Annotated in this window: 61 protein-coding genes and 2 pseudogenes (2 of these 63 running past the window's edge); 38 read left to right on the top strand and 25 right to left on the bottom strand. The window is 70.8% G+C overall.

All coding sequences use genetic code 11. The features are described from left to right. Both ACGFQC_RS22745 and ACGFQC_RS22740 read left to right on the top strand, forming a co-directional pair. Positions 1-2,022, top strand: partial view of a serine/threonine-protein kinase gene (locus tag ACGFQC_RS22745; RefSeq protein ID WP_363086710.1) — the 3' portion only. 342 nt of this gene lie to the left of the window's left edge; only the last 2,022 of its 2,364 coding nucleotides appear in the window; the start codon falls outside the window, past its left edge; its stop codon occupies positions 2,020-2,022. 112 nt (positions 2,023-2,134) lie between these two features. Next, entirely contained in the window at positions 2,135-2,734 is a 600-nt protein-coding gene (locus ACGFQC_RS22740; protein WP_363086709.1) for a hypothetical protein, read from the top strand. Positions 2,735-2,787: 53 nt separating this feature from the next. On the opposite strand, the gene ACGFQC_RS22735 is transcribed toward ACGFQC_RS22740, so the two are convergent. The 6 genes from ACGFQC_RS22735 to ACGFQC_RS22710 all read right to left on the bottom strand — a co-directional run bounded on the left by ACGFQC_RS22735 (position 2,788) and on the right by ACGFQC_RS22710 (position 8,628). After that, entirely contained in the window at positions 2,788-3,240 is a 453-nt protein-coding gene (locus ACGFQC_RS22735) for a phospholipase (RefSeq protein ID WP_363086708.1), read from the bottom strand. 245 nt (positions 3,241-3,485) lie between these two features. Further along, on the bottom strand, positions 3,486-3,677 hold the full coding sequence (locus ACGFQC_RS22730; protein WP_363086707.1) for a hypothetical protein: 192 nt from the start codon (positions 3,675-3,677) through the stop codon (positions 3,486-3,488). Positions 3,678-3,892: 215 nt separating this feature from the next. Further along, positions 3,893-6,862 (bottom strand): BTAD domain-containing putative transcriptional regulator, encoded by a 2,970-nt coding sequence (locus ACGFQC_RS22725; protein WP_363086706.1) that lies wholly within the window; start codon positions 6,860-6,862, stop codon positions 3,893-3,895. 212 nt (positions 6,863-7,074) lie between these two features. Continuing rightward, on the bottom strand, positions 7,075-7,467 hold the full coding sequence (locus ACGFQC_RS22720) for a nitroreductase/quinone reductase family protein (RefSeq protein WP_363086705.1): 393 nt from the start codon (positions 7,465-7,467) through the stop codon (positions 7,075-7,077). Between the two features lie 114 nt (positions 7,468-7,581). Continuing rightward, complete coding sequence (locus tag ACGFQC_RS22715; protein ID WP_363086704.1) at positions 7,582-7,767, bottom strand: DUF397 domain-containing protein; 186 nt, start codon at positions 7,765-7,767, stop codon at positions 7,582-7,584. Positions 7,768-7,776: 9 nt separating this feature from the next. Then, positions 7,777-8,628, bottom strand: a complete 852-nt coding sequence (locus ACGFQC_RS22710; RefSeq protein WP_363086703.1) for a helix-turn-helix transcriptional regulator — start codon at positions 8,626-8,628, stop codon at positions 7,777-7,779. Positions 8,629-8,829: 201 nt separating this feature from the next. On the opposite strand from ACGFQC_RS22710, the gene ACGFQC_RS22705 reads away from it, so the two are divergent. The 7 genes from ACGFQC_RS22705 (at position 8,830) to ACGFQC_RS22675 (ending at position 15,242) form a co-directional block, all read left to right on the top strand. Beyond that, complete coding sequence (locus ACGFQC_RS22705; protein ID WP_363086702.1) at positions 8,830-9,264, top strand: ATP-binding protein; 435 nt, start codon at positions 8,830-8,832, stop codon at positions 9,262-9,264. A 74-nt stretch (positions 9,265-9,338) separates the two neighbouring features. Beyond that, entirely contained in the window at positions 9,339-9,614 is a 276-nt protein-coding gene (locus ACGFQC_RS22700; protein ID WP_363086701.1) for a hypothetical protein, read from the top strand. Next, complete coding sequence (locus ACGFQC_RS22695; protein ID WP_363086700.1) at positions 9,611-9,892, top strand: hypothetical protein; 282 nt, start codon at positions 9,611-9,613, stop codon at positions 9,890-9,892. Before ACGFQC_RS22700 ends, ACGFQC_RS22695 begins: the two co-directional genes overlap by 4 nt. A 148-nt stretch (positions 9,893-10,040) precedes the next feature. Further along, entirely contained in the window at positions 10,041-10,454 is a 414-nt protein-coding gene (locus ACGFQC_RS22690; protein ID WP_363086699.1) for a cytidine deaminase, read from the top strand. Between the two features lie 512 nt (positions 10,455-10,966). Then, positions 10,967-11,833, top strand: a complete 867-nt coding sequence (locus tag ACGFQC_RS22685; RefSeq protein WP_363086698.1) for an LLM class F420-dependent oxidoreductase — start codon at positions 10,967-10,969, stop codon at positions 11,831-11,833. A gap of 110 nt (positions 11,834-11,943) precedes the next feature. Next, a complete protein-coding gene (locus ACGFQC_RS22680; protein WP_363086697.1) occupies positions 11,944-14,586 on the top strand; it encodes a bifunctional FO biosynthesis protein CofGH in 2,643 nt (880 codons plus the stop codon). Positions 14,587-14,660: 74 nt separating this feature from the next. Further along, entirely contained in the window at positions 14,661-15,242 is a 582-nt protein-coding gene (locus tag ACGFQC_RS22675; RefSeq protein ID WP_363086696.1) for a hypothetical protein, read from the top strand. A gap of 88 nt (positions 15,243-15,330) precedes the next feature. Here ACGFQC_RS22675 and ACGFQC_RS22670 read toward each other — a convergent pair whose 3' ends face one another. Then, positions 15,331-15,837 carry a DUF2165 domain-containing protein gene (locus ACGFQC_RS22670; RefSeq protein WP_363086695.1) on the bottom strand — a complete coding sequence of 169 codons (507 nt, stop codon included), beginning with the start codon at positions 15,835-15,837 and terminating at the stop codon, positions 15,331-15,333. A 114-nt stretch (positions 15,838-15,951) separates the two neighbouring features. Here ACGFQC_RS22670 and ACGFQC_RS22665 point away from each other — a divergent pair, with 114 nt between their 5' ends. Continuing rightward, positions 15,952-17,070: an ADP-ribosylglycohydrolase family protein gene (locus ACGFQC_RS22665; protein ID WP_363086694.1), complete on the top strand. Its 1,119-nt coding sequence runs from the start codon at positions 15,952-15,954 to the stop codon at positions 17,068-17,070. A 214-nt stretch (positions 17,071-17,284) separates the two neighbouring features. Here the strand turns inward: ACGFQC_RS22665 and ACGFQC_RS22660 are convergent. From ACGFQC_RS22660 to ACGFQC_RS22640, 5 genes and pseudogenes are all read right to left on the bottom strand, one after another. Then, positions 17,285-17,973: pseudogene (locus tag ACGFQC_RS22660) on the bottom strand (contact-dependent growth inhibition system immunity protein). A 12-nt stretch (positions 17,974-17,985) separates the two neighbouring features. Next, complete coding sequence (locus ACGFQC_RS22655; protein WP_363086693.1) at positions 17,986-18,210, bottom strand: hypothetical protein; 225 nt, start codon at positions 18,208-18,210, stop codon at positions 17,986-17,988. A 334-nt stretch (positions 18,211-18,544) separates the two neighbouring features. Next, positions 18,545-20,116, bottom strand: coding sequence for a sodium:solute symporter family protein (locus ACGFQC_RS22650; RefSeq protein ID WP_363086692.1), 1,572 nt, complete (start codon positions 20,114-20,116; stop codon positions 18,545-18,547). Positions 20,117-20,441: 325 nt separating this feature from the next. Continuing rightward, complete coding sequence (locus tag ACGFQC_RS22645; RefSeq protein WP_363086691.1) at positions 20,442-22,400, bottom strand: MFS transporter; 1,959 nt, start codon at positions 22,398-22,400, stop codon at positions 20,442-20,444. 170 nt (positions 22,401-22,570) lie between these two features. Continuing rightward, on the bottom strand, positions 22,571-25,366 hold the full coding sequence (locus ACGFQC_RS22640; protein ID WP_363086690.1) for a D-alanyl-D-alanine carboxypeptidase: 2,796 nt from the start codon (positions 25,364-25,366) through the stop codon (positions 22,571-22,573). A gap of 238 nt (positions 25,367-25,604) precedes the next feature. Between ACGFQC_RS22640 and ACGFQC_RS22635 the strand changes: the two genes are divergently transcribed. From ACGFQC_RS22635 to ACGFQC_RS22625, 3 genes are all read left to right on the top strand, one after another. Continuing rightward, on the top strand, positions 25,605-26,360 hold the full coding sequence (locus ACGFQC_RS22635; protein WP_363086689.1) for a GPP34 family phosphoprotein: 756 nt from the start codon (positions 25,605-25,607) through the stop codon (positions 26,358-26,360). Positions 26,361-26,626: 266 nt separating this feature from the next. Next, complete coding sequence (locus tag ACGFQC_RS22630) at positions 26,627-27,484, top strand: helix-turn-helix transcriptional regulator (protein ID WP_363086688.1); 858 nt, start codon at positions 26,627-26,629, stop codon at positions 27,482-27,484. A gap of 275 nt (positions 27,485-27,759) precedes the next feature. After that, entirely contained in the window at positions 27,760-27,951 is a 192-nt protein-coding gene (locus tag ACGFQC_RS22625; RefSeq protein ID WP_363086687.1) for a DUF397 domain-containing protein, read from the top strand. A gap of 180 nt (positions 27,952-28,131) precedes the next feature. Here ACGFQC_RS22625 and ACGFQC_RS22620 read toward each other — a convergent pair whose 3' ends face one another. The 3 genes from ACGFQC_RS22620 to ACGFQC_RS22610 form a co-directional block, all read right to left on the bottom strand. Beyond that, complete coding sequence (locus ACGFQC_RS22620) at positions 28,132-28,986, bottom strand: MerR family transcriptional regulator (protein ID WP_363086686.1); 855 nt, start codon at positions 28,984-28,986, stop codon at positions 28,132-28,134. Positions 28,987-29,077: 91 nt separating this feature from the next. Next, on the bottom strand, positions 29,078-29,581 hold the full coding sequence (locus ACGFQC_RS22615; RefSeq protein WP_363086685.1) for a glutathione peroxidase: 504 nt from the start codon (positions 29,579-29,581) through the stop codon (positions 29,078-29,080). Continuing rightward, positions 29,578-30,768, bottom strand: a complete 1,191-nt coding sequence (locus tag ACGFQC_RS22610; protein ID WP_363086684.1) for a winged helix-turn-helix domain-containing protein — start codon at positions 30,766-30,768, stop codon at positions 29,578-29,580. The genes ACGFQC_RS22615 and ACGFQC_RS22610 overlap by 4 nt, the downstream gene beginning before the upstream one ends. Before the next feature lie 119 nt (positions 30,769-30,887). Here ACGFQC_RS22610 and ACGFQC_RS22605 point away from each other — a divergent pair, with 119 nt between their 5' ends. The 4 genes from ACGFQC_RS22605 to ACGFQC_RS22590 all read left to right on the top strand — a co-directional run bounded on the left by ACGFQC_RS22605 (position 30,888) and on the right by ACGFQC_RS22590 (position 33,515). Continuing rightward, positions 30,888-32,090 carry an MFS transporter gene (locus ACGFQC_RS22605; protein ID WP_363086683.1) on the top strand — a complete coding sequence of 401 codons (1,203 nt, stop codon included), beginning with the start codon at positions 30,888-30,890 and terminating at the stop codon, positions 32,088-32,090. A gap of 93 nt (positions 32,091-32,183) precedes the next feature. Then, positions 32,184-32,675 (top strand): hypothetical protein, encoded by a 492-nt coding sequence (locus tag ACGFQC_RS22600; RefSeq protein WP_363086682.1) that lies wholly within the window; start codon positions 32,184-32,186, stop codon positions 32,673-32,675. Between the two features lie 74 nt (positions 32,676-32,749). Further along, a complete protein-coding gene (locus ACGFQC_RS22595; RefSeq protein ID WP_363086681.1) occupies positions 32,750-33,148 on the top strand; it encodes a helix-turn-helix domain-containing protein in 399 nt (132 codons plus the stop codon). A 55-nt stretch (positions 33,149-33,203) separates the two neighbouring features. After that, positions 33,204-33,515, top strand: a complete 312-nt coding sequence (locus ACGFQC_RS22590) for a hypothetical protein (RefSeq protein ID WP_363086680.1) — start codon at positions 33,204-33,206, stop codon at positions 33,513-33,515. A gap of 66 nt (positions 33,516-33,581) precedes the next feature. Here ACGFQC_RS22590 and ACGFQC_RS22585 read toward each other — a convergent pair whose 3' ends face one another. The 7 genes from ACGFQC_RS22585 to ACGFQC_RS22555 all read right to left on the bottom strand — a co-directional run bounded on the left by ACGFQC_RS22585 (position 33,582) and on the right by ACGFQC_RS22555 (position 38,870). Then, positions 33,582-33,830: a hypothetical protein gene (locus tag ACGFQC_RS22585; RefSeq protein ID WP_363086679.1), complete on the bottom strand. Its 249-nt coding sequence runs from the start codon at positions 33,828-33,830 to the stop codon at positions 33,582-33,584. A gap of 218 nt (positions 33,831-34,048) precedes the next feature. Beyond that, positions 34,049-35,665: an MFS transporter gene (locus tag ACGFQC_RS22580; RefSeq protein WP_363086678.1), complete on the bottom strand. Its 1,617-nt coding sequence runs from the start codon at positions 35,663-35,665 to the stop codon at positions 34,049-34,051. A 623-nt stretch (positions 35,666-36,288) separates the two neighbouring features. Next, complete coding sequence (locus ACGFQC_RS22575; RefSeq protein WP_363086677.1) at positions 36,289-36,813, bottom strand: hypothetical protein; 525 nt, start codon at positions 36,811-36,813, stop codon at positions 36,289-36,291. Between the two features lie 106 nt (positions 36,814-36,919). Further along, positions 36,920-37,105: a hypothetical protein gene (locus ACGFQC_RS22570; protein ID WP_363086676.1), complete on the bottom strand. Its 186-nt coding sequence runs from the start codon at positions 37,103-37,105 to the stop codon at positions 36,920-36,922. 284 nt (positions 37,106-37,389) lie between these two features. After that, entirely contained in the window at positions 37,390-37,608 is a 219-nt protein-coding gene (locus ACGFQC_RS22565; RefSeq protein ID WP_363086675.1) for a hypothetical protein, read from the bottom strand. Positions 37,609-37,990: 382 nt separating this feature from the next. Beyond that, positions 37,991-38,401 carry a VOC family protein gene (locus ACGFQC_RS22560; protein ID WP_363086674.1) on the bottom strand — a complete coding sequence of 137 codons (411 nt, stop codon included), beginning with the start codon at positions 38,399-38,401 and terminating at the stop codon, positions 37,991-37,993. A 76-nt stretch (positions 38,402-38,477) separates the two neighbouring features. Further along, positions 38,478-38,870 (bottom strand): helix-turn-helix domain-containing protein, encoded by a 393-nt coding sequence (locus ACGFQC_RS22555; protein ID WP_004985242.1) that lies wholly within the window; start codon positions 38,868-38,870, stop codon positions 38,478-38,480. A gap of 374 nt (positions 38,871-39,244) precedes the next feature. Here ACGFQC_RS22555 and ACGFQC_RS22550 point away from each other — a divergent pair, with 374 nt between their 5' ends. The 4 genes and pseudogenes from ACGFQC_RS22550 (at position 39,245) to ACGFQC_RS22535 (ending at position 41,152) form a co-directional block, all read left to right on the top strand. Beyond that, positions 39,245-39,598, top strand: coding sequence for a helix-turn-helix transcriptional regulator (locus ACGFQC_RS22550; RefSeq protein ID WP_363086673.1), 354 nt, complete (start codon positions 39,245-39,247; stop codon positions 39,596-39,598). Positions 39,599-39,653: 55 nt separating this feature from the next. Continuing rightward, positions 39,654-39,818 (top strand): hypothetical protein, encoded by a 165-nt coding sequence (locus ACGFQC_RS22545; protein WP_363086922.1) that lies wholly within the window; start codon positions 39,654-39,656, stop codon positions 39,816-39,818. Positions 39,819-39,959: 141 nt separating this feature from the next. Then, positions 39,960-40,847: pseudogene (locus ACGFQC_RS22540) on the top strand (tyrosine-type recombinase/integrase); the annotation flags it as partial. Positions 40,848-40,948: 101 nt separating this feature from the next. After that, a complete protein-coding gene (locus tag ACGFQC_RS22535) occupies positions 40,949-41,152 on the top strand; it encodes a hypothetical protein (RefSeq protein ID WP_363086672.1) in 204 nt (67 codons plus the stop codon). Positions 41,153-41,660: 508 nt separating this feature from the next. Here the strand turns inward: ACGFQC_RS22535 and ACGFQC_RS22530 are convergent. Further along, on the bottom strand, positions 41,661-42,416 hold the full coding sequence (locus ACGFQC_RS22530; protein WP_363086671.1) for a GntR family transcriptional regulator: 756 nt from the start codon (positions 42,414-42,416) through the stop codon (positions 41,661-41,663). A gap of 78 nt (positions 42,417-42,494) precedes the next feature. Here ACGFQC_RS22530 and ACGFQC_RS22525 point away from each other — a divergent pair, with 78 nt between their 5' ends. The 7 genes from ACGFQC_RS22525 (at position 42,495) to ACGFQC_RS22495 (ending at position 48,570) form a co-directional block, all read left to right on the top strand. Continuing rightward, entirely contained in the window at positions 42,495-42,779 is a 285-nt protein-coding gene (locus tag ACGFQC_RS22525; protein ID WP_363086921.1) for a hypothetical protein, read from the top strand. A gap of 5 nt (positions 42,780-42,784) precedes the next feature. Further along, positions 42,785-43,096: a hypothetical protein gene (locus ACGFQC_RS22520; RefSeq protein WP_393288553.1), complete on the top strand. Its 312-nt coding sequence runs from the start codon at positions 42,785-42,787 to the stop codon at positions 43,094-43,096. 199 nt (positions 43,097-43,295) lie between these two features. Continuing rightward, entirely contained in the window at positions 43,296-43,520 is a 225-nt protein-coding gene (locus tag ACGFQC_RS22515; RefSeq protein WP_363086669.1) for a hypothetical protein, read from the top strand. Beyond that, a complete protein-coding gene (locus ACGFQC_RS22510) occupies positions 43,517-44,260 on the top strand; it encodes a GntR family transcriptional regulator (protein WP_363086668.1) in 744 nt (247 codons plus the stop codon). The genes ACGFQC_RS22515 and ACGFQC_RS22510 overlap by 4 nt, the downstream gene beginning before the upstream one ends. After that, positions 44,257-44,559 carry a hypothetical protein gene (locus ACGFQC_RS22505; RefSeq protein ID WP_363086667.1) on the top strand — a complete coding sequence of 101 codons (303 nt, stop codon included), beginning with the start codon at positions 44,257-44,259 and terminating at the stop codon, positions 44,557-44,559. Before ACGFQC_RS22510 ends, ACGFQC_RS22505 begins: the two co-directional genes overlap by 4 nt. Positions 44,560-45,844: 1,285 nt before the next feature. Next, on the top strand, positions 45,845-46,606 hold the full coding sequence (locus ACGFQC_RS22500) for a hypothetical protein (RefSeq protein ID WP_363086666.1): 762 nt from the start codon (positions 45,845-45,847) through the stop codon (positions 46,604-46,606). A 1,179-nt stretch (positions 46,607-47,785) separates the two neighbouring features. Continuing rightward, positions 47,786-48,570, top strand: a protein-coding gene (locus ACGFQC_RS22495; RefSeq protein ID WP_363086920.1) for an IS5 family transposase whose coding sequence is annotated in 2 segments (ribosomal slippage) — positions 47,786-48,125 and positions 48,125-48,570 — 786 coding nt in all. Because the reading frame shifts where the segments join, the coding sequence is not laid out codon by codon here. 252 nt (positions 48,571-48,822) lie between these two features. Here the strand turns inward: ACGFQC_RS22495 and ACGFQC_RS22490 are convergent. After that, a complete protein-coding gene (locus ACGFQC_RS22490; protein ID WP_363086665.1) occupies positions 48,823-49,200 on the bottom strand; it encodes a hypothetical protein in 378 nt (125 codons plus the stop codon). Then, positions 49,197-49,658, bottom strand: coding sequence for an NUDIX domain-containing protein (locus ACGFQC_RS22485; protein ID WP_363086664.1), 462 nt, complete (start codon positions 49,656-49,658; stop codon positions 49,197-49,199). Before ACGFQC_RS22485 ends, ACGFQC_RS22490 begins: the two co-directional genes overlap by 4 nt. An 18-nt stretch (positions 49,659-49,676) precedes the next feature. On the opposite strand from ACGFQC_RS22485, the gene ACGFQC_RS22480 reads away from it, so the two are divergent. From ACGFQC_RS22480 to repSA, 10 genes are all read left to right on the top strand, one after another. Then, positions 49,677-50,456, top strand: coding sequence for a GntR family transcriptional regulator (locus ACGFQC_RS22480; protein WP_363086663.1), 780 nt, complete (start codon positions 49,677-49,679; stop codon positions 50,454-50,456). Positions 50,457-50,594: 138 nt separating this feature from the next. Continuing rightward, positions 50,595-50,951, top strand: coding sequence for a hypothetical protein (locus ACGFQC_RS22475; protein ID WP_355908542.1), 357 nt, complete (start codon positions 50,595-50,597; stop codon positions 50,949-50,951). Positions 50,952-50,953: 2 nt separating this feature from the next. Beyond that, on the top strand, positions 50,954-52,309 hold the full coding sequence (locus ACGFQC_RS22470; protein WP_363086662.1) for an FtsK/SpoIIIE domain-containing protein: 1,356 nt from the start codon (positions 50,954-50,956) through the stop codon (positions 52,307-52,309). Between the two features lie 83 nt (positions 52,310-52,392). Further along, positions 52,393-52,596: a hypothetical protein gene (locus ACGFQC_RS22465; protein WP_363086661.1), complete on the top strand. Its 204-nt coding sequence runs from the start codon at positions 52,393-52,395 to the stop codon at positions 52,594-52,596. Then, entirely contained in the window at positions 52,596-53,330 is a 735-nt protein-coding gene (locus ACGFQC_RS22460) for a DUF2637 domain-containing protein (protein ID WP_363086660.1), read from the top strand. Before ACGFQC_RS22465 ends, ACGFQC_RS22460 begins: the two co-directional genes overlap by 1 nt. Before the next feature lie 17 nt (positions 53,331-53,347). Then, complete coding sequence (locus ACGFQC_RS22455; RefSeq protein ID WP_363086659.1) at positions 53,348-53,533, top strand: hypothetical protein; 186 nt, start codon at positions 53,348-53,350, stop codon at positions 53,531-53,533. A gap of 5 nt (positions 53,534-53,538) precedes the next feature. Next, complete coding sequence (locus ACGFQC_RS22450; protein ID WP_363086658.1) at positions 53,539-53,724, top strand: mobile element transfer protein; 186 nt, start codon at positions 53,539-53,541, stop codon at positions 53,722-53,724. Positions 53,725-53,736: 12 nt separating this feature from the next. Continuing rightward, complete coding sequence (locus ACGFQC_RS22445) at positions 53,737-53,892, top strand: hypothetical protein (RefSeq protein ID WP_290012555.1); 156 nt, start codon at positions 53,737-53,739, stop codon at positions 53,890-53,892. A 24-nt stretch (positions 53,893-53,916) separates the two neighbouring features. Continuing rightward, the gene (locus ACGFQC_RS22440; RefSeq protein ID WP_363086657.1) at positions 53,917-54,234 is read left to right on the top strand and encodes a SpdD-like protein; all 318 of its coding nucleotides are present in this window, start codon (positions 53,917-53,919) and stop codon (positions 54,232-54,234) included. A 91-nt stretch (positions 54,235-54,325) separates the two neighbouring features. After that, positions 54,326-54,657, top strand: partial view of a replication initiator protein RepSA gene (gene repSA, locus ACGFQC_RS22435; protein WP_363086656.1) — the 5' portion only. The gene runs 1,090 nt beyond the window's last position; the window shows 332 of its 1,422 coding nt (coding positions 1-332); it begins with the start codon at positions 54,326-54,328; its stop codon lies off the right edge, out of view.

Genomic DNA, 54,657 nt, shown 5'->3' with positions numbered 1-54,657 from the left:
GTGCGCTGGCTGGCGGCGGGCATCGCGGAGGCCCTCCACTCCATCCACGGCGCCGGGCTCGTCCACCGCGACCTGAAGCCCTCCAACGTCCTCGTCGTCGAGGACGGCCCCCGGGTGATCGACTTCGGCATCGCCTCCGGCGTCTCCAACACCCGTCTGACGATGACGAACGTCGCCGTCGGCACCCCCGCCTACATGTCCCCCGAGCAGGCCAAGGACTCGCGCAGCGTCACCGGCGCCAGTGACGTCTTCTCCCTCGGCTCGACCCTCGTCTTCGCGGCCACCGGACACCCCCCGTTCCACGGCGCCAACCCGGTCGAGACGGTCTTCATGCTGCTGCGCGAGGGCCCCGACCTGGCCGGCCTCCCGGACGAGCTGCGCCCGCTCATCGACTCCTGCATGCAGATGGAGGCCGCCGGCCGGCCCAGCCCCGCCGACCTCCAGGCCCAGCTGGCCCCGCACCTGTTCGGCTCCGGCTCCGACGACAGCGGTACGGCGTCGGCCTGGCTGCCCGAGAAGGCGGTCACCCTCATCGAGACGCGCCGCGGCGGCCGGCCGTCCGTCAAGGCGGCGCCGAGCCACCGCGGCGTCGGCATGGCCCGCCCCGCCGTGCCGCCGCCGCCCGCGCACGACCCCGTGGTGCCCGGCCCCGCCCGTACCGCGCCCGCGCCCGTCGCGGTCGGCGCCCCCGACACGGGGCCCGTCCGGCTCGCCGGAGCGGCCGTGCCGATCGGCCCCGGCCCGCGGGTCGCCGACGTGCGCGCCACCGCCGCCGTCAAGGCGCCCGTGCCCGATCCCGGCCTGGTCGCCTCCTGGTCCCGGCCCCGCCCCACCGCGGCCGGCGCCGAACCGGCCCCCACGGCCGCGCCCCCGGCCGCCGCGGTGACCCCGGCGGGCTGGCGCCCCTGGCGGTTCCGCATGTCCAACGACGTGTGGGGCACCCCGGCCGTCGCGGGCGACCTCGTCTACGTCACCTCCTTCGAGGTGCACGCCCTGGACGTGGCCACCGGCCGGCGTCGCTTCAAGACGCGTGACGTGGCCTGGTCGATGGCGGTGGCGGACGGCCGTGTCGTCGCCTCCGACGGCCCCACCCTGTTCGCGCTGGACGCCCGCGAGGGCACCGACCTGTGGCGGCTGCCCACCGACTCCTGGGTGTACTGCCTCAGGGCCGACCGGGGCACCGTCGTCACCGGCACCCGCGGCGGCGGCGTCCAGGCCTGGGAGGCCTCCACCGGGCACAAGCTGTGGGAGGTCACCGGCTGCCAGACCGACTTCGAGTCCCCCGAGGCGGGCCCCGCCCTCCACGACGGCACGGTCTACCTCTGGCAGGACGCCCGCCTGCGCGCCCTCGACGCCCGCACCGGCGACGAACGCTGGTCGTACCCCATCGGCGACTCCGCCTCCTGCGGCGGCGTCCCGGTCCGGGTGACCGCGGCCCCCGACGGCTACGTCTACGTCTCGGCCGGCACCCGCGTCCTCGCCGTCGACGTGGCGAGCGGCATGGTCCGCTGGCACTTCGAGGCCCCCGCGGTCTTCCTCTCCCCGCCCACCTTCGTCCCCGGCCCGGCGGTCACGGGTGGCGGCGTCTACCTCGCCGACTACCTCGGCACGGTCTACGCCCTCGACGCCACCGACGGCCGCGACCGCTGGCGCATCGCCACCGAGGCCCGCTCCTCGGTCGACCCGGTGCTGGTCGCCGCGGGCCACGTCCACGTGGGCAGCGGCAAGGGCCTCTACACCCTCGACGCCGTCACCGGCACGCCCAAGTGGCGCTTCCAGGCGGGCGGCGACATCGTCGGCACCCCCGTGGTGGCCGAGGGCCGCATCCACTTCGGCTCCACCGACCACCTCCTCTACACCCTCAAGGCCGACGACGGCCGCCTGCGCTGGAAGCTGGCGACCGGCGGCGAGATCACCGGCTCCCCGGTGGTCCGTGACGGCGTCGTCTACGCGTGCAGCAAGGACCGCTGCGTCTACGCCCTGGACGCGGAGAAGGGCACGGGCACGGCGCGGACGGCGTGACGCCCCGGGCGCCGGGGCCCGCGGTGCCACGCACCGTGCCCCGCCGTGCCGGGGACCGGCCGGTCGCCCCACAGTGACATGCTCGTGACAGCAGGTGCCTAGGCTGGTCCCCATGGACCGACGGGGACGCACACTCAGGCTCACGGTGACGGCGGCACTGGTGGTACTGGCGCTGACCGGCTTCTCCACCGGACGCGGCCACGGGAGCAGCACGCACGGGGGCTCGCACGGGGGCGGCGGGGGAGGCGGGTGCAGCAGCTCGAGCCAGGACCACGACGGTTCGTCCAGCGGCGGCGGATCGTCCTCGTCCGGGTCGAGCGGGTACCACGACTACGACCACGACGACCACGGCGACGACTACGACTACGGCGACGGGTCGGGCGGTTCGAGCGGTTCGGGCGGGCCGTCGTCCCCCACCGCGGAGGCCACCTCCGAACCGGCGACCGTGGAGCTGGTGAGCTGCGCGACGAAGGACCGGCCGTACGCCACCGTCGAGGTCGCCAATCCGAACGGCGCTCCCGGCGACTTCGACGTCGCCGTGTTCTTCATGGACGCGGACACGGTGGCGATCGACGAGGCCCGTTCGACGGTGAACGTGCCCGCGAACGGCACGAAGAGGGTCCGGGTGGAGTTCGACGGCGGTGCGCCGGGCGAGGTCCTCGACCACTGCGAGGTCGCCTCCACCGCCCCCGACGCCCTTTCCGGCGGCTGACCTCGGCGCGCCCGGAAGCGGTGCGGGGCGCGCGGCGGGCGCCCCGCGTGTGCTCAGCCGAGGACGCGGACGGCCTGGTAGTAGGTCCAGGCCGTGCTGTTGCAGGAGGTCTTGGTGGCGCCGGCGTAGTTGTTGCACACGCGCTTGAGGTCCTCGTGGAAGGCGCTGTCGAGGCGGGACTTGTTGGCGTCGAAGGCGCCGATGGCCTTGTAGTTGCGGTAGCCGAAGTCGTGCCGGGCGCAGGAGGTGGAGAAGGGGAAGCCGAACGGGTTGTCCGGCGAGGAGGAGCAGTGGTCGGTCGACCAGTCGAAGCCGTACGCGGACCAGGCGGACTGGTTCGAACGGGCGGCCGTCCACGAGCTGTAGCTGGACGCGCTGGTCTGCGTCCAGCCCGCGAGGACCTGGGGCTTGTCGGCGGGAGCGGCCTCGGCGGCGGTCGTGGTGACGAACACGGCGCCGAGGGCGAGGGCCGGGGCGGCGAGAGCGGTGGCGAGTCTGCGGTGCATTCCCACACCTCCATACGGCTGTTGCCCGTCCCTCGGGCAACAGGTGCATGACAAGATGATTGCCTTGTGCGGGACGTGCTCACACCCCGTCAGGCCGACGGCTCCGTGAACTCCGCGATGCGGCAGGCGAGCGGAACATGACGCACCGCTTCGTGCCGGCCCGGCGGCGACCGCCGGACACACCTCGGCCGCGGCGGCTCCCCTCCGCGCCGCCGCGGCCGATCGGTCCCCGTCGTGATGAAGCCCTACTTGCCGCCGCCGCCCAGGTCCAGGGCGGGCGGGGCCGGCATCGCGTTGTTGAGCGTGGTGACCGCCTCTTCCGCGGCGGGCTCGCTCGGCATCGCGTTGTTGAGCGTGGTGATCGTCTCGTCCGTCGCGGGCGGCGTGGGCATCGCGTTGTTCTGCGGTGCGACGGGCGCGTCCTTCTTCTGGTCCATGAGGCTGCGTTCCTCTGCTGTGGTGACGTGTGAGGAACGCCCGTCCGGAGGCTCCCCCGAGTGCTGCCGGACGGGCGCTCGGAGCCGCACCCTAACTGGTCGGCTCCCGGCCGGACCGCCTGCCCCCCGACGCGACGGTCCGACCCGTAAGACAGTGCCGGGTGCCGATAAACAAACGCTGAACGTCCGTCACCGGGCTTCCGCGGGCGCTTCGTTCACCCGGCCGTCGCGGGTGCCAGCAGCCCGCGCACGTCGGCGGACTCGGGTGCGCCGCTCTGCTCGTAGAGGGTGAGCGCGTCCTGCCAGCACGCTCTGGCCCGGTCCGCCTGGGCCAGGGCGGACAGCGCCCGCCCCAGGAGCGTCAGGACGTTCCCCCGCATCCGGTCACCGCCGATGCAGCCCAGGGTGAGCGCCAGTTCGGCGTGCTGCGCCGCCCGTGCGGGGCGGCCCGCGGCGAGATGCACCTGCGCGATCCGGAAGTTGGTCACCCCTTCCCACAGTCGCTGCCGGTGCTCGTTGAAGATGCGCAGGGCGTCGGCGAACTCGGTCAGCGCCTCGGCGTGACGGCCGGCCTGGGTCAGCGCGACCCCGAGCGCGAAGTGGCTGTTGGCCAGCCGCACCGACCGGCCGATCTCACTGTGCGCCGCGAGCCCGCGGCGCGCGATCTCGACGGCCTTGTCGGTGTCGCCCATCCCGAGGTACGCGCGGGACAGGTTGCCCAGGGCGGTCGCTTCGAAGGGCCGGTTGCCCGCGGCCCGCAGACCTTCCAGGGCCTGGTCGAAGAAGACCTTGCCGTCGCCGAACCTGCCCTCGTGCAGGCAGACGAGCCCGCGGTTGTTGGCCACCCAGCTGACGGCGGTGGCGTCTCCCGCGGCCCCCGCCAGCTCCATGGCGACCCGGGCCTCGTCCTCCGCCTGCCGGATGCGGCCGGAGACCAGGAGGACGTCGCTGAGGACCGTGCGTGCCCGGCCCTCCGCCCGCGCGTCGCCCATGTCCCTGGTGGCGTCGCAGGTGGCCCGTGCCGCCGTCTCGTACTGGTGGGAGTCGGCGCCCGACTCGGTCAGGTCCTTGGCCGCCCATAGCAGGTCGACGGCCCGGCGCAGCCGCTCCGTTCCCGCCGCCTGCCGTACGCAGGCCAGCAGCGGACCCGCCTCCGTGTACAGCCAGTCCAGGGCCGCCGCCCCCTCGGCGAAGCCCAGCCCCGGATAGCTGGTGGGCTCCAGGTCGTCGACCAGCCGGTCACGGGGGTGCTCGATCGCGTACACCCCCGCCGCCGTGGCCAGGTAGAAGTCCAGCAACCGCGACAGCGCCGCCCCCCGCTCGCTCGGCGGCCACTCGTCCCGCTCCGCGCAGGCGCGCGCGTAGAGGCGGACCAGGTCGTGGAAGCGGTAGCGGCCCGGCGCGGCCGACTCCAGGAGGGAGGTGTCGACCAGCGACTCCAGCAGGTCCTCGGTCTCCTCCGGCGGCAGGTCGAGCACGGCCGCCGCCGCCGCGAGGGACACGTCGGGGCCGTCGGCCAGGCCGAGCAGGCGGAACGCGCGGGCCTGGGCCGGTTCCAGCTGGCCGTAGCCGAGTTCGAAGGTGGCCTTGACGGCGAGGTCGCCGGCCTGGAGTTCGTCGAGGCGGCGGCGTTCGTCGGCGAGCTTGGCGGCGAGGACGGACACCGTCCAGGTGCGCCGGGCGGCCAGCCGGGACGCGGCGATGCGGATCGCCAGGGGCAGGAAGCCGCAGGCGGCGACCACGTCCAGCGCGGCCTTGCGCTCCGACGCCACCCGTTCCTCGCCGACGATCTTCGTGAAGAGCGCGAGGGCCTCCTCGGGCGACATCACGTCCAGGTCGACGAGGTGCGCCCCGGCCAGGTCCACCATCCGCACCCGCGAGGTGACCAGGGCCGCGCAGCCCTCCGTGCCCGGCAGCAGCGGACGGACCTGGGCCGCGTCCCTGGCGTTGTCCAGCAGGACCAGCACGCGCCGGCCGTCCAGCACCGAGCGGTACAGCGCCGCCCGCTCCTCCAGGGAGTCCGGGACGGCCGAGTCGGGGGTGCCGAGGGCACGGAGGAAGGCGCCCAGGACCGTGACGGGTTCGGCGGCCCGCGCGCCGGCACCCTGGAGGTCGATGTAGAGCTGCCCGTCGGGGAAGGCGGGGCGGGCCCCGTGGGCCACGTGCACGGCGAGGGTCGTCTTGCCGACGCCGCCGATGCCCGCCAGCGCCGACACGGCCATCACCCGGCCACCGCCGCCGCCCTCGCCGGACGCCCCGGCGAGCACCTCGCTCAGCTCGGTCACGAAGGCGGAGCGGCCCGTGAAGTCGGGCACAGTGGCCGGGAGTTGCGCGGGCCGCACCGGTGCGGCGGACGGCTCGGCCTGCGGCGCCGAGGGCTCCGCCAGGTCCGGGTCGGCCTGGAGGATGCGGCGCTGGAGCTCGCGCAGGCCCGGTCTCGGGTCGACGCCGAGCTCCTCCGCCAGCAGGCGCCGGGTGTCTGCGTACACGGCGAGGGCCTCCGCCTGCCGGCCACCGCGGTACAGCGCCAGCATCAGCAGCTCCCGCAGCCGCTCGCGCAGCGGGTACGCCGCCGTCAGCGCGGTCAGTTCGGAGACGGCCTCCGCGTGGCAGCCCTGCTCCAGGTCCAGGTCCAGGCGGGATTCGAGCAGGCCGAGCCGCCACTCCTCCAGCCGCACGCGCTGCGCCTCCGCGTACGGGCCGGGCACGCCGGCCAGCGTCTCCCCGTCCCACAGGCCGAGCGCGCGGTTCAGCAGGTCCCGCGCCCGGCCGAGGGCACCGGACGCCCTCGCCTTCTCCGCCTCGGCGGCCCACTCCTGTGCCACCGCCAGGTCCAGGGCGCCCTCACCGAGCCCGCGCACCGCGTATCCGCCCGACTCGCTGACCAGGACGCCCGGGTCGAGGACCTTCCGCAGCCGGGAAGCGTACGTCCGCACCGCCGCGAGCGCCTGCGACGGCGGCTCCTCGCCCCACAGCGCGTCGATCAGCTCGGCGGCGGTGGCCGTACGGCCCTCGCGCAGCAGGAGGGCGGCGAGCAGGGCGCGTTGCTGGGGTGAGCCGGTGGCCAGCGGCTCCTCGCCGCGCCGGGCGCGCACCGGGCCGAGCACGTCGAAGCGCAACGCCGACGGCTCCCGGTGGGAGTCGTGACGCTTCTGCTCCGGCACGCGCGGTACACGGTCGTCCATCGGGCTCCCCCTAGGCATGATGACCAACTATGTCAGTTTGCCCTGTACTTGCCCGGACCGTCAGCCGTGGGAGACGCCGATCACAGGGCGGCGCACGGGAGTTCACACGGCCACCACACGATCTGCGCACACTTCGTCCGCAGCGGCCCACCGAAGGCTCCCGGCACCGTCGATGACGACGCGTCAGATCGGCCTTCCCGCATCCTTGTCGATCAGGCGTCCAGATCCACCCGCACGGTCAGCAGGTTCGTCCCGAGGGCCCGCACCGCCGCGCTGTTGAACCGGGGCAGGCCGCGCAGCCGTGCCACCGGGTCGTCGTCGGGCAGCAGCCGCGCCGTGCCCGTGTGCCACCGCCCGCCGATCCGCACCCGTACCCGCGGATCGGCCTTGATGTTGCGCACGTACTGGGACCGCTCCCCGAACTCCGACACCAGCCAGAAGACGTCCCCGACCCGGCGGCCGCCCACCGGCGTGCGCCGGGGCAGACCGGAGACCCGGCCGGTGGTCTCGACGACGGTCTGGAAGGGCAGGCGCCGCAGCAGCGGGTTGAGACGGCGCTGGAGGGCGGTGGTGACGCGGAACCGTCGGTCGTCGGGGCGGGACATCGTCGGTGCGACTCCTTCGTACGGCAGGCCGGTCGAACTGTCACGTCCATCGTCCCGGACGCCTGCGCGACGAAGGCCGCGGGTGACCGCGGACGCCGGCCGGCTCCGACGAGGTCAGTCCCGGCTCCGCCGGCCGATCGAGTCGAGGAGGGCGGCGAAGGCGGTGGGGGTGGTGGTGAGGACGGTTCGTGCGGGGTCGGCGGATTCGGTGAGGTGGACGGCGGCGGGGGAGGAGGCTATGTGGACGCAGGATTCGCCCTGACCGCAGTACGACGACTTCTGCCAGGTGTACGTATGCATCGGCTTCCCTCACAGGTCGTGGATGAGGTGGTGGATGAAGTCCCGGGACTTCGAGGGCTCCAGTGACACGTGCTCCATCCGGTCCAGCAGCACGCGGTACATCTCCAACTGGGCTTCGGCGTCCACGAGCACAGGGCCATGAGACTGGTCCAGCGAGACCGTGTCGAGGCGGGCCACAGGCCCCGACGCGTAGTGGACGTTCTGTCCTGATCCCGGGTAGGCGCCGATGGCGAACGGGATCACCCGGATGGTGACGTGCTCGCGCTCGCTCTGCTCGACCAGGTGCTGCAACTGGTGCTTGGCGACGGCGGGTCCGCCGACGGGGACGCGGAGGGCGGCCTCATGGACGACTGCGCGGAACGTGGTGGGAACACTCTGCTCCAGTACCGCCTGGCGCTGAAGCCGGTGGTTCACCCGATGCTCGATGTCCGACCGTGTGAGCTCGGGGACGACCTGCCGGAAGATTTCACGAGCATGGTCGGTGGTCTGAAGCAAGCCCGGGATATGTGCGGTGTTGGCGGACCGGAGGGCGGTGGCGTGGAACTCCAGCTCCGCGATGTTCAGGAACGTCGGGGGCAGCACCTCTCGGAACGTCTCCCACCAGCCACGCGTCCTGTCGTTCGCCATGTCGACCAGAGCTTCGACGAACTCCTGATCGGTGCAGGTGTACGCGTGGGCCATCGCGCGAACTCGCTCCGGACTCACGCCGAACCTTGCCGACTCGACGTTGCTGAGTTGACCCGAACTGGTGCCGAGCAGCTTCGCAGCCTCGGTTGAGGTCAGCCCCGCTCGTTCGCGGAGTTTGCGCAGCTCCGTCGCGAGTCGTACCCGACGGGCGGTTGGTGCGGGCCTTGGAGTCATGAGGTCTCCTCGGGCCGGGCGCCCCCGCCTCTTGTCACCCATACGAGGGGCAAAAAGCCGAGATTCTTCGAAATCTCGCAAAGCATCTTTGCGTGACCTCTACCTTTTTCATCAGGGCCTCCGTCTGGAAGCGCACCGTGGGACGCCACGGCAGAGACACCAGGCACCCGTCCAACTCCCCTCAGTGACCGGAGACTTCTCATGGCCACCGTATCGCCGCCTTGGAACTACACCCTGCACCTCCCGCGAGATCCACGCGCACCGGGTGTCGCGAGGGGCGCCCTGCGCCTGATTCTCGCCGCCCACGAACTGCCCGAGCTGACCCCGACCGCGGAGCTGCTCGCGGCGGAACTGCTGACGAACTCGCACCGCCACACGACCGGCCTCTACGCCCTGAGGGTCCTGTCGCCGGAGCCCGGCCGGGTCCGCGTCGCCGTATGGGACGCGGACCCGAGGGTCCCGCCCGGCTTCTCGGAGGACAAGGGGGCCCCGCCCCTGGACGCCGAGAACGGCAGAGGCCTCCACCTCGTGCGGGCATGCGCGGACAAGGTCGGAGTGTCCGCGCTCGGGCACCTGGGCGCGTCGACCGGCGGCAAGCTGCTGTGGGCGGACTGCGTGGGTGGGGCGGCGTGGTGAGGACGAGCCGTCCGCGCGGGCTCGGCGCGGCCATACTGGAAGCCGGAGCCAGGCCCGCCCACCAGGAGCAGATCATGAGCGCACAGCCCGAACACGGCTGGGGAGCGATGCCCCTCCCGGAGATCCGTACGGTGGACGACCTGCGCGGCGCGCTCAGCCGCTACGGGTTTCCGGGCGACCGGGAACGCTTCGAGGAGGAACTGGCGGCAGCCGTAGGAGCCGCTCCCACCGACGACTTCGCAGGTGCCGCGGCGGTCGTCCGGGCCTACCGGCACCGGATCCTGATCAGGAACTCGCCCGAGGTCATGGCCGCCCTGGAAGACGCGCGGGCCGAAGGCGGCCGTACGTGAACGGAGTCCCGCTGGAGGAGGCCGAGCCTGCGAGGAAGGCGTTCGGCGACCTGACGGAGGGGGAGCGGGAGGTGGTCCGGGAAGCACTCGCGGCCATCGGCCGGGACCCCGCTGCGGGCCGGGAGATTCCCGGCTGGCGCCCGCCGTCCGTCGAGTACACGTACACGACGCCCCTCGCCCGCGACTCGGCCGAGGCGATCACGGTCGTCTACACGCACACTCACGGCATGGGTGTCACCGTCGTCTACTACTTCCGCGATCCACAGGTCGTGGACTGAGTTACACCGCCGGTCACCCCGTCACCGGCGTACGTCGCAGCCTCGGAGGGCGGGCTGCCCGCCCCACGGGGTGGAGGGGCGGGCAGCCAGGGGGCCGGCCCGCCGAAATTCGCTTGTGCGGCCTCGGCGCGCGGGCCAACGTCGCCGGATGACCACGCAGACCTCCCCCGTAGACCACGAGCTCGTCCGGGCCGCCGCGTACGTCGCCCGCACCCGCTGCCGGGGCGACCACCACACCATGGCGGCGGCGGCCCGCGCCCGGGACGGCCGGATCGTCACCGCGGTGAACGCCTACCACTTCACCGGCGGCCCCTGCGCCGAACTGGTCCTCATCGGCGCGGCGGCCGCCCAGGGCGCCTACGAGCTGGACACGATCGTCGCCGTGGGCGACCGCGACCGCGGGGTCGTCCCGCCCTGCGGCCGGTGCCGCCAGGTCCTCCTCGACTACTTCCCCGGCATCGGGGTCATCGTCGGCACGGACGACCGCGTCCGCACGGTCCCCGTCGCCGACCTGCTCCCCGAGACCTACGTCTGGGCCGACCACCAGCTCGACGCCGAGTAGCCCGTGCCGTGCGGCGAGCACCGGCCTCCTCGGCCGGCGGCGGACGTCGCCTGACGAGGAGGGGCCCTGACCGCCGGTGGAGCGTAAGCGTCTGCGTCGTCGCAGCGGTGCCGTCGCCCACACCGTCAGTCCCACGAGGGAGACGACCAGCGTTCCTCCGACGAGGACGGGGACGGCCGCCGCGAGGGCGAAGGCGAGCAGGAGTTCCGCCCGGCCCGGCTCCTCGCCCATCGTGCTTCCGCCCTGTGTCATGAGCGTCATGACGCGGACGGGACCGGGTCGGTTTCGGGGCCCGTCCGGAAGCCGGCGATGCCCGCTGCCCGCGGTGCCGTACCGGCGGCACCCCAATATGCCGACCGGTCGGTATGGACACCGGGCCGGTCTCCCGGTACAGATGACGGCGACGGCACCCGCGTCGAGGGGGCCGCACGAACCGCACAGCCGCACGAGCCGCACCGCCCAGAAAGCCGCACCACCGCACACCCAGAGCCGCCGCCCCGAAAGGCCGCCCCATGCGCATCGCCGTGACCATCTTCCTCACCGACGGGACGATCACGCCCACCCGCCTCGCCCGTGAGCTGGAGCAGCGGGGCTTCGCCGGGCTGTACCTCCCCGAGCACACGCACATCCCCGTCGAGCGCACCACCCCCTACCCCGCGGGCGGCGACCTGCCTCCCGAGTACGGCCGTACGCTCGATCCCTTCGTCGCCCTCGGGCAGGCGGCGGCCGTGACGGAGCGCCTGGGGCTCGGCACCGGGATCACCCTCGTCGCGCAGCACGACCCGATCGACCTCGCCAAGCAGATCGCGACCGTGGACCACCTCTCCGGCGGCCGCCTCACCCTCGGGCTCGGCTTCGGCTGGAACGTGGAGGAGGCCGCCGACCACGGCGTCGAGTGGCGTACCCGCCGCGAGCTGGTCCGCGACCGGATGGCGTTGATGCGGGCGCTGTGGAGCGAGGAACCCACCGCTTACGAGGGCGAGTTCGGTGGCGTGCGGGCCAGTCACGCGTACCCCAAGCCGGTGCAGAGGCCGCGCGGCCCCGTCACCGGACCCCGCACCCTCGTCGGCGGTGCCGCCGGTCCGAAGCTGTTCGCGCACATCTGCGAGTACGCCGACGGCTGGCTGCCGATCGGCGGGCGCGGCCTGTCCGAGTCGCTGCCCGTGCTGCGCGCGGCCTGGGCGGACGCGGGCCGGGACCCGGCGGGTCCCCAGGTCGTGCCGTACGCCGTCCACCCCTCGCCCGGCAAGCTCGCGCACTACGCCGAGCTGGGCATCGAGGAGGTCGTGGTGCAGCTCCCGCCGGCCGGGGAGGCGGACGTCCTCGCGGCCCTCGACGCGTGCGCCCCCTACCTGCCCGCAGCGGCTGACCTCGCGTGACGCCGACCGCCACGGGGGCCGACCACCAGTGTCACCGCGTAACGCATGCCACCGGGGGACGAGCCCGGCGTCCCCGCCGGTCCTGATCAGCCCGAACGTATGCTCAAGGGATGACGACTTCCGCGACCTCCGGAACCGGTCCCACCGAGAACTCGCTGCGTCGCGCCCTCAAACGTGCCCGGGACGGCGTCGCCCTCGACGTCGCCGAGGCGGCGGTCCTGCTCCAGGCCCGGGGCGAGCACCTCGTCGACCTGGCCGCGTCCGCCGCCCGGGTGCGGGACGCGGGCCTGGAGGCGGCCGGGCGGCCCGGCGTCATCACGTACTCGAAGAGCGTCTTCGTCCCGCTGACCCGGCTGTGCCGGGACAAGTGCCACTACTGCACGTTCGTCACCGTGCCCGGCAAGCTGCGGCGCGCCGGGCACGGGATGTTCCTGTCCCCGGACGAGGTGCTCGACATCGCCCGCAAGGGCGCGGCCCTCGGCTGCAAGGAAGCGCTGATCACCCTCGGTGACAAGCCCGAGGACCGCTGGCCCGAGGCGCGCGAGTGGCTCGACGCGCACGGCTACGACGACACCATCGCCTACGTCCGCGCGATCTCCGTCCGCGTCCTGGAGGAGACCGGCCTGCTGCCGCACCTCAACCCGGGCGTCATGACCTGGACGGACTTCCAGCGGCTCAAGCCGGTCGCCCCGTCGATGGGCATGATGCTGGAGACGACCGCGACCCGGCTGTGGTCCGAGCCCGGCGGCCCGCACTTCGGCTCCCCGGACAAGGAACCGGCCGTACGGTTGCGGGTCCTCGAGGACGCCGGCCGCTCCTCGGTCCCGTTCACCTCGGGGATCCTGATCGGCATCGGGGAGACGTACGAGGAGCGCGCCGAGTCGCTGTTCGCGCTCCGCAAGGTCTCCCGCGCCTACCACGGCATCCAGGAACTGATCATCCAGAACTTCCGCGCCAAGCCGGACACGGCGATGCGCGGCATGCCCGACGCCGAACTCGACGAACTGGTGGCGACGGTGGCCGTCGCCCGCCACCTCATGGGCCCGAGCGCCTGCCTCCAGGCCCCGCCCAACCTGGTGGACAGCGAGTACGAGCGCCTGATCGGCGCGGGCATCGACGACTGGGGCGGGGTGTCCCCGCTCACCATCGACCACGTCAACCCCGAACGCCCCTGGCCGCAGATCGACGAACTCGCGGCGCGGTCGGCGGCGGCCGGCTTCGAGATGCGCGAACGGCTGTGCGTCTACCCGGAGTTCGTGCGGCGCGGCGAGCCGTGGCTGGACCCGCGCCTGCTGCCGCACGTGCGCGCGCTCGCCGACCCGGAGACGGGCCTGGCCGCGGCGGACGCCGTCGTCGAGGGCCGGCCGTGGCAGGAGCCGGAGGACACCTTCGAGGCCACCGGCCGCACCGACCTGCACCGCACCATCGACACCGACGGCCGCACCTCCGACCGCCGCGACGACTTCGACGAGGTGTACGGCGACTGGGGCGCCCTGCGGGAGGCCGCCGCGCCCGGCATGGCACCGGAGCGCATCGACACCGACGTGCGGCAGGCGCTGACGACGGCGGCCGACGACCCGACGAAGCTGACGGACGACGAGGCGCTGGCCCTGCTGCACGCCGACGGGCCCGCGCTCGACGCCCTGTGCCGCGTCGCCGACGACGTCCGCAGGTCGGTGGTCGGCGACGACGTCACCTACATCGTCACGCGGAACATCAACTTCACCAACGTCTGCTACACCGGCTGTCGTTTCTGCGCCTTCGCGCAGCGCCGCACCGACGCCGACGCCTACACGCTCTCCCTGGAGCAGGTGGCCGACCGGGCCCAACAGGCCTGGGACGTCGGCGCGGTGGAGGTCTGCATGCAGGGCGGCATCCACCCGGACCTGCCCGGCACGGCGTACTTCGACATCGCGAAGGCGGTGAGGGAGAGGGTGCCGGGGATGCACGTGCACGCCTTCTCGCCGATGGAGGTCGTCAACGGCGCCACCCGCACCGGCCTGTCGATCCGCGAGTGGCTCACCGCCGCGAAGGAGGCCGGGCTCGGCTCGATCCCCGGCACGGCGGCGGAGATCCTCGACGACGAGGTCCGCTGGGTCCTCACCAAGGGCAAGCTGCCGACGGCGACCTGGATCGAGGTCGTCACGACGGCCCACGAACTGGGCATCCGCTCCTCGTCGACGATGATGTACGGCCATGTCGACCAGCCCCGGCACTGGCTCGGTCACCTGCGCACCCTGGCCGGGATCCAGCAACGCACGGGCGGCTTCACGGAGTTCGTGACGCTCCCCTTCATCCACACCAACGCGCCGGTGTACCTGGCGGGCATCGCGCGGCCCGGCCCGACCGTGCGGGACAACCGCGCTGTCACGGCGATGGCGCGTCTGCTGCTCCACCCGCACATCCCGAACATCCAGACCAGCTGGGTGAAACTGGGCGCCGAGGGCGCGGCCGAGATGCTCCGCTCCGGGGCGAACGACCTCGGCGGCACCCTGATGGAGGAGACCATCTCCCGCATGGCGGGCTCCTCCTACGGCTCCTACAAGTCGGTCCGGGACCTGATCGCGGTCGCCGAGGCGGCCGGCCGCCCGGCGAGGCCCCGCACGACCCTGTACGGCGAGGTCCCCGAGGAGCGGCAGCGGGCAGCCGCGGCGTCCGACGGCCACCTGCCGGAGCTGCTGCCGGTGCTGGACCGGGGGACCGGGGGACCGGGGAGCCGGGAGGCCGGAAGACCAAGGCATCCGCCGGGCTGAGGGCCGGGGGACCGGGAGCCTCGCAGTACGATGATCGGGCTCCCGGTGTCGGGGGCCCGAGACTGAGGAGATGCGTGCCCGTGCCTGCCCGACGGCTTCCTTCGTGGGCCTGGGTCACCGGTCTGACGGCCGGCGCGATCGTCGTGGTCGGCGCCCTGACGGTGCAGGCCGACAAGGGCCCGCACCCGACGGCGACGACGGCGAAGCCGTCCGCCTCCGCCTCCGCCTCCACGGACGCCAAGCCCTCGGCCTCCCCCTCCCCGGCCTCCACGGCCACGCCCGTCCCCGACGGCTCGGGCACGGGCCGCCGCGTCGTCTACTCCCTCGGCCAGGACCGGGTCTGGCTGGTCGACGCCGACGACCAGGCCCGCCGCACCTTCACGGTCTGGCCGGGCACCGTCGACCCGGCGTCCGGCAGCTACACGGTGTCCCTGCGCAAGGACGCCACCACCGGCTCCGACGGCGTGCAGATCGAGCACATCATCTACTTCTCCGCGAAGTCGGGCGTCAACATCGCCTTCTCCAACGCGGTCGACGGCTCCTCCCCGCCCCCCGCCGCGGGGACGCAGACCGGTGGCATCCGCATGCCGAAGGCGGACGGCGCGGCGCTGTGGGCGTTCGGCGCGACGGGGACGAACGTCCGGGTCGTCGAGTAGCGCGGTCGTCGGGTAGCGGGGCGTCGAGCAGCGGGGTCGTCGAGCGGCCGGGCGGGAGCGAACGTCCGGGGCGTCGGGCGACCGGCGATCAGGCCTCGGCGTCGACCGGCAGGTACTGCGCCAGCAGCACGACCCCGCCGAACACGAACGCCCGTGTCGCGGCGTCCAGCCCGTTCCAGTCCTCGGACTGCCACATCGCGAACCACTCCCCGCCGATCGCGATGAACCCGCCCCCGAACAGCAGCAGCACCATCAGCAGCCCGTACGTCGACACCTGCCGGGCCCTGCCGACGTCACGCCGCGCCCAGAACCACGTCCCCGCGGTCAGCACCAGCGCGGCGACGGTCTCCCAGACGATGATCAGCACGTAGGCGGCGTCCTGCACTCCCTCCGCGGTGATCGCCCGCCACATCAGGTCGTCGTCCCCGAACGTCGTGTCCATCGCCAGCACGTGCCGCACGAACTGCTGGTTGGTCCCGAAGTCGGTGATGTTCCCGAAGGCCACCAACGCGGTCCAGAGCGCGACCGAGGCGGTGAGCAGGGTGACGGCGAGGCGGAGGGCGCGGGACGTGGAGGTGGAGGTCGTGGCTGCCATGGGTGAGGTCTGCCCGGAAAGGGTGACTGACATGTCCACGGCCTCCCCCTCTTCCGATCCCGTTCGATTACAGTGACGAACGTCGTGCGTACGGACGGTGCCCGGGAGGTCTAGGTGGGTGCGACAGGCGGTGCCGTCTGGGGGCGTACCGAGCAGCAGGACTTCCGCAGCCGGGTGCGCGGCACCCTGCTCGGCGCCGCCGTGGGGGACGCCCTCGGGGCGGCCGTCGACCGGCTCGGGCTGGAGGAGATACGGCGGGCGCACGGGCCCGAGGGGCTCGTCGACCTGGCGCCCGCCCACGGGCGGCGCGGCGCCGTCACCCATCTCACCCAGCTGACCCTGTTCAGCGTGGACGGGCTGATCCGGGCCCAGGTCCGCCGCGACACCGGCGCCTGGCATCCACCGACCGATCTGCACCGGGCGTACCGGAGATGGGCCGCCACCCAGCGCGACTGGGGGCCCGACCTGCGCCGCGAGGACGACGGCTGGCTGGCCCACGAGGAGTGGCTGTACGTCCGCCGCGGCCCCGCCCGGTCCCTGCTGCTCGGCTTCGGCGACGACGTCATGGGCACCCTCGACGCACCCAAGAGCCCCGGCGAGGACGGCCCCGAGGCCACCGCCCGCTCGGCGCCCTTCGGGCTGCTCGTCGGCTGGGAGCCGCACCTGGTGGCGCAGTTGGCCGTGGAGTGCGCGGCGCAGACCCACGGCCACCCGTGCGGACACCTCACGGCGGGCGCGTACGCGGTCACCGTGCACGCGCTGGCCCGCGGCGACAGCCTCGACGGCGCGGTGCGGCGGGCGCTCGTCCTGCTGTCCGCCCGGCCGGGGCACGAGCCGGTGTCGGAGGCGCTGCGGCACGCGCTGGACGCCGTACGGCAGGGGACGCCCGGCCCGGCGCGGGTGGCGGAGCTGGCCGGGACGGGGACGGCCCAGGCCGTGCTCGCGGCGGCCGTCTACTGCGCCCTGGTCGCCGAGGACGTGCGGCACGGGCTGCGGCTCGCCGTCAACCACGACGCCCCGTCGGCCGCGACCGGCGCTCTGGCCGGCGGGCTGCTCGGGGCCCTGCACGGCGAGACGGCCCTCCCGCCTGCCTGGCTGGCCGAACTGGAGGGCCGTCCCACGATCCTGGAACTGGCGGACGACTTCGCGATGGAGATGACCCAGGGCCCGGCCCTGCACACCCCGGCGAGCGCCTCCCCGGGCTGGCTCGCCCGGTACCCGCGGGTCCTCTAGGTGTGCTGCTCGTACAGTTCGGGGAGGCGGCTGGCAGGTGGTTCGCCTGCGAGCGGGGTGTGTCCGTGGCGGTGACTGCAGGGGTGCGGCCGGTCCGGGAACGCGTCGCGTCGTTCCTGCTCCGACCGGTAGGGCGTCGCGTAGGCCCATTCGTCGAGCAGGGTGTGGTTGAGGCGTTCGGCCTGCCGATGGCCAGGGCGAAGAGGGCATGCGGTCAGCCCGTGGCCGGTCCGGGTCCGTAGTCTGCCTTGAATCCGCCAAGACGCTCCGCGAGATGGGCCGGCCAGCCGCTCGGGGAGTACGGCCCGGGTGGGTCCACCTCCATGCCCAGCTCCGCCATCGCGAGGGTGTAGTCGGACTCTTCCAGGGCGAGGGCGAGCAGTTCGCGGAGCTCGCCCGTGAGGCGGACGACCAGCTGCGGATCCGTGGTGGCGGTGTAGTCGCGTACGGCCGCGTCGTGGTCGTCGAACTCGTCCGGCATGTCCTGTGAGAACCAACCGCCGAGGAACCGGCCCAGCTCGGGGAAGCGGGCGTGCCACTCCCAGTGGGTGCGAGGATCGGCCGGGGGCGGGACCTCGCCCTCCTCGATCGACCGCTTCAGGTGATCCGCGATCACGAACAGCCAGTCCTGGATCGCCGATTCGGGCGGACCGACGTCCGGCACGGGGTAGAACTCGCCGAGGCTCAGGCGCAGCCGGCCCGGTGGGTTGCGGGCGTACTCGCGGATCTGCTGTTCGGCCGTGGCCAGGGCCCAGGGGCGGGTGTGCCAGGTGTGGCGCAGGTAGGCCCGAAGGGCTTCGCTCGGCTTGTCCGGCTGTCGTCGGCCGACGTGCCGGTGTACGCGCTGATCACCTGGTCCAACTCACCGTAGCGGCGATCGAACTCGAGCGGCTTCATGGACACGGCGCTGGACCTCTACAGGTAGATCGGGACGGTGGTGAACACGACGAAGCCCTGCGGGCGGTTCGGCTCACGCTTGAGGACAACACGTGCCGCGCGCACATCAGCCAGAGGTAGCGCAACGAAGCTGACCAGTGTCCAGAACGGGCAACAGAGCCAGCACGCCATGGACGCCCCGCCGAACCAGACCGCGAGTTCTGCCCCTTCTCGTGTCTCGTCCGGTGCGCCAACAGAGATCATGGACTGATCCAAGCAGAACACTTGTAGGAGCTGCGCCGCAGGAGGAGGTGGATCACCTTGCTGGAGACGGCGGGCAGCACACCAAGGCCGCCGGTGCGCCCCAGTGGGGCGCACCACAACCGCAGCAGGCCGGTCGCGCGGTCCAGGTGCGTGAGGCGGGCCGGCCGGTCTCGGTCAGGGGCGCGTTACGGTGGACCACGAGGGCCTTTCCGGCCGGTGTGGACGGCGCAGTCCACACCGAACCCGGAAGGCCCTCACCTGTTCAAGATCCCTCAGCCGAGACCTGCCTCACCCGTCCACAACCTCCCCGGACAGAACACCTGGTCCCGCCGCCCTAGTCCTTCACGGGTGCCGGAGTCGAGTCCCGCGGTGCGGGCACCTCGGCCGCTGCCGCGGCCGCCCCGCCGCCCCCGTCCGTGTTGATCCGCTCGATGATCGCGAGCCGTTCCGGGGTGTCCTCCGGCTTCAGGAAGCCGATGAGGACGTACAGGACGAGGGAGACCGCGAGCGGCACGGAGACCTGGTACTGGAGCGGGACGCCGCCGTCGACGTTCCAGTTGATCGGGTAGTTGACCAGCCAGAAGGCCAGCAGACCCATGGACCAGCTCGTCAGCGCCGCCGTCGGGCCTGAGCGGCGGAACGGCCGCAGCAGGCCGAGCATCATCGGGATCGCCATCGGGCCCATCAGACCGGCCACCCACTTGATGACGACGGTGATGATGTCCTTGAACGTGGGCGAGTTGACCTGGGTGGCCGCCGCCATGGACAGGGCCAGGAAGACGACCGTCGCGACGCGGGCCGCGATCAGCCCCGACCGCTGGTTCCAGGCCCGCGCCCGTGCCGAGATCACCGGCGCGCAGTCACGGGTGAAGACCGCGGCGATGGCGTTGGCGTCGGAGGAGCACATCGCCATCGTGTGGGAGAAGAAACCGACGATGACCAGGCCCAGCAGCCCGTGCGGCAGCAGCTGTTCGGTCATCAGGCCGTAGGAGTCGGAGCCGTCCGGCTTCTGCGACTCGACCAGCAGCGGCGACATCCACATCGGGTAGAACAGCACCAGCGGCCACACCAGCCACAGCACCGCCGACAGCCGCGCCGACCGCTCGGCCTCCTTCGGGGTGGCGGTGGCCATGTAGCGCTGGGCCTGGTTGAGCATGCCGCCGTTGTACTCGAACAGCTTGATGAAGAGGAACGCGAGCAGGAACACCGTGCCGTAGGGCCCCACCAGCGGCTTTTCGTGGCCCTGGAGCGCCGGCTCGTCCCAGGCGCCGAGGAAACCGATGCCGAGGTCGGACAGTTCAAGCACCACGGCGACGAACATGGCGATGCCCGCGAGGAATTGGATGATGAACTGCCCCAACTCGGTGAGGGCGTCGGCCCACAGGCCGCCGATCGTGCAGTAGACGGCCGTGATGGCGCCCGTGATGAGGATGCCCTGGTTCAGCGAGATCCCGGTGAACACGGACAACAGGGTGGCGATCGCGGCCCACTTGGCGCCCACGTCCACGATCTTCAGCAGCATCCCGGACCAGGCCAGCGCCTGCTGCGTCTTGAGGTCGTACCGGTTCTTCAGGTACTCCAGCGGGGAGGCCACGTGCAGCCGTGAGCGCAGCCGGTTGATGCGGGGCGCGAACAGCTTGGAACCGATCGCGATGCCCAGGGCGATCGGGAAGGACCAGGTGATGAACGAGGTGACGCCGTAGGTGTAGGCGATGCCGGCGTAACCGGTGAACATGACCGCGCTGTAGCCCGACATGTGGTGCGAGATGCCCGACAGCCACCACGGCATCTTGCCGCCGGCGGTGAAGAAGTCGCTGACGTTGTCGACCCGTTTGTGGGACCAGACACCGATGGCGACCATCACGCCGAAGTAGCCGATGAGCACGGCCCAGTCGAGACCGTTCATGTGCGTCCTCCCAGGGTTCAGCCCGGCGCTCATCGTGGGCGCTGGTGCGTGGACACGACAAGGCGACGTAAGGTCAAGGGGAGGTAAAATCATTCTGTATGGTGGCCTCAGTTCATCTATGTGAACTCATGGCGGCGGTTCTCCGGCGCTGACCAGCAGTGACCGCCCGGGGCGCGCCCGCGCCCGGTTCTCCAGATGATCGATGCCGCCGATGCACGACAGGGCAGTACCCCCCGAGGCGGCACGCGCCCCGAGGCGGCACGCGCCCCGAGGCGGTGCGCCCTTCTGGGGGAGAGAGAGTGCTCCCGCACGTCCCGCCCGGTGGCTACCTCTTCAGCTCGTCCGGGCACGGCGTGCCCCGCGGCAGCTGGTACGGCGCCGCCAGCCGGTAGGTGCCCGCCTCCGGCGCGATCAGCACCGTCCACCGGTCGCCGTCCGCGTCCTCCTCCGTCTCGAAGAGGCAGCCGTTGACGTTGTCGTACGCCTTCGGCTCCCCCTCGGCCCGGTCCTTGGACGCCTCCGTCTCCTGCGGCGGCTCCAGGCTCCTGCCCTTTGCGTCGACGATGCTCAGCCACGGCGAGTACGGGATCCGGATCAGGATCCGGCCGGCCTCGCGCACGTCGATCGTCATCTCGCCCTGCGCCGCCCGCTGCACGACCGCGTTCGGCTCGGCCAGCGACCCGGGGGCCTTCACCCGGAACAGCTGCCAGTTGGCGTCGCCCCAGATCTGCTCCAGATACGGCAGCCCCCGCTGCACCAGCTCCCGTTCCCGCTGCCCGCCGTCCCCGTCCGGCACGTCCTTGGGCACGACCACGAAGTGCACCGCCCACCGCTTGAGCCACTCGCGGTAGTTCGCCGAGTTCAGGGTGTCGTCGTAGAAGAGGGGGTTGCGCTCCATGTCGGCCTGCCGGTTCCAGCCGCGGGCCAGGTTGAAGTACGGCGCGAGCGCGGACGCCTCGCGGTGCGAGCGCGCCGGGACGACCTCTACCCGGCCCTTCTCCGCGCCCACCTCCTGCAACTCGTTGACCAGCGGCGCCAGCTCGCGCGCCCAGGACGCCGCCGGAGTCGTCCGGTAGACGTCGTCGACCGACTTGAAGCCGATCCAGCCGACGAAGACCAGCGAGGAGAGGACGATCGCGTACCACTTGCGGCTGCGCGGCACCGCGAACGGCAGCGCGGCCATCAGCACCACACCCGAGAACAGCATCGCGAGCCGGGTGATGTTGGACCCGATCTGCGAACTGATCACCCACACCCCGAGCACCCCGAGGCCGTAGACCGCCGCCGTGATCCGTACGGTCTTCCAGTCGCGCGGGACGACCGCGAAGACGACCGCCGAGAACACCAGCGGCAGCGACGCCGAACCGAAGGACATCGGCTGCGTGCCGGAGAACGGGAACGCCCACGCCGACACCGCGACGACGGCGGTCGGGGCCAGCCCGAGCGCCCACGCGCCCGGCCGCCGCTTCTGCAGGAACAGCGCGACCGCGACCAGCCCCAGGAACAGGCCCGCCACCGGCGACCCCATCGTGGCGAGCGCGGCGAGCGGCGCCGCGCACAGCGCCTTCGCCCACCGCTTGTAGCGCCAGCGGTACGGCCAGCAGAACACGACGGCGACCGCGCCGAGCGCGAACATGTTGCCGAGCCCGAACGTCACCCGGCCCGACGCCGCGTTGCACAGCAGCGCGAACACCCCCGCCAGCGCGGGCCACACAGGGTTCCGCACCGGCCGGCAGCGCAGCAGGACCAGCGTCAGCAGCCCGGCGGAGATCGTCCCGGCGATCATCATCGTCGTCCGGACCCCGAGCACCGACATCAGGTACGGCGACACCACGCTGTACGACACCGGGTGCATCCCGCCGTACCAGGCGAGGTTGTACGCGGAGTCCGGGTGCCGGCCGACGAACTCGGCCCACGCGTCCTGAGCGGCGAGATCCCCGCCGCTGTTCGCGAACGCGAAGAACCAGGCGAGGTGCAGCACGCCGGACAGGACCGTCACCGAGAGCACGAGATGCCGGCGGAGCAGGCCGCGCACCCGGTCGGCGACCGCTCTCACGCGGGAGTCCCCGGCGGCCGCCTCCCGCTCACCCGCCTCCGGGGCGGGGCCGGGGGCGGACCCGGCGGCGGCCGGGGCACGGTCGTGGTCGGTCATGCCGTCGCGGTCCTGATCGGCCGTGCCGTCGCGGTCGTGGTCACCGGCCTGGGGTGCGGGCAGGCGCACCCGTCGGCCGGCGTCCGGGTCCGGACCGGTTCCGCCGGCGCGTGTCGGCTCCGCAGTGGCCACCTGAAGGCACTCCCCGTGTCCCGTCTTCCGCTCTCGGACGCGTCCCGTTCGCGCCCGCTTCGCGGCCGCGTCGCCGCGACCGCCGACCTGTCCCGTTTCGTGACGCTAGCACGCACCCCGCCGAGCGGCTGCCCGGCGGGGTGCGTGCACGACGGCGCCCGTGCGGCGGCTCAGCCGACGCGCGTCAGCTTGTCCGGGAAGCCCGGCTCGGTCAGCTCCCGCTGGAGCGCGACGGGCACCTTCACCGCGTCGCCGGAACCGTCGCCGACCGTCAGCGTGCCGACCTGGGTGCCGGCCTTCGCGGTGTGCGGGACCTCGCCACCGGCGAAGGACAGCCTCACCGTCAGCCCGGCCCAGCCGACCGCCGTGACGTCCTCCGTCACCACGACCGGGGTGTGGTTGCCCATCCTGTCGTCCACGTAGCCGACGACGTCGCCCTTCTTCAGGATCTTCGCCGAGGTCATGGCGTCCTGGGCGGCGAGCAGCGCGGTCTTGCTGACCGCGTTCACCGTGTCGATGATCGGCGACCTGTGCTGGCCGAGGATCGCGCCGACGACGGTGACGGTCTCCCCGCCGACCTCCTCGGTGGCGGCGAACAGCAGGTTGCCGCCGGCCTTGGTGGTCGAGCCGGTCTTGATGCCGAGGGCGTTGTTGTAGGGGACGAGCGTGTTGTAGTTGCGCCACTTCTGACCGGACGGGTCGGTCCACTCCGGCAGCTTGGTGATCTCCATCAGGGCGGGGATCTTCACCAGCTCGTTGCCCAGCTTCACCTGGTCCGCGGCGGTGGAGACGGTGGTCTCCTTCAGTCCCGAGGCGTCGGTGTACGTCGTGTTCGTCATCCCGAGGTCCTCGGCGGCGTCGTTCATCTTCTTGATGAACTCCGCCTCCGTGCCGGCGTCCCAGCGGGCCAGCAGCCGCGCGATGTTGTTCGCCGACGGGATCATGACCGCCGAGAGGGCCTGGCGGAGCGTGAGCTCGTCGCCCTCCTTGACGGTGTTGAGCGTGGACTCGCCGTCCGCGTCGTAGCCGCCCTCCTTCTCGGCGGTGGCGTCGACGGGGACGGTCTCGCCCTCCTGGCCCGACTTCAGCGCGTGGTCCTTGAGGACGACGTACGCCGTCATCGCCTTGGCGACGGAACCGATCGCGACCGGCTTCTGGTCGCCGAAGCCGTCCATCGTGCCGATGCCGTTCACGTCCATCGCGCCCTGGCCCTCGGACGGCCACGGCAGGGAGAGCTTCCCGCCCTCGAAGGTGTACGAGTCCTTCGCGGTGAGCGTCAGCGCGGTCGCCGGCAGCGGCCGTACGGCCTGCACGATCGCAAAGGCGATCACCAGCAGGATGACCAGCGGCGTCCAGATCTTCACCCGCCGGGCCAGCGTCCGCAGCGGGGTCGGCGGCGGCGGCGGGGTGTTCGTCAGCTCGGCCAGCAGGTCCAGCGGCGGCTTCGGCGGCAACGGCTGCTGCGTCGTCCGCTCGGGCCCGATCTGCGGCACGACGGCGGTGGCGTCGGCGGCGGGCTTCACCGACCGGCCGGCGGGATCGTCCAGCGGCTTCAGCGCGACGAACTTGCTGGCCCGCTCGGCGGGGGCGTCGGCCTTGGCCCCGGACTCGGGTCCGGTCTCGGATTCGGGTCCGCTCTTGCGACCGGCTCCGGTCTTCGACTCGGGTCCGGTCTTCGACTCGGGTCCGGTCTTCGACTCGGGTCCGGTTTTGGGGCCGGCTCCGGGCTTGGGGCCGGCTCCGGGCTTGGACTTGGCTCCGTTCTCGGGCTGCGGTCCGGTCTTGGGTTCGGCCTTGGGTTCGGCCTTGGGCTTGGGCTCGGCCTTGGGCTCGGATCCGGTTCCCGGCGCCTTCACGTCGGTGCCGGGCTCGGCGGCCGGGGTCTTCGCGTCGGCGGGCTCCCCGGCCTTGGGGACGTCGCCCAGCTTCAGCATGGTGGTCGGCTGGTCGACCCGGCGCTCGGCAGGCGGCCGTACGGCCTTGAAGACGGCGGTGGGCTGGTCGACGGGGGAGTCGGGCTCGTCGGCCCCGGACTCGGCGTCCTGGTCGGCGGGGCCGTCCTGGGGCTCGTCCGCCGCGTCAGCGTCAGCGTCGGCCTTCGGCTCGTCGGCCTTCGGCTCGTCCGTCTTCGGCTCGTCGGCCTTCGGCTCGTCGGTCTTCGCGGCGGCGCCGAGCCGGGGATCCGCGGTCTTGGCGGTCCTGGCGGCCGCGGTGCCCGTACGGGCCTCGGGCGCGTCGTTCCCGTCGGCGGCGCCGGCCTCGGAGCCGGAGCCCTCGCCGGAACCGTCGGCCGGGTCGGCGGCGTCGGCATCGGACTGCTCGCTCGCGTCGCTCCCGGACGTCTGCGCACCGCCCTTCGCCCACTTCGGCGCGGCCTTGGACGGGCCCTGAGGGGAGCCCCCCGCCTCGTCCGACGCCTCGTCCGGTCCCTCGGGCTTCTCGTCCGACGCCTCGTCCGGCTTCCCGTCCGCCGAGGCCACCCACTGGGCCACGGCCGACCGCAGCCGGTCGTCACGGCCCCCGGCGCCACCGGCCGCCGTTCCGGAGGCGTCCGCGTCCTCGGTGTCCTCCGGGGCCTCGGCGTCCTCCGGAGAGCCTTCAGCGGCCCGCCCGGCCTCCGCCGGCTCCTTCGGGCCGCGCCCGCCCTCCGAGCTCTCGGCGGAACCCTCGTCGGCGCTCTCGGCGGCGTCCGCGCCGGGCTCGTCGGCCGGAGCTTCGTCCGCCTCGTCCGACGCCTCCTCCGGCCGCTCCGGCTTCTCGGCCGTCAACTCCCGTACGGAGAACACCCGCGTCGCCGTGTCCACCCCGCCCCGGGACGCGGCCGAGGACACCGTGGACGCGCTCTCGGCGTCCCGTGCCACCGCGAGCCGCGGATCGCGTGCCTCGGGAACCGCTCCCGCGCTCCCCGACGTCGGTTCCGCCGACGACTCGCGCTGCTTCGACCTGTCGGGGGACTCGCCCGCCACCGATGCCTCCTCGCTGTGCCGCACGCCCACCGCGCGCCTGCCGAACCGTGAACCGCCCGCCCGGGACCCGCCTCGCGGCAGTGTCCGAACCATGTACCAGTGTCCTGTGTAGTGGGCTTGGCTCCTGCGGTAGACGAGAACGACATACCTACTGGTTCCACTACGAACCGGTCACGCACTCTCGACAGATGAATGTGAGAGGGGTCACCCTGTCATTCATCCACGCGGGGAGGCATGGATGGGCAGGAGCCGCAGAACAATTCCGGAAGAGCTTCTTCTGCTGGCATTGGACCCGGCCACGGGTACCACTGCACAGCCGCAGTCGCTCGACCTTGGTCTGGCCGGAGCACAGCTAGTGGAGCTGGCACTGGCCGGACGGATAGCCCCGGACGGGGATCGTATCGCCGTGGTGTCCCCACGGCCGACCGGAGATCCGACTCTGGACTGCGCGTTGGAGTTGCTGCGAAGGCGTGGCGCTCCCGTACGGGCGGTCCATTGGATCGGCGGACCCCGACTGGGGCTCCGTCAGACGTACCTCTCGCATCTGGAGCGGTGCGGCATGGTGCATGCCGTGGCGGGTCAGATGTGCGGAGTGCTGCCGACGACTCGCTACCAGGCGACGGAGACGGCGATCAGCCGGGAGATCAAGGCCCGGCTGGACACGGCCATCCGCACCGGCGTTCCGCCGGACCCGCGGACGGCGGCGCTCGCCGCGCTGGCGCACGCGGTCGGTCTCGGCAAGCACCTGTACCCGGGGAACGAGGGACGTTCGTCCCGATCCCGGTTGCGGGACCTGATCAGGCACGACCCCATGGGCGGTCTCGTGGCGCACGCCGTGATGGACGTCCAGAACGGCGCGGTCGCACAGCCGCGCCGCAACCCGGCCCAGGCCGGCCGTCAGGCCGGACCGGGAGCCAGGTCCGCTCCGGAACCCGCCCGTGGTGTTCCGGCGCAACCGCACCGAGGTTCCATGGCAGGTGTCGTGGCGCACTGAGCCGCGGTCCCACGACACCGCAGCCGCCGGGCCGTGAGGCCGAGACAGACCCGTTCGGGAGCCGCCGCGCCCGCGCGGGGTGGTGACGTCCTGCGTCCCCGTGACGCGGGGCCCGCCGCCCCGCGCGGACGCATGTCCGCGAACGGGCTGCCGGGGCGGCCGCATATCCCTGGTTTTCCAGCGGTGTGAAGCGCCTCGGTGGCAGTCTGCTCAACAGCAGATACGCAAAGTGTCAGTTCAGGCACGCAGCCGGAGGTGCACGTCCCGTGGCGTCGAATGTCAATCCCACCGTCCGGCGGCGCCGGCTGGGGCAGGAGTTGCGCAGGCTCCGCGAGGACAAGGGCATGACGGCCGAACAGGTCGCCGACCGCCTGCTGGTGTCCCAGTCGAAGATCAGCCGCCTCGAGAACGGCAGACGCAGCATCAGCCAGCGCGACGTGCGCGACCTGTGCGGGGTCTACGAGGTGGAGGACCAGCGGATCGTCGACTCGCTGATGCAGATGGCGAAGGACTCCCGCCAGCAGGGCTGGTGGCATGCCTTCGGCGACGTCCCCTACAGCGTGTACATCGGCCTGGAGACGGACGCGGCCAGCCTGCGCGTGTACGACCCGCAGGTGGTGCCAGGCCTGTTGCAGACCCGTCAGTACGCCGAGACCCTGATCTCGGGGGCGTTGCCGGAGACCGCGGCGACCGAGATCGAGAAGCGCGTGCAGGTGCGGATGCGGCGGCAGGAACGCATCAACGCCGAGGAGAACCCGCTGCGCCTGTGGACGGTGATGGACGAGGCGGCACTGCGCCGGGTCGTCGGCGACAAGTCGCTGATGCGCGACCAGTTGGAGCACCTCGTCGAGCAGTCCCGGCTGCCGCACGTCACCGTGCAGGTGATCCCCTTCGAGATGGGCGCGCATCCCGGCCTCAACGGCCAGTACGCGATCCTGGAGTTCCCCGACGCGGCCGACTCCAGCGTGGTCTACATCGAGGGCGTCACCAGCGACCTGTACCTGGAGAAACCGAACGACGTCCAGAAGTACAGCGTGATGTACGAGCACCTGCGGGCGCAGGCCCTGAACGTGGACCAGTCCCGCCAGTTCATCGCCGACATCGCCAAGCAGTACACGCTCTGAGCAGTGCATGCTCCGAGCAGTGCATGCTCCGACGTGCTCGCGGGAGCCTCCCGGCCGGGAAGTGCCGCACGGTACACCCTCACCCGGCCGGGATGGAAGTACCGCCTGGAACATGCCATCCGGTCGAGTGAATAGTCGCTTCGGACGCCGAAGGTGGCGAGTAGCGTCGATCACGCCATCGAGCAACATCGTTGGCGGAAACCGTGCCGCGGGCCCGCAGCCAGGCCCTCCGTACGGCGACAGCAACTCATCACATCTGGCAATCCGGAGCAAAAATGGCAATTCGTCAGGGCACCACGGACGCGTGGACCAAGTCCTCCTACTCGACGGGCAACGGCGCGTGCGTCGAGGTCAAGTCGCCGGTCGTCGCGGCCATGGCCGTCCGGGACTCCAAGGTCCAGGACGGGCCCGTGCTGGACTTCCCCGCCGACGCGTGGAACCTCTTCGTCGCCTCGGTCAAGGCGTAAGGGCACACACCGTCCGACCCCTCGGCCCGTGCCACGGCTGACCACCTCCACGCGGCACCACGGCTCACGCGGTACGACGTCACACGCGGTACCGGAAAGAGCCCTCTCGACGAGCTCGCCGTCCTTGCCGAGAGGGCTCGGTCTCTTCCCGGCCGCTACGGCCTCACCGCACCGGGAACCTCACCGCACCGGGAACGCCACGTCGCACACCGGGTCCTGCGGTCCCGCCGAGGACCAGTCGGCGAAATAGACCTCCCGGCACGGGCCGTCGTACTCCAGGCCCTGCCGCCTCGTCCACGCCTCCACCGCCTCGAACGCGGCCAGGATCTGTGGGTACGCGACCTGCGCCTTGCTGATCCGGGTGAAGGCGAGCCGCCTGGCCGGTTCCACCCGGACCGCGACCTCCCGACCGCGCCCCCGCGCCGCCGCCCAGGCCCGCGCCGCCGCCTCGTCGGCGACCGGCACGCAGGACTCCACCGGCCCGTCGCTCTCCGTCGTCACCTCGGAGTGGTAGACGACGAACGGCGCCCCGGCGACGCCCCCGCAGGCCCGCGCGGCCTCCTCCAGGCGGCCGAGCGACGCGCCGATCCAGGCGGGCAGTTCGTCCGCCAGCGTGTGCCGCTTCTCGGTGACCACCACCTGCGCGGGCACCTCGACCGTCTCGACCTCGAACGTTCCGTACATCTCGGAGCTCCTCCCCGACAGACGTCCACGGAGGTACGCGGCGAGGGTGCGCTGGGCGGCGATCCGCGCCTCGACGTCCGCCCAGTAGGCGGCGAGCCGGTCGGCGGCCTCGGCGTCGTCCGCCGAGCCGATCACCTCGGCGACCCGCGCGAGGGGCATGTCGAGTTGCCGCAGCAGCGCCACCAGCCGGGCGCGTTCCACCTGGCCGGCGCGGTAGTAGCGGTACCCGCTCATCTCGTCGACCTGCGCCGGCACCAGCAGCCCGAGCCGGTCGTACAGCCGTAGCGCCTTGGCCGACAGCCGGGCCCGCGCGGCGAACGCGCCGATGGTGAGCAGTGCCTCGTCGTCCATCCGGTCCCTCGTCCTCCGTCGCCGGGCGGCCTTCTCCGCCCGGCGACGGGAACGCTCGGTCCTGCCCCAGGGGCAAGGTCAAGCGGGCAGGTCAGCCCAGCTGCTTCTCGATGGCGGCGACGACCTCGGGCGACTCCGGCTCGGTCTGCGGCGAGAAGCGGGCGACGACGGCGCCGTCCCGGCCGACGAGGAACTTCTCGAAGTTCCAGCGGATGTCCCCGCTGTGCCCCTCGCCGTCGGCGAACCCGACGAGCCGCTCGTACAGCGCGTGCCGCCCGTCCCCGTTCACCTCCGTCTTCTCGGTCAGCGGGAAGGTCACGCCGTACGTCGCCGAGCAGAACTCGGCGATCTCCTCGGCGCTGCCGGGCTCCTGCCCGAGGAACTGGTTGCAGGGCACTCCGAGCACGGTGAAGCCCTGGGCGGAATACCGCTCCTGGAGCTTCTCCAGACCGTTGTACTGCGGGGTCAGCCCGCACTTGGAGGCCACGTTCACGATCAGGACGGCCTGGCCCGCGTACTGCGAGAGGTCCGCGGAGCCGCCCTTGAGGGCGCCGATCTCGACATCGAGGGGGGAAGCACCGGCATCAGTAGTCATCCCCGGATGCTAACTCCAGCTCCGCCGGCCGGCGCACGGGTCGCGGGGCCTTCCCCGGTTCCGCCGCCCACCCCGTTGCGCACACCTCCGGCCCCGCTGTTCCCCGCCGCTCCCGCGGTTCTGCCTCCTGCCGGGCCTGCCGGGCCTGTCGCGTTCCTCGGGTCTGCCGGGCCTGTCGCGCTCCCCGGGTCTGCCGGGTCTGCCGGGTCTGCCGGGTCCACCTCCTGCCGGGCCCGCACCAGCACCTCGCCGGCCCCGCTCCGCGAGTACAGCACCGACCGCCCGACCCGGCCCCGCTCCACCAGCCCCGCGTCCCACAGCACCCGCAGGTGCCGGCCGACCGACCCGAGCCCCTGCCCGGTCAGCGCGACCAGCTGCGTCGTGCTCAGCGGCCCCTGCCCGAGCAGGACCAGAACGGCCGCCCGGCCGGGCCCGAGCAGCGCGCTCAGCGCGGCCGGCACGTCCCGCTCACGCCGATCGGCGGCGAGGACCCCGGAACACGGGTAGACGACGGCGTACCGCTCCCGCTCCTCCCACGACACCCACCCGGCCCGCGGCGTCACCGGCACGAACAGCAGCTCCGCGCCGGAGATCTCCCGAGGCGGATACTCGTGCCGGTTCACCTGGAACCGGCTCTCCCCGAGCCAGCGCGTCCCCGGCCGCAGCGAGTCCAGCACGGTCGCCCAGCCGCCCCGGCTCACCTGCGCGGTCCGCGCGACGACATCCGCCTCCAGCACCCGGCGCCGCCGTTCCCAGGAGGGCCGTACGGCGCTCTCCCACACCCAGGTCAGCAGGTCCGCCGCCCGTTCGGGCAGGTCGTCGCGGTCCAGGAGGCCCGGCAGCGGTCCGGCGAGGGAGGTCCGCAGATGGGCGCGGGCGTCGGCGGGCCGTACCGCGCGGACCCGTGCGACACCGTCCTCGAAGCCCTCCCCGCCCCTCGGCGTGGGGGTGAGGAAGTCCGCGATCCAGTCCCGGCCGAGCCCGGCCCGCACGAGCGCGGCGGTGACCGGGTCGGCGGCCAGCCGGGCGCGATGGGCGGGCAGCCACTCCCGCAGCCACGCCGTCTCGCCCGGGTGCGCGCCCGCCCCCGCGTGCAGCAGCTTCAGGCACGCGAAGGTCTCGGCCAGCGGCGAGACCACGAACCGGCTGCCCGCCAGCGTGTCGGCGTTCACCTGCCACCAGCCCATGAAGCCCCCGCCCCTCCCCCCCCCACACACGACGCGGGACACACGACGCGGGACACACGACGTTTCGCGCTCCCGCGAAACAGTAACGACCGCGACCGCCGCCGCCCGAGACTCCCCGCATGACCGGCTACCGGCAGCTCCTGCGCACCCCCGAGTTCACCCCGCTCCTGCTCTCCTCCGCCGCCCACACCGCCGCCCACACGGTCGCGGGCCTCGCCCTCGGCACCCTCGTCCACCGCGCCACCGGCTCACCGCTGCTGTCGGCGATGAGCATGTTCGGCCCGTCCCTCGTCCAGGTCCTGGGCGCGACCCTCCTCCTGTCCGGCGCCGACCGCCTCCCGCCGAGAACCGCCCTGGCCGGCCTCTCCCTCGCCTTCGCCGCCCTCACGGCCGTCCTCGCCGTCCCCGGGCTGCCGGTCGCGGCGGTCTTCGCGGCCGTCCTCGCCACGGGCCTCGTCGCGGCACTGGGCGGCGGGGTCCGCTGGGGACTGCTCCACGAGATCCTCCCCGAGGACGGCTACCTGCCCGGCCGTTCGGTCTTCAACATGATGAGCGGGCTGACGCAGATCACCGGCTACGCACTCGGCGGCGCCCTCGTCACCGCCCTCTCCCCCCACACGGTCCTCCTCCTGGCCGCCCTCCTGCACGCCACCGCGAGCGCGACCGCCCGCCTCGGCCTGACCGCCCGCCCGCCCCGCGTCGCGGGCCGCCCCTCCGTCGCGGCGACCTGGCGCGCCAACACCGTCCTGTGGTCGTCCCGCCCCCGCCGCCTGGTCTACCTGGGCCTGTGGCTCCCCAACGGCCTGGTCGTCGGCTGCGAGGCCCTCTTCGTGTCGTACGACCCCGGTGCCGCGGGCACCCTGTTCGCGTGCGCGGCACTGGGCATGTTCGCCGGCGACCTCGCCGTCGGCCGCCTGCTCCCGCCCGCCGTCCGCACCCGCCTGGCCACCCCCCTCCTGCTGCTCCTGGCCACCCCTTACGCCTTCTTCGTCCTGCACCCGCCGCTGCCCGTCGCCGCGCTCTGCGCCACGCTCGCCTCGGTCGGCTTCGGCGCGAGCCTGGTCCAGCAGGAACGCCTCATGACCCTCACACCCGCCGAACTCGGCGGCCACGCCCTCGGACTGCACTCGGCGGGGATGCTCACCCTCCAGGGCGTCGGCGCGGCCTCGGCGGGCGCGGTGGCCGAACTCACCTCACCCGCGACGGCGATGACCGTACTGGCACTCGCGTCGATCACGGTGACGCTGACCCTGGCGGCGGCCTCCCCGCGACAGGTCCGCGGCCCCGCCGACGTCCGTGTCGCCGACGGACGCGGTAGGTGATCCGCTCCCGAAAACCCTTCTGCGGCAGACCTGTTGCCCATGGAGTGACCCGCGTCACGGCCGGCGTACTGCGCCTGCTGCCAACCTCTGCGGATGGCACTCCTGCTCCTCCTGGTCGTCCCCGGCGGCCTGGTCGCGGCCTTCGCCTTCACCGGCCACGCCGTCGGCTCCCTCGGCCGTACGGGCCTGCGCGCGGCCGACCGCACCGTGTGGCTCCGCGGCGCCGCCGCACTCGTCGCCGCCGTGGCGGCCCTGCTCTACACCTGGGGCCTGCTGCACGTCGTCGCGGCCGTCGCCGAAACGTGGGAGGGCGGCACCGAGTCCGCCCCGCTGCCGCCCTGTCTGACCCCCGGCCGGGAGGAACGGGCGTCGCGCGTCGTCGGCCACACCGTGTCCTACGTCCCCCTCGGCTTCGTCTGCGAGACGTCCGGCGGCGGCAGCTACACCAGCGACACCGTCCCGGCGTACGTCAACCCGGGCGTTCTGGCGCTGGCCCTGACCGCGGCGGGCGTCGCCGCGGGTGCGCGGGCCCGGGGCGCGCAGGCCGTGGGCGGGACAGCCGCACGACGCCGCCGGGCCGGCTGACCCGGGAAGCGTGCCGGCGCCCCGGCTCCAGTACTAACTGTCGGAAAGTGCCATCTCCCCGGTACCGTACGGGCATGGCAGCGAGCGACCTGACATTCGTGGACCGCGTCCGCGGCGAGGGCGGCGACGGCCCGTGCCCCCACCGCCTGGTCATGGAGCACGTCACCAGCCGCTGGGGCACCCTGATCCTGATCGCGCTGCTGGACCGCTCCTACCGGTTCAGCGAACTGCGCCGGGCGATCGGCAGGGTCAGCGAGAAGATGCTGACCCAGAGCCTGCAGACGCTGGAACGCGACGGCCTGGTCCACCGCGACGCCAAACCCGTGATCCCGCCCCGCGTCGACTACTCCCTGACCCCCCTCGGCCGGGAGGCCGCCGAACAGGTCCGCGCCCTGGGCCGGTGGGTCGACGAACGCATGCCGGAGGTCGAGAAGGCCCGCGAGGAGTACGACGCGAAGCGGGCGTCGGGCTGAGCCGGGCTGAGACGGAGGGGTTGTCGTCCGCCGCCGCGTACCGAAGGATCGGATGATGTCCCGCACCACAGGCACCCGGACCGCCGACCCGTGCCCCCGCTGCCGCACCGAGGCCTTCCGCCCGGGCACCCCGACCCCGGCGACCGGCCCCCACACCGCCGTCGCCCACACCTGCGACCGCTGCGCGCACACCTGGTCCAGGCCCCTCGACGAGGACCTGGAAACCCTCGACACCGTCCGGGTGGACCTCCCCGACGCCACCCTCTACGGCACCGCCTGGCAGGTCGAACCCGACCGCGTCCAGGTACGGGGCACGGGCGGCGCGTGGCTGCGGTGGGTGGAGCGGTGGAGGGTCGGCGTCTACTGACCCGGTTGCTCCGGCCACTCCGGCCACCGCAGCCACTCCGGCACCGAGGACCCGCTTCGACCGTCGTCAGCGCCGCTTCGACCGTCGGTGCACGCTGAGGAAGCAGGCGAGCATGCCCAGGCCCCAGGCGATCAGGAGGGCACCCCAGAGCGGCATGGTCACGGTCGGAACGAGAAGCCGGATCTCGACGCTCGCGCGGTTCTCGAAGATGAAGACCAGGGCGATCGCGGTGGTCACGACGAACGGTGCGAGGCGGCGGACGCCGGGCCGGGAGAGGAACGGCGTCCGGGCCTTGTGGTCGCTGCTCTGAACCATGGGGTGTCTCTCCCTCACCTTGCCCCCACCACCAGCGTCCTCTCCCCCTCCGTGACGCGCCACCGAGCGAACCCGACGGGCGCCGGGTGGCCCTCGTGGCCGCACGAGGCGGCGGCGACCGCGTCGAGCCCCGGAGAGTGATGATCCGGGCGCCGTGCGCCGCTCCCGGGCCGTCGGAGCGGTGCAGCGGACACGGTTCGGTTCCAGCCGTCCCGCGGCTACGGCCCCGCCGAACGGGGCTGGGTGTTCGGGATCCGTGAGGTGAAGAACAGCGCGAGGAGAGCGGTGAGGGCGAGGATGGCCAGTGCGGCGCGCAGACCGTCGATCCTGGCCTCCTCGTTCGCGTCGAGGGCCGCCCCGGCCACCTTCTCGTTCGTACCGGCTTCGTCGAGCGCGGACTCGAGCTGGGCGTCCGACAAGAACGGCACGCCGCTTTCGAGTTCGACGGTCGCCCGGCTCTTGACCTCGGCCGGGATCGCCGGGTTCTGCTCCACGCTGGCGAGGAAGGAAGTCGTCATCGCGGCGATCAGGAGCGATCCGGCGAGTGCCGTACCGATCGAGGCGCCGAGGTTGGTGACGGCGTTCTGGACGCCGCCGACCTCCGCGCTCCGCGCCTCGGGCACCGCGGACACGGTGACCGACCCGAGCTGGGACGCCAGCGCGCCCATGCCGAGCCCGATCAGCAGGAGGGGGAGGGCGACGATCTCCGCGCCGGCGTCCGCGTCGAGCGCGGCCATCAGGACCACCGCGCCCGCGAGCAGCGCGAAGGTCCCGAGCCGCACCACCCGCCGCGGTGACACGTCCGGGAGGAAGCGGGGGATCAGGACGGCGGCCGCCAGCAGCGTCACGGAGAGCGGCAGGATGCGGACGCCGGTCTCGAGCGCGGACAGGCCGAGCGCCACGGACAGGTAGAGCGGTACGACGAAGAAGACGCCCATCTGGACGAGGTACTGGAAGAAGAACATCGTCAGACCGCCGGTGAGCTGCCTGTTCTGCAGCATCGCCGGGTCCACGAGTGGTTCCCTGCCCTGCTTCACCGTGCGGGCCTCCCAGCGGAGGAAGAGCCAGATCAGCAGAAGACCGGCCAGCATCAGCCACACGGTCAGCGAGACCCCGAGCCACACGGGCGCGTCGGGCTTCGGCTGGAACCAGCCCCATTCGTCGGAGCGGAGCACGCCGTAGACGAACAGCCCGAGCCCGAGCGCGGACAGCACGGCGCCGACGAGATCGATGCGGGGGCGTTCGCCGACCGGCGCGTCGGCGATGCGGCCGGCGAGCACCAGGATGCCGAGCACCATGACTACCTCACCGGCGAAGACCCACCGCCAGGAGAAGTACGTGGTCGCGATGCCGCCGACGAGCGGCCCGACCGCGATCGCCACGGCTCCCGCGGCGGCGACGAGGCCGTAGGCGGAGGCACGGCGTTCCGTGGCGAAGTTGCTCGCCACGAGCGCCACGATCGCGGGCAGGATGAGTGCCGCTCCGATCCCTTCGAGGAACGACCAGCCGAGCAGCAGCACGGGCAGGTTCGGTGCGAGCGCCGTGGTGAGGGAGCCGCAGCCGTAGACGACACAGCCGATCATGAACGCGCGTCTGCGGCCGATCAGCGCCCCCACCTTGCCGCCGGGGATCATGAACATCGCCATCACGAGGGTGTAGGCCGTGATGGCGCCCTGCACACCCGTCACCGTCGTGCCCACGTCCTCGGCCACCGTCGCGATCGAGACGTTCATGACCGAGCTGTCGAGCGCCATCAGGAACTGACCGGCCGCGAGTGCCAGCAGGACGATGCGCGCCGTCGGCGGACTCTCAGCGGTACCTGTCCCGGGTGTCATGCGCGCATCGTCCCAGCCGCCGCGGAGGGCGGGCCCCGACCCGCCCCGGAGGTCAACCGGTTGGCGGACCGGGGCCGGCGATGTCACTTCGGGCCGAAACCCTGCACGGCGTCTTCGGGATCCACGTCCTGTGGCGCACCCCCGACAACTGGGGCGGCCAGGAAGCGGAAACCGCCCTGAGCTCCGGACAGGCGTAACCCTTTCCGACAGGCAGGAGCGCGACTGTTCCGTGCCCGCTCCTGCGCTCCTCGCGTGCCCGAGGCGCGGCATGCCCGAAGCGCGGCGTGCCCGCGGGGCAGGGCGTTTCCACACAAGGCCAAAGGGCCCTTCGGAAATCACTTCCGAGGGGCCCTTCTGCTGCACCGTGCCTGATCAGGCGTTGTGCCCCGGAAGGGTTCGAACCTCGGCACCCGCTTTAAAAGTTCGATCCGATCCTGCTCCGGCTGATGACACCGACTGGTGTGACGGTCTGACGGAGGCGCTGGCGTACGCCCCGTCCGGGGTCGTTGACGTCAGCTGTGGATGTCAGCCAGTCCCGCTGCCAGCTCCGGGCGGCGCTCGGGTAGCGGCTTCATGCCGGGTGTCTCCGCGGGAGTCCCGGGAAGTCAGGAATTCTCGTTCGCCTATGGGTGTGCAAGGTCGTGGGACAGGCCGCAGGCGTCATCACGCAGATGCAGTCTGCGGAGGTCCTGGACCAGAGCGACGGGAAAGGGATGGAGCATCCACTTGGCCTGATAGCCGGCCTCGCCGTGCTCTGTGAACACGTCCTGAGCGGCGTTCAGCACGGCGTGGGAGAACAGGCGACGAGAGTGTGCCGATTGCCAGATCACCGTGCCGTCGGTGTCCGGTAGGCCGGGGCTGACCGAGACATCGGGGAACTTGTAGATGATCACGCTGATCACTTCATCCGTGGCACGGAGCACCCAGCGGAGTTCCTGAGGCTCGGCGTCGAAGAAGAACCGGGTCGTGTGCTGCCGCCCGTACAACCCTCCTGCAGCTGCCACAAGATCCGCCAACGCGTCGGTGCAGTAGCCGGCTACGAGCGAAGCCTGATGGGAGTCATCGGCCAGGTGACACATCGCCCAACCATGTTCCTGGAGTTCCCACTTCAATTGAAACGCACCCGTTGGCGCCTGAGCGAACGACACAGGGAGCAGGCTATCGGGCAGCGATCGGCCTTCAGCTTGGGAAGCCGCGATCACTTGGGGACTGCCTCGGCGTAGGGCCCAGGAGCGTCATCCACTTCGAAGCCGGCTACCGCTCGGACTGTGGCGGATGCAATGGCGATCCCGTCTGACGGCCGATGATGGCTGCGGCGAGTGCCAGTAGGGCTTCGACCTGTGCGGCCCGGGCACGGTCTTCATACGAGGACAGCTTTCCGAGCTTCATCGATGCCAACAGATCGCTTGCGGCCTGGGAGTGTTGTTCGTAGCTGGCCATCCGGAGCCCCCCAGTGAATTGAGTTGGTCATGGGAGCGGAGACCGTACTACGTCGACTGCCGAGCCTGATTCCTTCCTGAGTCCTGACAGCCCCCTACCGCTCGGATGGCCCAGCCTCAATGGCCGAGGCGACCCGCCGCCCGGGACCGACGCTCCTCAATGCGAACCATAGGCACTGCGGCTACTGATGGTCGCTGTGACGGTCGAGCGGGATCCTGAGGTGCTGCTGTTCGGTCGTGGCCGCGGTGGTTGCTGTACTTCACTGAGGTACGACCCATCACTAGCTAGGGCCAGAGCAACTTGGCGAGGGTGATCGCCGCCACCGCAGAAAGGAGCCACGGCTTCCTGATGCCCCGTCCAGCACCACGGCTCATTTCCCTGATGAGCACCACTAGGGCGAACATCAACAGTGCGCCCGGCAACAGGTCGACGACGGGCTCAGGGATTCCTATGCGGGGCATGCCGAGATGGTAGTCGGGCGCTGCGTTCTCCCAGCGCTCCACGGGTGTGGTCTGAGCCGCTGACTGCTGCCGGCGGACAGTCTTGAGAACCGTCGTGGCAGCGATGTCACCGTGAGTTCGAGTCTCACCGCCTCCGCGGATGAACGGCCCCCGACCAGGTGGATCGGTCGAGGGCCGTTCTCATGTGGGCTGTCCGTCATCCACGGTGGTTCCCCGCCGGTTCCCGGTCGATCGGGCACAGCAGGGGCACAGGCACCCTCTGATCCGTAGCTCTGTGTGGGCAGTTCCGCACCGGTCAGGCAGGTCTCCCGGCAGCCAATGGGTGTCACTGTGGTCTGCTGCAAGTCACTGCGGTCGCTGTACTTCTGTGCTGTACGCCGGGCCCGAGGTGTGACCGTTCGTGGATGCGAAGTGCCGGAGTGCTTCAGGCCTTCGGCTGGGTGAAGCGGATGCGGTTGCCGAAGGGGTCACGCAGACCGCAGTCGATCCCGTACGGACGCTCGGTGGGCTCCTCGGTGAACTCCACCCCCTTCTCGAGCAGCGTCTCGTAGGTCTTGCGGCAGTCGTCCGTGGTGAGGACGAGCCAGCCGCCCATGGCCCCCTTGGTCACCAGCTCGCGCACCTGTTCCGCCGTCTCCTCCGACATCGCCGGCGCACCCGGCTTCTCCAGAAGAATCTGTCGCTCGGGGTGACCCGGTACGCCGACGGTCAGCCAGCGCATGAAACCCATGTCGACGTCTGCGGTGATCTCCAGGCCCAGCTTGCCGACGTAGAAGTCGATGGCCTCGTTCTGGTCGAGGACGTATATCTGTGACTGCGTGATGGCGTTGAACATGACACTGACACTAGCTATCAGCCAGGACGAGAACTTATCCAAAACTGCTCAGTGAACAAGACGTTCTGTCGGCCGGTCAGGCATGCGGTCGAGTCCACGCCATCGTGAAGCACGTCGGCACGCCCACCGCAACCGCTTCTTTGCGGTACGTCCGGGGCGACCGGCCGACGATGTCGCGGAACGTTCGGCTGAAGGTGCCCGGGCTGGTGAAGCCGACCTCGAAACTGATGTCCGTCACGCTGCGGTCGGTCTCCCGCAGCAGGAACATCGCCCGTTCCACGCGGCGACGCTGCAGGTAGCGGTGCGGTGTCTCACCGAACGTGGCCCGGAAGGTACGCGTGAAGTGGGCTTGCGACACGTGTGCGACGCGGGCCAGGGCGGGGACGTCCAGCGGCTGCGCGTAGTCGCGGTCCATCACGTCACGCGCTCGAAGCATACGGCGGTTGGTCTCTTCTGCAGCGCGGCTCACGGCACCATCTCATCACGGTCCACCCGGACAGAACCCAGGACGGCGGGCCTTCCGGGACTTCCCAGGCCACCACTCACCCCAGCTCCCCGCGCGCGCCACCTTCGGCCGGCACTCGCCCGCGGCGCCCCCGCCATCTCGGAGCCTGAGCGCCCCCCGCCGGAGGCATGTCCTTCACCGCGGCCCCGGTGGTGCGGTACTCGCCTTACATCCGGCCCCATCTCGTCATGGGCGCGCGTCGGCGCAGCGTGCGCGGAGCGGGCCGGAGGCAGGAGCGCAGCACGACGCGGAGCCGGGAGCGCGCCCGGTGGAGCGGAGCCGGTCTTGAACCAGTCGAGAAAGTCTGAATCACGCTCGTTTGCCGGTGGTGATCCCTGATGCTGGCGGGCCTGGCCCTCGCCGTCCCCTGGTGTAGAACCCTGGGTACGGGGAGTGAGCGGCGGGAACGGATGAGGGTGCTCGGGGGACGTCTTCGAGGGCTTCGCGCGGGTGCCGGTCCGACGGGTGCCGTGTTGGCGCAGCGGGCCGGTGTCGGTCAACCGACCGTGTGCAAGGTGGAGAACGGGCGCATGGTGCCCGGCCTCGACGTCCTCGGCCGGCTGTCCGCGGCTCTCGGCCTCGACGGGTCGACGGCTCGTGACGTGCGTGACCTTCTGGCTGCTGTGGAAGCCTCGCCGGACGAGGTCGAGCCATCCCGGCGGGGAGGTTCCCGCGGGGGTCGCCCTGGATGATGCGGTGCGTTCCGCTCGGCTGGTCCGTTCGTTCCAGTGCGTCGTCCTGCCGGCCATGCTCCAGAGCGCGGAGTACGCCCGGCACGTCTTCGAGGGCGTGCCCAACGTGACGCCCGAGGAGATCGGCCGTGCTGTCGCTGCCCGCGTGGAGGGGCCGTCCGCGCCGAGGTCTACCGCAAGGACACCTTCCACCTCTTCCACCTCGTCACGGCCGGCCTGAGCGGCGGCAAGGGCATCGGCCCGGCCGTCGCCCGACACCCCCCGCGTCTTAGCCACCTTCACCGCCCCCTCCTTTTGCCCCGTCCACAACCGTCCCAGCGGCGGACGCTGCCGCTGCGGCCGCCTCCACGCCGACGGCGACCCTGCCCGGAAGCTCGCCGACCGCACCCGCGAGCGGAACGAGTCGGTGATGCGGCTGCACATCCTGCCCACCTTCGGGGCCGGGAGCGTGGCCGAGGTGACGACGGCCCGTGTGCGGAGCTGGCGCGGCAAGCCCCTGGCGTCCGGCGTCGGCGAGCCGTCGGTCCCCAAGACGTACCAGTTGCTGCGTGTCCTGATGAACACGGCCGTGGACGACGAACTGATCCGACGCAACCCGTGCCGCATCAAGGGCGCGGACCGCTACGACGTGCCCGAGCGGCCGGTCCTCACGGTCGCGGAGGTCTTCGCCGTCGCCGACTCCATCGCGCCGCGCTACCGGCTGCTCGTGCTCCTGGCGGCCTTCACCACCCTGCGGTTCGGAGAGCTGGCGGCCTTGCGGCGACGGGACATCGACCTGGAAGGGCTGACCGTCACCGTGCGCCGTGCTCAGGCCGAGCTGCAGGACGGCCGGCTCTTCGACAAGGCGCCGAAGTCCGCGGCCGGGGTGCGCTCCGTCTCCTTCCCGGCCGAACTGCTCGACACGGTCACGCACCACCTGGAGCACTTCGGCGCTCCCGGCCGCGATGGACACGTCTTCGTCGGCCCCCAGGGCGGGCAACTGCGGCGGAGCAACTTCCGGGACGACTGGCTCAAGGCCCGGAAGGCTGCCGGGGTCACGGCTGAGCTGCACTTCCACGACCTGCGGCACACGGGCAATACGCTGGCCTCGACGGCCGGCGCCAGCACCCGTGAACTGATGACCCGCATGGGCCACAGCAGCTCGCGCGCCGCGCTGATCTATCAGCACATGACCAGCGACCGCGACCGGGCCATCGCCGACCGGCTCGGGGCCATGATCCGCAACGGTGGGGGAAGTGCCCCCGCATAGAAGAGGCGGGACGATCACGCCATCACCTTGCCTACGGGCCGGACACCGGCCGGCCTATGGGCGAGACGGCCTGACTGTAGGGTCCGTCAGGGGAGGGGATCATGGCTGATCGCGGCTGGCACGAGGACAGTGATTACCACGAAGCAGTCCAGCGGGCCGAGCGAGCGACGCGGTTCGGGTGGTCAGCGATCGCCTGGTCTACAGGAGCGCTCGGCGCGCTCGGCTGTGTGCTGATCACCGTCGCCGTTCTCTGTGTAGTCGCGGTCATCGCGTGCCTCTTCGTTGTGGTGGCGAGCCATTACTGAGCGGCCACCAAGCACGGGTGCGGTCTGATCGTCCGGGCGCTCGGGGAAGAGTGTGGACTCTAGTGGCACGCGTGTGGCACGACCCCTGAAACGCCGAAGGGCCAGCCTGGGAGGAAACCCTCCTGAGCTGGCCCTTTTGCTGTGCCCCCGGCAGGATTCGAACCTGCGACACCCGCTTTAGGAGTTCGATCCACGCCCGCGCCCGGGGCCGTCGTCGGCTGGTCCGGCGGTCGCGTGGGGGTGCTGCTGTGTGCCGCTGTCCGGCCTCGTTGATGTCAACGTTGGATGTCACCGAAACAGCTCCGGAACCGGGCAGACCTCCAACGGTTCCTCCGGCCGGTCCGCCCACCGCCACCAGGTGTGCCGATCGGGGCACCGCCACAGAGACCGGCAGGTCCTCCGACCGTCTTCGTCCCGCCTGGACAGCAAGAGGCCGCCGGACTTCATGGGTGGCTGCATTCGGGACAGGACGCGGCGTTCTCGGTCATAGGGCGGACTCCAAGCGGTGCTACCGGTTGATCGGGATCTCGTAGACGATCTCGCAGTGAGCCGCGGGCACCACGATGTCCGCCGTCTCCACGGGCCGCCCGTCGTCGCTGTAGTACGTCCGCCGGATGTGCGTAACGAGCGCGGCCTTCTGGATACCCAGTAGCGACGCCTCCTCGGCGGTCGCCTGCCTCGGCTCCGGCTGTTCCACGGCATGGCTGACGGTGATGCCGATCGCGGCCATCCGGTTCACGACGCCCGCTCCAGCGTGCGGGCCTCCCTCGGGGAGCACGACGAGTGTGCCGGCGGTGAGGTCGTACGGCTCCCAGCTCGTCGACAACTGCACGGGCCTGCCGTCGGCGAGGAACTCGTACGTCGTACGGACGCACAGCTCACCGTCGGCGATACCGAGACGCGTGGCGATCTCCGCCGGCGCAGGCACCTTGGCGTCGGTCCGGCTCTCCCAGTCCCCTTGCCTGCCGACGGCCCTCATGTCCGCGCGGAAGGGCGACCCGTTGGGCTGCTCGCGCGCCGAGGAACGGACCACCCGCACGCGCTGCCGCGGCTCGGCGACGTACGTGCCCGATCCGGCGCGGCCCTCCAACACGCCCTGGGAGATCAGCAACTCCTGCGCCCGGCGGACCACGTTCTCGCCCACGCCGCACTCCTCGCCGATCTGGGCGCGGGAGGGCAGGCGGTCTCCCGGCTCCCACAGGTGCTCCGCGATCCGCCGCCGGAGTTCGTCGGCGATGCGGAGATAGGGCGGCTGCTCAGGCATATGGAAAATCTAGTCCACTAGCTCTAATCTAGTTAACTAGCTTCACTCAAAGTGATCGCTGGTGACGGAGGCTGCCCTGTGCCCGCTTCGGGAGTTAGCGCGGCGGCCCTCGCCGCCCGGCTGTCCGCCCTCGGGCTGCTCACGAGAGTGGAGGAACACCCCCGGCACACGTCGGTGGAAGCGGAAGTGCCGGAAGCGCTCTCCGTCGAGTCATGGCGGGAGGTCTTGGACGTGGTGGCGGAAGCCGACCGCTTCGGCCTCCTCGCCAGCAGCATGAACGGCCGCACCCTCTGGGCGGTCGTACGCAAAGCGGTCCCCACGACGGGCGATGTCGGGGGACCGGCCATCAGCGATAGGAGCTGAGCAGCGTGCTCAACCGTATCCGCCGTGCCGTCTCGCTCACCAGAGAGCGGCACTTCCCCAGGGGCAGGCACCGCCGCCCCTCAACAACCTCCGGGCCGTCGGCCACTCCCGCCGCCTCCCTTTTTCCGGACAGGACGACGGCTTCGGGCCGGCGTGCCTCCAACGATGTGGACCACCGGCAAACGCTCAGGGGCGAGGACACTGCGCTCGTCCGCCCGTACGTGCTGGCCTGGGAGAAGCGCGTGAGGACGCGTGAAGTGGTCGTCGCCCCCTATCTGCCGGCCGACGCGTGGTCGGCCCTGGTGGGAGTCCGTTGATGCCTCCCCGTCGACAGACCCGCGTCACGGACACCTCGGCCGTCCCCTACCGATCGACCGCATGCCGGATCGGTACCCACCACGCCTGCGCGGAGTCCTCTCCGGCCTCGGCGCCGGTCGACCTCCCGGTGATCTACGAGGCGTGCGACTGCCCGTGCCATTCGATGTCCAGCCACACGACGCCTTCGGAGGTGCAGCGGTGAGGGAACGGGCACCCGGCGGCACGCTGGCATCCAACGTCGAGGTGACGGCGGCCACCGTGCAGCGCGGCGACATCATCCAACTCGGAGGCCGGGCCTGCCGGGTGCAGGACCTCTTCCAGCTCGCCCAGGGAGCGAAGCAAATCCTCTTCGACTCGGGCGAGTTGCTGACCATACACACGCGAACCCGGCTCGTCGCCGTGCGGATGTTGAGAAGGCGGTGACCTGGCCCGTGCCCTCTCGCCATCAGGGCATCGCCGACGATCTCCGGCACCGAATCACGACCGGCCACCTCAAGCCAGGCGAACGACTCCCGTCCGAAACCGGCTTGGCCGACCAGTACAAGGTCAGCACAGCGACGCTGCGGAGTGCCCTCGCGGTGCTCCAGGGCGAGGGCCTCGTCGAGAAGATCCACGGCAAGGGCAACTTCGTCCGCCGCCCTCTCCGCCGGATCATGTACGTCGGTGGCTGGGGGACGCTGGACCCGTGGACCGCCGCCGAAGCGGCCCTACGCGTCACCGTCCGCACCGCCACGGTCCAGGCCGACGGACACCTGACGACCTTGCTGAGGGTGCCGACGGGCAGCCCTCTCGCGGAGTTCTTCTGCGTCAGTCACGAGGGGGAGTCACCGCACGGACTGGCTCGTATCTACATCCCGCGCGACCTGACGCCGGCCGGAGTGCTCGACGACGAATCTTCGTGTCCGGAGGCAGTCAGGAGATTCGCCGTACTCGGCCCTCCGCCGACCGCTGTCCGGGAAACGGTCTGCGCCCGCCCGCCGACGCCGGACGAGTCATCGACTCTGCGAACCAACTCCGTCACACCAGTTCTGGCGATCACGCGCGTCGCGACCGACCCCACCGGTCGAGTGGTCGAGGCGGCCCTTCTGGTCTTCCCAGGGGATCGAGCCGACGCAGTCTTCACCACCCACTACACGCCCGACGAGAGGCAGACGCCAGGATGACAACACAGAACGAACTGCGCCTTCTCCCGTGGTCGGGCCCGGAGGGCAAGCCCTGCTACCTGAGCACGGATGACAAGGGCGGCTACATGTCCCGCTTGGCGGACAACATCGAAGCGGCCCAACTCGGTGCGGCAGCCGATCTGCTGGAGCAGGCCACGGAAGCCCTCGACGACTCTGACACGGACCCGGATGAGACCCGGCGCTTGGCGACAGAACTGACCGGGGCTCTGTATGACGTCCTCCGCGTCGCGACCAGCCGCGGTCGCCTCTTGGCGGTGAGCGAACCGCAGCGGATCTGAGGGGACCGACGCGAAACGGCGCCGGCCGAGGACAGCCCTTCCAAGCGGGGAGGGGAGCCCAAGCACCAACCTGGGCTCCCCTCCCCGCAGCGCTATGTCGGCCTGGCTGCCGCGCATCGACTGCAGAGAGGAAACCTTGCGCTGTCTGCACATCAGCCGACGACAGTCCGCCACGATGGCGAGTGCGCCGACCAACTAGGCGCGCGTATGCCTCGCTGCACCCCCACCGCCCTAAGCCACGCTGCCTGGTGATGTCCACCAGAGGAAGCCGCGAAGGCGGAAGCGTAGTGATCAGGTTTTGGGGGTGTGACTTCTTCGTCCCGAAGCAACTTGAGCGGGGCCTCTGCCTTGGGCTGGAGCGCCTCTCACCTGCACTGGTGGTCCGTAGACGTTCGCGGTCGTCCGCCGGTGTTCGTCGGCGTTGTCACGCAGTTAGACACTCAGTAACGGCGGCAGCAGTGTTGCATGTGGGGCGCATGACCAAGGCTCGCGTTGCCGTGGCCCAGCTCGACCACGGCGTTCGTGCCGCTGTGATGCTGCTCCTTGCTCCGTCCGGCTGTGTACATAGTGACCAGACCTCCGAGCACCGCCGCAGCGGTACTGAGAGGAGCCGCCAGAGCAGGGACCATCCAGACGCTGGCCACGACGCCGGCCGTCAGGAGCCCGGCCAGGAGTACCCAGGGTGGACGACCGGAAGCCTGGGAAGTCTTTCCCCCGAGGCGTACATTCATGGAGACACCTTCTTCGTGCGATGCGTGAGCTGACTTGGGTGTTGAGAGCGGCCCCTCGTTGCCCCGAGGGGCCGCTCGTCGTTTCGTGCTGCCACTTTGCTTCATCTGAAGCCGAGTTGCGGGTTCTGCTGCCAAACCCTCTGGCCCGCATGTAGCTTGTCGCGGCGTACGAGGATTTCGCAGGTGAGGGGTAGGTATCCTTCCGGGCCAAAGGGTCAGATGGGATTGACTCCGTGATCGAAACCCTTTAGCCCGCATGTAGCTTGTCGCGGCGTACGAGGTTTCCGCAGGTCGCGCCTTAGTTGCCTTGCGGGCTAAAGGGTCGGAGAGGGTTTGACGTGCCAAGAAACGCTGAGCGTCGTGCTCGTCGAGTGCAGGCCCTCGAGGCCGTGTCGGAACGGGTCGAGCAGACGTTGCGAGTGGTACGCGGCTTGCACGCACGGGGAGGTAACTGGCCCGCGCAGGTTCGCTTCCGCGCTCCGTTGTTCACCGGTCCTCCGATGACGCCGTCTCCCATTGCCCGTATATCCGCCCCGCGCGGCCTAAATCTGCAGGTGTACCTTCTTGCAGTCTTTGAAGCGCAGAGCAGGAAGCGCAGTGGAGTAGCGGGAGCTTGTCCACTTCCTATTTCTGGAGCGGAGACTTCATGGACTGATCTAATTGTTTCATCTGCCAAGCAGAATATGCAGGCCAAGGTGCCAGTCACTGCGAATCAAAATCGAATTCGTCAAGTCAAGTCTGCTATCAAAAGACTTGCTGACGAGAGTCTTATTTTGAGAAACGTTGGAGAGCCGGGAAATGAGCGTCCTCTTATGTTGCTTCATGAGTCCGGCCTGTCCGAACCGGAGAAGCGTGGATATATTATCCCTGAGCCGTATGAAGGTATGCGAACTGTAGTCAATTTGCCTGTGCAGTTCTTCACCAATGGCTGGGTTTACTTACTCACGGACGCCGAGATTAGGATGTATCTGATTTTTAGGCACCTCGCGGCCCGGTTTCCAGATGCTCACATCTTGCGTGGCGTTTACTTGAGCGAAAGAGACAGGGAGTGGCTCTACGGTATTTCGCGCGATGTCTATGAGGCGCACCTGATGCTCTCTAGGTTCGGACTCATAGAACTGGTATCCAACCCTTTGCGTCACCGGGATGGCAAAGTGGTAGATTTTAATGAATTCCTGAAGAAGGGCGGCGTGATACCACCGCATCGATTCAAAGTTGTAGGCGACTCACCCTTCTTCGAGTTGCCAATGGGGAGGGTGCGTAGAGCCTTGCTTAATTACCCTCCCAGTCGCGGTCAAATGGAAAGTCGCCAGTGAATGCGCTTGAGGAGTCGGAACTGCGGACTTCCTGGCGGATTTGACTCGTTAGTCCTCCAGTTGCAGTAAGCTACTCAAAAGCTGGTAACACGTAGGGACTGTGATAGGTGCGGCCAATAGTAAGCAGAGAAGCTGAGCGCCTGTGGGTGCACTTAGTAAGTGGTTTACCGGTTGCAGTTCTCGCCGGTCGGTGCCAGTTGACCTCAAGCGGTCCGGAGAGTATCCCGGAGTTGGCGCCTTCCGGGCTAGGTGGGTTGCATTCGGAGCTAGGTGTGGAGCCCCCACCCGCCGTCAGACCATCTGTACTCGTGCAACCCTTCCCGTCCATATGTAACGAACCGCTTGCCTTTGTTCTTGATCGGAATTAGTTGCCGCTTGCCATCGATCAATACTGGAAGCTCCAGGTGCCATTCGTTGCGTCCGGAATGGGCGTTCACGAAAATGAGGAATTGTTCGGTCTCGCCGGGTGACAAAGTGAGGGTGAGAGGAGCAATTGGGGAGCCGCCGTCGTCGACCCACATCGTCGTTCCTATCCCGAGATCGACCTGGATTCTCCTTGGTGTAACAGCGGCGCCTCCAGTCGGGCAGCAAGCAATAAACCCCCTGGCTGGATCTTCGATGGGTTCCGAGTCGTAACGTAGCTTGGGGCACTCAATCACTATGGATGTGAGTTCACGTGCTGTGACAGTTACCTTCAAGGCAGTTTGGGAGGCCTCTGCCCCGCCTTGTGATTCTGCCCATGCTCGCCAATCAGTCGGATGCTCTGGAGGTCTACCGGCGGGTTGATTAGGGAGCCAGATGAAAGCTGGTACCCAGTTCGGGAACCCAGCCCATACGATAGATGGGTCTGTTTCTACGTGGACGGTCAACGCCTTAATTCGGGCAATCCGCCGAGAAATGGCGCTTAGTCTACTCGATAACGGGTAAAAAATTGCGGTGAAGATCAGTGTGAGCAGGACACTGACTATACTGATGAGTAGGTTGTTCACTCGCCCTCCTAAGGACCTTATGCGGTGATCGGGAGGCTATCAGCGCGGTCGGTGGAGCGGCTTTGGGCGGGAGCTGCCATGGGGCGAGTGATCATGGCCCCGTAAGCTTCCGGCGCGTCGGGCAGTCTGTGGACCTGCCCGCTAAGAAGTCATCTCATTTGGCGGCTTCGGTAGGCTATAGCTCGTGGGGATCGTTGAGCGGCTGGTGCCGGAAGAGTTGTGGGAATTGTTCCAGCGAGTGGTGCCAGAGGCTCCCTCGCGGCCTCAGGGCGGTGGCCGCCGCCGTCACGGTGACCGGGAGGTGTTGGCCGCGATCGTGTTCGTGGCCACGTCAGGCTGCACGTGGCAGCAACTGCCGTCCGCTTCGTTCGGACCGTCGGGGGCGACAGCTCACCGGCGCTTCACGGAGTGGTCGAAGGCCAGAGTGTGGGCCAAACTCCACCGCCTGGTCCTCGACGAGCTCGGCGCCCGCGGCGAGTTGGACTGGACCCGCTGTGCGATCGACTCAGTGAACATGCGGGCCCTGAAAAGGGGGACCTGACAGGTCCGAATCCTGTCGACCGGGGCAAGTACGGGTCGAAGATCCACCTCATCACGGAGCGGACCGGTCTGCCCCTGTCCGTCGGAATCTCGGGGGCAAACCTGCACGACAGCCAGGCCCTGATCCCTCTGGTGAAGGGCATACCGCCCATCCGCTCCCGCCGCGGACGTCGGCGGCGCAGGCCGGGCACACTCCATGCCGACAAGGGCTACGACTACTCCCACCTGCGGCGATGGTTACGGCAACGCGGCATCACTCACCGCATCGCCCGCAAGGGCATCGAGAGCTCGCAGCGACTGGGCCGCCACCGCTGGACCGTCGAACGCACCATGGCCTGGCTCGCCGGCTGCCGCCGCCTTCACCGGCGCTACGAGCGCAAGGCCGACCACTTCCTCGCCTGCACCCTCATCTGCTACCGCAGACTCGCCAAATGAGATGACCTCTAAAGCACGACGTTGGGGCCATGATCTTCGAGGCTCGCCCCATGGTGGCTGCCTAAAGCCGTGGAGCCGACCGCCCCAGCCACGACGTGTTCTGACCTCATGCCCGTGTGCCTGCCTCTTGGGCGGGCGCGGGCGGCCGGCGGTGCCGAGCGGGGCGGAGACATGAGCGCGGGCGCCGCCGGCCGCCCGCGCCCGCCCGGAGGAGCGAAGCGACGACGGGTGCTTGATGAAGTAGGGAAAGTCTTATCCCTCGGTCTGATGGCGCTCTCGTCGGTACTCATCGAACAGACTGAAGAACAGCTCAACCGGGGCCACGTTGGCCTCTCGGGCCTCGCGTTCGATCTCGACCGCCCAACCAAGGGAGCTGCGACGGCCGAGCCGCTGCCACAGCCACTCAGTGAAGGGGCCTTGAACGCCAGGGCTCCAGAAAGCGAAGTCTTCCTCGACGCCGTGCACGGCCATCGCGGCTCGGTAGCCGATGAGCATGGAATCCAAGTGTTGGAGGGAACCGCCGCGCAGCCACATACTGGGACGAAGGCGTACTTCATCGAGGAACTCATTGACGGTGGACAGCTCCGTGAGCTGCCTCGGTTGCCGACGTACGTTGTCCGCTTCTGTCATCGATTGAGCAGCCGCTTGCCGTCGTGGCTGCGTACGTGGGGGCCGTTGCCGTCCAAGGCGTCCAGGAGTCTGACTGCGTAGACCTCGGTCATGCGCTCGCTGACCTGGTCCGGAGTGAGCCAGGAAACGGCGGTGGACTCGCTGGAGGTGCGTTCCGTGCCGCCGGAGGGCTTGCAGCGGAAGACCAGGGCGACGACGCCTCGGGTCATGTTCTTGTAGACGCCGGTGAGTTCGTCCACCTCGACGTGGATGCCGGTCTCCTCCAGGACCTCACGGGCCACGCCGGCCTCCGGGGCCTCGTCGAGTTCGAGCACGCCGCCGGGGAGCTCCCAGGTCCCGTTGTCGGCTCGGCGGATCGCCAGGAGGCGGCCGTCTTCGCGCACTACCACTCCGGCTACGGACACGGAGTGCAGGGGGGACGGCCTTGCTTCCTGTGATTGACTCATGCAGAGGAGCATAGGAGGCAGGGAAGGGCTATGGGGACTGCGGCGGGAGGGGTAGGTTCCGGGCCTCGGTATGTGCAGATCGCGGACGAGATCGTGCAGCAGATCAGGGCGGGAGTTCTCAAGCCCGGTGACATGGTGCCGAGCGAGTCCGAGCTGGTGGAGCGCTACGGCGTGTCCGGCGGGACGATCCGTAAGGCCATGGTCGAGGTGCGGGCGAGCGGGCTGGTGGAGACCCGGCACGGCAAGGGCTCGATCGTGAAGAACCGGCCTCCGGTGCGGCACCGCTCCTCCGATCGCTTCCGGCGCTCGCTTCGGCAGGGTGGGCAGGCGGCCTACCTCGCGGAGTCCGCCCAGTCCGGCGCGACGGCGAAGGTGAGCGTCCTCTACATCGGCCCGACGGAGGCGCCCGAGGATGCTGCCGAGCGACTGGGCGTCCCCGCCGGCACGCAGGTGCTGGCTCGCCGGCGCCTGTACTTCCGTAACGGCACGCCGGTCGAGACCGCCACGTCCTACCTCCCCTGGGACGTCGTCAAGGACATCCCCGAGCTGTTCGCCGAGAACCCCGGCGGCGGTGGCATCTATGCCCGGCTGGAAGACCACGGGCATGAGTTCGCGGAGTTCGTCGAGACGCTGCAAGCTCGGCCGGCCTCGAAGGCGGAGGCGTCGGAGCTGGCGCTGAGCCCGGGGGCGCCGGTGGTCCACCTGATCCGGGAGGCTCGTACGACCGCGGGCCTGGTGGTGGAGGTGTGCGACACGCTCATGGCTGCTGACCAGTTCGTTTTCGAGTACCGGATCCCTGCGGGCGACTGACGCCCACTCAACCTCTCACAGCCCGTCGCGAGTTCTTCTTCGCGGCGGGTTGACTCATGTATAGGAGTCGGGCACTCTTCTTCCTGTCGCTCATGTACATGAGTGACGAAGTTCGGCATCTATAGAGGAGTGGTCTCTGTGCGTCAGATCCCCGTCGACACGTCCGGTGCGGTCGTGATGGTCGCCAAGTCCCCGCAGGTCAAGGTCCGCGACCGCCGTACCGGCGAGATCGCCACCGACACCGAGACCGGGGCGAGGCTGATGACGGTCGACGTGATGTTCGCGGCGAACGAGGAGGTGGAGATCCTGTCCATCACGGTCCCGGAGCCCGGGATCACCGGCGAACTGTCCATGGGCACGCCCGTCGCGCTCACCGGCCTGATCGCCCGGCCGTGGGAGAACGACTTCAACGGCCAGAAGCGGCACGGCATCGCGTTCCGCGCGGTCGCGGTCACCTCGCTCGCCGACGCTGCTGCCGGGCCCAAGGCGGCCTGATCGTGACCACGTTCACGGTCGCTCTGGTGCTGGTCGTCGCCGCCGTGGGTCTCCTGCGGCGGCGGCGCCCCGCCTGGTACTGGTTGACCTTCGGGGTCACGCTGGCCGTGGTGCGGGTCCTGGTCCGGTACGGCTCGGTCATGGACGCCTGCGGGCTGACCGTCCCGCCCGCCCGGTGGCGGCTGGCCCTCGCGCGGGCCACCAACCGGCCGATACCGGAGCCGCGTCCGCCGCGCATCCTGCGGTTACGGCCCACCCGGACCGGACTGGTCCTGCGGCTCAAGCTCCGTCCCGGACAGGACGCCTTCGACCTCGCCGCCGCCTCGGACCGGCTCCGCCACTCGTTCTCGATGTACGGCGTGACCTCGCGGGAACTGCGCTCCGGCGTCGTCGAGGTGCGAATGACCGGTTACGACGTGCTCAAGCGGGTGCGGATGCCGGCCGACCCTGACCCGCGGCCCATGCGGGTCCCGGTCGCGCTGCGCCAGGACGGCTCGGTGCACTACCGCGACTACCGGGCGATCCCTCATGCCCTCACCCTGGGCGCCACGGAATCCGGGAAGTCCGTCTACCAACGGAACCTGGTCGCCGGACTCGCCCCGATGGACGTCGCCCTCGTCGGCATCGACTGCAAGCAGGGGGTGGAACTGTTCCCTCTGGCCCGCCGGTTCTCCGCGCTGGCCGACGACCCCGACACCGCCGCCGAAGTGCTCGACGCGCTCGTGGTCCGGATGGAGCGCGTCTATCAACTCATCCGGTCACAGCAGCGGATCACCTCCGACGTGCCGGACGCGGAGATCGCCGCCGACATCTGGGACCTGCCCGACGACCTGCGCCCCGTGCCGGTCGTGATCCTGGTCGACGAGGTCGCCGAACTCGCCCTGTTTGCGAGCAAGGACGAGGAGAAACGCCGGGACCGCATCATCACCGCCCTGGTCCGTCTCGCCCAGCTCGGCCGCGCGGCCGGCATCTACCTCGAAATCTGCGGGCAGCGCTTCGGCTCCGAACTCGGCAAGGGCATCACCATGCTCCGCGCCCAGCTCACCGGCCGCACCGCCCACCGCGTGAACGACGAGGCATCCGCCAACATGGCCTTCGGCGACATCTCCCCGGACGCCGTCCTCGCCGCCATCCAGATCCCCGCCGAACTGCGCGGCCTCGCCATCGCGGGCGACTCCTCCGGCGGCTGGCACCGCATCCGTGCCCCGCACACCTCGCTGCGCCAGGCCGTGAACCTCTGCAACCGGTACGCCGACCGCACCCCGGTCCTGCCCGAACTGGCCCCCTTCCGGCCCACCCTTGCCGAGTCCGACGCCGCGCCCGTGCCGCTGGTCAAGGCCTCCTCGGTCACCGCCTGATCTCTTCCTGCTCCCCACGGTCGGCGTGACCGCCTTCGCGCCGAGTCCCTACCCCGCCATGCCCAAAGAAAGGAGGGCCCGCCATGTGCCCGGACTGCGAGGACTTCGCCCGGACCGTGCTGCTCCTGGGCCGACTCGCCCTGTACGCCGACATGGCCGGCGCCGACCTGGACTTCGTGGACGCCGTCAGCTCGTCCCTCGCCGTCTCGCTGCCCGAGCCGTCGCCCGGCATGTCCGCGGACGGCTACGACTCCGACGGCGACGCCACGTACCCGGACGACGTCTGATGAGCGCCCGTCGCGTCCTCCGGATCGACGCGGTCCTGATCCAAGCCGTGATCGCGGGCGCCCTGTCCTTCGCGCACCTGCACGACCTGGCTGCCGCCGCCGGACAGAACGGCTGGAAGGCGTGGGCCTACCCGGTTAGCGTCGACCTGCTCATGGTGGCTGCCTGGCGGCGGCTGCGCAGTGAGGGGCCATCCCGGCTGGCCTGGTGCTGGTTTGTCGTCGCGCTGTTCGCCTCGCTCGGCGCCAACATCGCCACCGCCGGGTTCCTCGACCTGGCCGACCCGCCCGCCCTGCTCCGCCTCGGCGTCGCCGGATGGCCCGCGCTCGCCTTCCTCGGCGGCACCCTCCTCGCCCACTCGCCGGCTCCGGACGGGGAAACGCAACCCGAGTCGGTGGAGCCGGAGCCCGCTCCGTCGGCACCCGTCGTGGACGCGGGGGAGAGCGTGCCTCCGGTCGAGCAGCCGGCCCCGGTCGCCGAACGCGCGTCGGCCACGGAACCCACATCCGACCCTGACGCGGCCCCCGTTCCTTCGACCCCCGTGCAGGCCACCGCACCTCCCGCTGCCACCGCGGCCCCTGCACATCCTGTCCCCGCCGTCCTCGTCGACCACGCCCGCAAGGTCGCCGCCGACTACCGCGACCGCACCGGCGCCCCGATCGACACCGACACCCTGCGCGCCCGCCTCGGCGTCCCGCCCCATCTCGCCGACGCCATCGCCGCCCAGCTCACCTGACCCGAAAGGAACGACCGATGACCTCCGACCCCGCCGACCTGACCGCCGCCGACTACCTCGACAGCGCCCGCGAGATGACCGCCGCAGACCGGCCCTACCTCGCCCATCTGCTCGCCGAGGAAGCCGCCCAGCGCGCCACCGACCCGGCCATCGCCGCCGGCATCCGCGCCAGCTTCCCCGACCCCACCACCCGGAAGGACTGACCGCCATGCCCGCCCGCGACCACTTCCACTCCGTGATGCGCATCGGCCCCGTGCAGATCGGCACCCACCGCGACCGCCACACCGCACACGCCGCCGTCTGCACCGCCGACGACTGCGGCTGGTCCGCCGACTACTCCAGCCGGTCCGCCGCCCAGCTCGCCGCCCGCACCCACCGCTGCCGCGTCCGCTAGGAGACACCCGTCATGCAGGTTCCGCTCTGGCTCGCGTTGCTCGTCGTCGGCTACCTCGGCGTCAAGCTCTTCCGCCCGCCCGCCTGGTTGATCGCCGTCGTCCTGCTCGGCGGCTTCCTCCTCGCCGACAGCGTCCTTGCGCCGGCCATCAACACCCTCGTGAAGTAGCCCACCGGAAAGAGGAGATCACCAATGCTCCGCCCGAAGATCCCCACCATGCCCACCCCCACCGGGCTCGTCACCCCGCCCGCCGTCGTCGAGCCGACCACCGTCGTCCAGCACCACCCGGCGCCCGCCCCCGTCCCTGCCCCGGCCGCGTTGAGCCGCCCGACGGTCCAGCTCACCCCCGGCGCGGTCCTCGCCCTCGTCGGCGCTGGCACCGCCGCCGTCCTGGTCGTCGGCGCCGTCCTGGTCTCGATGCTCCTGGCCGTCGCCATCACCGGCGCCTCGGTCGCCGTCTGCGCGGTCGTCCTGCGCTCCCTGCTCGTCTCCGACGCCAAACGCCGCTGACCGGCCCCCGGGCGGCCCTGATACCGCCAAGCATCCGCCGCCCGGGAGCCGTCCCCACCGATCGATCTCGCAACCGGAAGGAACCTCCAGCATGGCCCACCGGGCCTCACCCGCGACACCCAAGGTCACGACGTCCGCCTACCTGCTCGACCCGATCACCCTCGGAGACGTTCTCCGGGTGGCCTCGGCTGCCGACTACGCCCGCTGGGAGGACCAGATCCGCCGTACCGGCGGCTGCTCCGACCCGATCCACCTGACCGGCTGGACGCTCACCAAGGACAAGACCACCGGCGAGACGCTGCACCACTACTCCACCGAGAACGAACCGGGCGGACGCCTCCGCCTCGCCTGCGGCAACCGCCGGGCCTCCCGCTGCCCGTCCTGCGCCTGGACCTACGCGGGCGACACCTACCACCTCATCCG

The organism is Streptomyces sp. NPDC048734 (assembly GCF_043198675.1).
Taxonomy (GTDB): domain Bacteria; phylum Actinomycetota; class Actinomycetes; order Streptomycetales; family Streptomycetaceae; genus Streptomyces.
The sequence above is the reverse complement of the archived record's forward strand: the minus strand, read 5'-3'. Positions and strand labels throughout refer to the sequence as shown.

Bases quoted from the DNA above. Each gene is read 5' to 3' on its own strand.
- ACGFQC_RS22685 (WP_363086698.1), top strand. From the start codon at position 10,967: ATGCGCATCGCCGTGACCATCTTCCTCACCGACGGGACGATCACGCCC.
- ACGFQC_RS22720 (WP_363086705.1), bottom strand. From the start codon at position 7,467: ATGTCCCGCCCCGACGACCGACGGTTCCGCGTCACCACCGCCCTCCAG.
- ACGFQC_RS22440 (WP_363086657.1), top strand. From the start codon at position 53,917: ATGCTCCGCCCGAAGATCCCCACCATGCCCACCCCCACCGGGCTCGTC.
- ACGFQC_RS22560 (WP_363086674.1), bottom strand. From the start codon at position 38,401: ATGTTCAACGCCATCACGCAGTCACAGATATACGTCCTCGACCAGAAC.
- ACGFQC_RS22535 (WP_363086672.1), top strand. From the start codon at position 40,949: ATGGCTGATCGCGGCTGGCACGAGGACAGTGATTACCACGAAGCAGTC.
- ACGFQC_RS22735 (WP_363086708.1), bottom strand. From the start codon at position 3,240: ATGCACCGCAGACTCGCCACCGCTCTCGCCGCCCCGGCCCTCGCCCTC.
- ACGFQC_RS22450 (WP_363086658.1), top strand. From the start codon at position 53,539: ATGCCCGCCCGCGACCACTTCCACTCCGTGATGCGCATCGGCCCCGTG.
- ACGFQC_RS22615 (WP_363086685.1), bottom strand. From the start codon at position 29,581: ATGACTACTGATGCCGGTGCTTCCCCCCTCGATGTCGAGATCGGCGCC.
- ACGFQC_RS22590 (WP_363086680.1), top strand. From the start codon at position 33,204: ATGTCCCGCACCACAGGCACCCGGACCGCCGACCCGTGCCCCCGCTGC.
- ACGFQC_RS22705 (WP_363086702.1), top strand. From the start codon at position 8,830: ATGGCCACCGTATCGCCGCCTTGGAACTACACCCTGCACCTCCCGCGA.
- ACGFQC_RS22580 (WP_363086678.1), bottom strand. From the start codon at position 35,665: ATGACACCCGGGACAGGTACCGCTGAGAGTCCGCCGACGGCGCGCATC.
- ACGFQC_RS22730 (WP_363086707.1), bottom strand. From the start codon at position 3,677: ATGGACCAGAAGAAGGACGCGCCCGTCGCACCGCAGAACAACGCGATG.
- ACGFQC_RS22655 (WP_363086693.1), bottom strand. From the start codon at position 18,210: ATGATCTCTGTTGGCGCACCGGACGAGACACGAGAAGGGGCAGAACTC.
- ACGFQC_RS22715 (WP_363086704.1), bottom strand. From the start codon at position 7,767: ATGCATACGTACACCTGGCAGAAGTCGTCGTACTGCGGTCAGGGCGAA.
- ACGFQC_RS22455 (WP_363086659.1), top strand. From the start codon at position 53,348: ATGACCTCCGACCCCGCCGACCTGACCGCCGCCGACTACCTCGACAGC.
- ACGFQC_RS22740 (WP_363086709.1), top strand. From the start codon at position 2,135: ATGGACCGACGGGGACGCACACTCAGGCTCACGGTGACGGCGGCACTG.
- ACGFQC_RS22585 (WP_363086679.1), bottom strand. From the start codon at position 33,830: ATGGTTCAGAGCAGCGACCACAAGGCCCGGACGCCGTTCCTCTCCCGG.
- ACGFQC_RS22605 (WP_363086683.1), top strand. From the start codon at position 30,888: ATGACCGGCTACCGGCAGCTCCTGCGCACCCCCGAGTTCACCCCGCTC.
- ACGFQC_RS22480 (WP_363086663.1), top strand. From the start codon at position 49,677: ATGGGGACTGCGGCGGGAGGGGTAGGTTCCGGGCCTCGGTATGTGCAG.
- ACGFQC_RS22545 (WP_363086922.1), top strand. From the start codon at position 39,654: ATGCTCCAGAGCGCGGAGTACGCCCGGCACGTCTTCGAGGGCGTGCCC.
- ACGFQC_RS22620 (WP_363086686.1), bottom strand. From the start codon at position 28,986: ATGGACGACGAGGCACTGCTCACCATCGGCGCGTTCGCCGCGCGGGCC.
- ACGFQC_RS22680 (WP_363086697.1), top strand. From the start codon at position 11,944: ATGACGACTTCCGCGACCTCCGGAACCGGTCCCACCGAGAACTCGCTG.
- ACGFQC_RS22635 (WP_363086689.1), top strand. From the start codon at position 25,605: ATGGGCAGGAGCCGCAGAACAATTCCGGAAGAGCTTCTTCTGCTGGCA.
- ACGFQC_RS22505 (WP_363086667.1), top strand. From the start codon at position 44,257: ATGACAACACAGAACGAACTGCGCCTTCTCCCGTGGTCGGGCCCGGAG.
- ACGFQC_RS22490 (WP_363086665.1), bottom strand. From the start codon at position 49,200: ATGACAGAAGCGGACAACGTACGTCGGCAACCGAGGCAGCTCACGGAG.
- ACGFQC_RS22465 (WP_363086661.1), top strand. From the start codon at position 52,393: ATGTGCCCGGACTGCGAGGACTTCGCCCGGACCGTGCTGCTCCTGGGC.
- ACGFQC_RS22725 (WP_363086706.1), bottom strand. From the start codon at position 6,862: ATGGACGACCGTGTACCGCGCGTGCCGGAGCAGAAGCGTCACGACTCC.
- ACGFQC_RS22610 (WP_363086684.1), bottom strand. From the start codon at position 30,768: ATGGGCTGGTGGCAGGTGAACGCCGACACGCTGGCGGGCAGCCGGTTC.
- ACGFQC_RS22650 (WP_363086692.1), bottom strand. From the start codon at position 20,116: ATGAACGGTCTCGACTGGGCCGTGCTCATCGGCTACTTCGGCGTGATG.
- ACGFQC_RS22710 (WP_363086703.1), bottom strand. From the start codon at position 8,628: ATGACTCCAAGGCCCGCACCAACCGCCCGTCGGGTACGACTCGCGACG.
- ACGFQC_RS22625 (WP_363086687.1), top strand. From the start codon at position 27,760: ATGGCAATTCGTCAGGGCACCACGGACGCGTGGACCAAGTCCTCCTAC.
- ACGFQC_RS22595 (WP_363086681.1), top strand. From the start codon at position 32,750: ATGGCAGCGAGCGACCTGACATTCGTGGACCGCGTCCGCGGCGAGGGC.
- ACGFQC_RS22690 (WP_363086699.1), top strand. From the start codon at position 10,041: ATGACCACGCAGACCTCCCCCGTAGACCACGAGCTCGTCCGGGCCGCC.
- ACGFQC_RS22570 (WP_363086676.1), bottom strand. From the start codon at position 37,105: ATGGCCAGCTACGAACAACACTCCCAGGCCGCAAGCGATCTGTTGGCA.
- ACGFQC_RS22600 (WP_363086682.1), top strand. From the start codon at position 32,184: ATGGCACTCCTGCTCCTCCTGGTCGTCCCCGGCGGCCTGGTCGCGGCC.
- ACGFQC_RS22530 (WP_363086671.1), bottom strand. From the start codon at position 42,416: ATGCCTGAGCAGCCGCCCTATCTCCGCATCGCCGACGAACTCCGGCGG.
- ACGFQC_RS22670 (WP_363086695.1), bottom strand. From the start codon at position 15,837: ATGGCAGCCACGACCTCCACCTCCACGTCCCGCGCCCTCCGCCTCGCC.
- ACGFQC_RS22445 (WP_290012555.1), top strand. From the start codon at position 53,737: ATGCAGGTTCCGCTCTGGCTCGCGTTGCTCGTCGTCGGCTACCTCGGC.
- ACGFQC_RS22550 (WP_363086673.1), top strand. From the start codon at position 39,245: ATGCTGGCGGGCCTGGCCCTCGCCGTCCCCTGGTGTAGAACCCTGGGT.
- ACGFQC_RS22700 (WP_363086701.1), top strand. From the start codon at position 9,339: ATGAGCGCACAGCCCGAACACGGCTGGGGAGCGATGCCCCTCCCGGAG.
- ACGFQC_RS22485 (WP_363086664.1), bottom strand. From the start codon at position 49,658: ATGCTCCTCTGCATGAGTCAATCACAGGAAGCAAGGCCGTCCCCCCTG.
- ACGFQC_RS22460 (WP_363086660.1), top strand. From the start codon at position 52,596: ATGAGCGCCCGTCGCGTCCTCCGGATCGACGCGGTCCTGATCCAAGCC.